The organism is Streptococcus sp. SGI.013 (assembly GCF_050315295.1).
Classification (GTDB): domain Bacteria; phylum Bacillota; class Bacilli; order Lactobacillales; family Streptococcaceae; genus Streptococcus; species Streptococcus porcorum.
Window position 1 is genome coordinate 57,672 of sequence record NZ_JBNPOS010000001.1, and the last position, 57,671, is coordinate 115,342.

Here is a 57,671-nt window from a genome sequence, read left to right on the forward strand (position 1 = left end):
GACCATGACCAAGGATGCGGGTTATAAGGTATCTAAGACAGATTTACCAAAGGCTTATATTCTTGTTGATTTGGAGACTGGTCAAATTTTAGAAGAAAACAATAGTGAGCTTAGCCGTGATCCAGCTAACTTAACAAAATTAATGACAGTTTATCTTGTATTGGAGGCTGTTGAAAATGGGCAATTGAAATTGGAGAAGAAAATTAATCTCAATACCAGTCTTAGCTACAGCCCTAATTATTACACTGTTGAAGACTTAGTAGCGCTAAGTTTGATTTCTTCTTCTAATGATGCCGCAATAGCTTTAGCTTCTACTCTGCAGACTTTGACAGGTACTGATTTCGTTGAGAGTATGAACCAAAAAGCTAAGGATTTAGGAATGTCGCACACTAAATTTGTCAACGAAACAGGTGCTGCATCACTAAACGGAGAGACCACTCAAAGCGTCACGACAGCTAGAGATCTCGCTCTTTTAAGTTATGATATATTAACGAATTATCCAGAGGTGTTAACCTACACAGAGCAGACGACCTATACCATCCAAAAAGGGACGGCATCTGAAGAAATTCTTACCTCCTATAACCACTCACTTGAAGGTGATGCAGAGGGTCTTGGGATGTCAGGGGTCAATGGTTTGATAACAGGTTCTAGTGCTAATGCTGGTTTTAATGCAATCGTAACAGCTAAACGAAATAATCGCCAGTTGATTAGTGTTGTTTTAGGAGTTGGAGATTGGAATAATCAAGAAGGGGTTTATACACGTCATTATTTTGCGAATACCTTACTGGAGCATGGTTTTTCAGATTTTTCTTATCAGTTATTAGCCAAAAAAGGAGAGTATGAACTAGCTGGTCAAACTTATGACCTTAATAATAATCTGTATGGTCTGATTAAAAAAGGAGAGAGTAAACCTAAGTTAGAAGTGACAGATGGCTATCTTCACCTGAAATCTTCTAGCAGTTCTTCCTTGTTGACACCTCCAAAAGGGGTCAAAGCAACTCTTGTCAAAAAAGGTCTATTTAGCTCTAAATCTTCAACCAAAGATTATCCTTTTGTGGACATCATGTTTTATATTGGCTTACTCACGACGATAGCTGTTCTTATAGGAATGACATTTTTTGAACAACTCCGCCAGTTGATTAAAAGATAAATAGTGTTATGATGTAAAATAAAAACAGGAAATGAAGATTTTTAGGGATCCCCACTTCGCTTCCTGTTTTATTTTTAGATTTGGTATAATAGATATTATGTTAGCGATTGAAAAAATAAAAAAACTAAAGCGCGATCATCTTCCACAGATTACTCTTGTCACAGGGGAGGATCTTGGTCAATTTGCGGTGATGAAACAAGCCTTACTTCAAGCTATTGCTTATGATCCTTCGGATCTCACCTATTCTTATTTTGATCTAGCAGAGACGGATTATTCTCTTATTGATATGGATTTACAGAGTTTACCTTTTTTTGCAGATCAAAAGGTGGTTATTTTAGATCACGTTTTGGATTTAACCACCCAGAAAAAGTCCTACTTAAGTGATAATGAAGCAAAACAGTTTGAAACTTATTTAGAACAACCTGTTGAGACCACGCGATTGCTGATTTTCGCGCCAGGAAAGTTAGATGGTAAGCGCCGTTTGGTCAAACTATTAAAGCGCGATGCCATGATTTTTGAAGCTGAGGCATTAAAGGAAGCTGAGTTAAAAACTTATTTTCAAAAATTAGCCCACGAAAAAGGACTGGTGTTTGAAACAGGGGCATTTGATACCCTTTTGATAAAGTCAAACTTTGACTTTAGTGAGCTGGAAAAGAACTTGGTGTTTTTGGCATCTTACAAATCTTCTGGTCAGATTAGTCAGCAAGATATTTCAGAAGCTATTCCTAAAACGTTACAAGATAATCTTTTTGATTTGATTCATTTTGTTTTGACAAAAAAAGTAGATCAAGCAAGAGATTTAGTTAAGGATTTAGTCTTGCAAGGAGAAGATGAGGTGAAGTTGTTGTCTATTTTAATAGGACAATTTCGATTGTTTTTGCAAACAAAGCTGTTATTACAAAAAGGACAATCAGAAAATCAGATTGTAAAAGAGCTGTCTGATTATTTAGGGCGCCGTGTTAATCCTTATCAGGTACGATTTGCTATTAGAGATTCTAGGACCTTATCTGTGGATTTTCTAAAAAAGAGTCTCTTGCTTCTGATTGAAACCGACCGTGATATCAAAACAGGGCGTTTGGAGAAGGGTTATCTATTTGAGGTTGCTTTATTAAAAATCATGTCTCTTCTTTAAGCAGATTGTTTGAATTCATCACTTTTTTGCGTTATGATTATGTCAGATGAAATAATGAAAGAGGTACCAACATGGCAATTATTTTACCAGATCTTCCGTATGCATATGATGCTTTAGAACCTTATATTGACGCTGAAACAATGACACTTCATCATGATAAGCATCATGCGACTTATGTGGCAAATGTCAATGCAGCACTAGAAAAACATCCAGAAATTGGTGAGGACTTAGTAGCTCTTCTTTCCGATGTTGAACAAATTCCAGCTGATATCCGCCAAGCTGTGATTAATAATGGTGGTGGTCATCTCAATCATGCACTCTTTTGGGAATTACTTTCTCCAGAAAAAACAGAGATTTCAGCAGAATTAGCAGCTGAAATTAATGCAACTTTTGGTTCTTTTGAAGCTTTCCAAGAAGCTTTTACAGCTGCTGCAACAACTCGTTTTGGATCAGGTTGGGCATGGCTTGTTGTAAATCAAGAAGGTCAACTTGAAGTGCTTTCAACGCCTAACCAGGATACACCTATTATGGATGGGAAAAAACCAATCTTGGCGCTTGATGTTTGGGAACATGCTTATTACTTAAATTACCGCAATGTTCGTCCAAATTATATCAAGGCTTTCTTTGAGATTATCAACTGGAACAAGGTTGAGGAGTTGTACCAAGCTGCTAAATAAACAGTGATAAAGTAAGCATTAGTTTGAACACAAAAACAGAGATTTACCGATATCGAGATGAGTCTCTGTTTTTTATTTTTTTGTAAAATATTTAACAAAAACTTTATCTTTTAATAAAAAACTAATGATATATTATAAAAAAGTAAATAGGGCTTGCTATTTTAGAAATAATTTTTTATAATACGAAGGTTGGGAGAATTATTGTGAGAAAAAAAGTTTTATCAATTATTTGTAAGAGTACACTCACCCTAGTGGTGACCATGGGTTCTATTAGCCAATCTTCCCTTGTTTATGCACAAGAGAAAGACACACAGAAAGTGGAAAATTGGTTGTCTCAGCTAGTAACAGAAGATTTAATCTCTGAGACTACTAAATCCATTTTTAGTGGCAAAAAGACTGATACGAGTGTAGAAGAAGAAACCGTAAAGGAAACTAAGAAAAGTCAAGCAGCAAAAGATTCTGTGATGCAAGCTGATTTAGCGACGATGTCATCTTACGGTTTATACTATGACTATGCACACTTGAGTTTGGAAGATACGATTAAAGCTTATTTGGATGAGCATGGCATTCCACATTCTAGCATTGCTTTTTCTTATAAAAATACCAAAACTGGTGAAACTTTTTCAATGAATGACACACAGGCTATGACTGCGGGAAGTACTTATAAATTACCTCTTAATATGTTAGTCGTTGACGAAGTAGAAAAGGGTAATCTAAGTTTAGATGAAAAATTTGACATTACAGGAACAACTTACGAGTATGAGGGAGAGCATGATGCTTATGTTTCCGCTTTCAATGGTCAGATGACTATCCCAGACATGCAGGAATATTCTTTGGTTTATTCTGAAAATACACCAGCTTATGCTCTTGCCGAAAGATTAGGTGGTATGGATAAAGCCTACAGTATGTTCGATCGTTATGGAGAGTCAAAAGCAGAGATTAAAACCATTAGCCGGCAAAATAAGACAACTACCGACTATTATATTCAAGTCTTAAATTACCTATGGCAACATCAGAAGAAATATTCTGATATCTTATCCTTTTTGGGTCAATCTTTCCCAGGAACTTATTATAAAACTTATCTGAATGATTTAACGATTTATCAAAAACCTGGATATGTTGGTGAGGCTTTAAATGTGGATGCCATTGTACTTGAAGAGGTACCTTATTTAATCGCCCTATATACAGCTGGACTAGGTGGTTCGACTGAATATAGTACAGAGATTAGTAATGAGGGACTTCTGCAAGTGGGTCAGCTAGCTTATGTGATTAATGAATGGCACCGTGTCAATATGAATTAAAGTGAACGAGACTATCAGTAATAGGAGAGATTAACCGAATCAGTGGGGTTAATCTCTTTATTTTTACTTTTTCTATTGTATTATTTAAATAATACTGATATAATAAAATTATAGAAAGGGTGATAAAAATGGAAGAGACATTTGTTAATGGATTATTTTTAGGTTTTTGGGGTGTGTCAGTAATCTTTTCATTTATCTGGTGGATTCTGACGATTATTTCAAATATTCTTCTTTTTAGTAAGGCTGGATATGCGGGTTGGAAATCAATTGTTCCAATTTACAATTTTTATATCCAACAATGTATTACTTTTGGAAAAGAAAAAGGTATTTTTGCTCTCTTATTGATCGTACCTTTGGTAGGTCAAGTTTATGGCGTTTACCTCTACTATTCTTATGCGCGTGCTTTTGGATTATCACAAGTTCAAGCGGTGCTATATATTTTCTTTGCACCATTATTTAATGTTTATATGGCTTTTAGTGATAACGTCACTTATGATGGGCCTCGTGCGTTCTTTATCGATTAATAAAAAAAGCTCCTTGATAGCCATCAGGGAGCTTTTTGAGTCATTTTTATTTTACAAACATGGCATCACCAAAACTGAAGAAACGGTAGTGTTCCTCAACAGCATGTTTATAAGCCTCTAGAGTAAATTCTCTGCCGGCAAAGGCTGAAACCAGCATGACCAGAGTTGACTTTGGAAGATGAAAGTTAGTTGAAAAAGCATCAACGACTTTAAATTGGTAACCTGGTTTGATAAAGATATTGGTCCAGCCAGATTCAGCTTGTAGTTTGCCTTGATACTTTTGTCCAATGGTTTCCAACGTGCGAATTGAAGTCGTTCCAACTGCGATGATACGTCCTCCTTTTTCTTTGACTTGGTTTAGGGTATCAGCAGCTTCTTGAGATAAGGTGTAAAACTCAGAATGCATCTCATGCTCATCAAGATTCTCAACAGAGACTGGTCTAAAGGTACCAAGACCGACATGAAGGGTCAGGTAAACCAACTTAACCCCTTTAGCCTCAATTTTTTCAAGAAGCTCTTGAGTAAAATGCAGACCAGCGGTTGGGGCAGCCGCAGAGCCATTTTCTTTAGCATAAACGGTTTGGTACCGTTCACGATCTTCTAATTTCTCGTGAATGTAGGGAGGAAGAGGCATCTCACCTAAACTTTCTAGAACTTCAAGAAAAATACCCTTGTAGGAGAATTCGACAATACGTCCACCATGTTCTAATTCCTCAACGATAGTTGCCATCAAGCGTCCATCACCGAAAGACACTTGACTGCCAACTTTTAGGCGTTTAGCAGGCTTGGCGAGAACTTCCCATTGGTCTGCATGAAGATTTTTTAAGAGAAGCAGTTCCACATGACCGTGGGTATCAGGTTTCTCACCATAAAGGCGAGCAGGAAGAACGCGCGTGTTGTTCATAACTAACGCGTCTCCCTCATTGAGTTCATCGATAATATGGTCAAAATGGCTATCTGTCATGCTCTGCTTTTCTTTATCAATAATCAACAGTTTTGAGCTGTCACGTTTTTCAAGTGGGGTTTGTGCAATCAGCTCATCTGGTAAGTGGAAATCAAAATCCTTAGTATTCAAAATAGTCTCCTTAGAACAAGTATTTTAGCTCATCTATTATACCATGTTCGCCCTTATCCGTCAGTTTTAAATGATATGATGAGGGATTATTAATTTTCAAATCTTTTACTTGACAAAAATTGGTCTATACCATAAAATAAAACTATAAGTTATCGGTCTATACCAAATAGGAGGTTTTTATGAAAGTGATCGTTGTAAAGAGTCAACAAGAAGGTGCAGAGATTGCCCTTGACTTATTAAAAAATAAATTGGAAACTGGAGCGCAGGTTCTTGGCTTGGCAACTGGTTCTAGCCCAATCGAATTTTACAAAAACATTCGCCAGAGTGATTTAGATTTTTCTGAAGTGACATCTGTTAACTTGGACGAGTATGTTGGTTTGGATGAGGAGAGCGACCAATCCTACGCTTACTTTATGAAAGAACAACTCTTTTCTGCCAAACCATTTAAGAGATCTTATTTACCTAACGGTTTAGCAAGTGACGTTGCAGCTGAGGCAGAACGTTATAATCACGTATTGGCAGAGCATCCAATCGATTTCCAAATTTTGGGGATTGGTCGCAACGGCCATATTGGTTTCAACGAACCAGGTGCTTCGTTTGATGGTCAAACTCACTTAGTTGACTTGACACCGTCAACCATTGAAGCCAATGCCCGCTTCTTTGACAATCCAGAAGAAGTGCCAAAACAGGCAATCTCCATGGGCATCGCCAACATTATGGCAGCCAAAACCATTGTTCTCATGGCTTATGGCCGGGAAAAAGCTGACGCTATTAAGGCGACTGTGGAAGGTCCCGTGACAGAAGATGTCCCAGCAAGTGTCCTCCAAAACCATGATGATGTTGTCCTCATTATTGATGAAGCTGCAGCGAGTAAATTGACAAAATAAGAATTAAAAACCGACTACTATTTTGGCAGTCGGTTTTCTTTAAGATTAGAGGCTAGAACCTTTTTTGGACAAACGTCGGTGGCGGTGGGTAATTCTCACCATCAAGTAAGAACTTACAGCCAATATTGTAGCTATAAGAAGCAAATGATGTTGACTCACGACTAATAGAATAATTGTTATGAACAAATTGAGAGCGTACTGCAACCAAACCGTCTTTCCAATACGATAGAGGTCCTGATTGTAGCGACTAGTCATCAGGATTCCCAGATAGTATAGGAGGAAACCGATGAGTAGGAATGGGAATCCTAAACTAGTATGCTCACTAGGTAAGACTTCCACAGAAACTGTAAAGAAGTTTATGCCTAAAACAAGTACCATATGAGCGTAGAGTAAGGTAGCTACATTTGTCTTTTGATGGTGGTTGATATTGAGGTAGGTTTGCGAAATGTAAAACATAAAGGAGAAAGCCATTGCCAAGAACAATATAACGCTGTCGAACAGATGCGTCTGAATCGGATAATTTTTCAAAATTGCAATGACCGTCTCACCAAAGGTAATGATCGTAATCAACTGGCAGCGTTCAACGATATGAGGAAAGTTCATCACATCATGGCTGAGTTTATCTTTGAACAAGTAAGAAATCACAAATGGAATGTAGAAAACTAATAAACTTTTTTCATCGTAAGTCCAGACATTCAAAGCCATGGCAATACAGGACAGGAGAAAGATAAGGATATAAGCTCCGTACATGTATAGACTATTTTTAATATCATTAGTAAAACCGATACGTTTCCCACGTAGATAATACTGAAGTGAAATTAGCCCATAGGCTAGGCTGATAAAAATAAAAAATGGTAGAGCAGTCTGCTCAAAATCATTACTAAAGTTTAGAGATAACTGCCCTACTACAAACATAGAAGCAATGATAGTGTAAATATCTAGACCATCTCTTTCACCATACTTGTTGAGGTAGATAGTCTCATTTAAAAAGAGAGGCTGTCACCTCCCTTTTGGTTCTAAAGTGTCCAATCTAAATCAGGCCCTACAGGAACAATGCCAGTTGGGTTGATTGTCTTATGGCTACCGTAGTAGTGCTGTTTGATATGGTCGAAGTTCACCGTTTCTGCAATGCTAGCGTAATTGTAAATCCGCTTGGTATAATCCCATAAGTTTGGATAGTCCACCAAAGCTTTAATATTGCACTTGAAATGTCCAAAATATACAGGGTCAAATCGCACCAAGGTGGTAAAGAGACGAAGGTCAGCCTCGGTTAATTGATTGCCAACTAGATAGTCCTTATCTACTAAATGTTCTTCCAATTTATCCAAGGCAGCAAAGAGATTCTTGACTTCTTTGTCGTAAACGTTTTGATTAGTTGAAAAACCTGCCTTGTAAACGCCATTGTTGATGTTTGGATAGACAAAGTCATTCATGGCATCAATCTCAGCTTGTAGGTGTTCTGGATAGTAGTCGTCATGATTGCCCGTAATATCATTAAAGGCACTGTTGAACATCCGCATGATTTCAGCAGATTCATTGCTGACGATGGTATTAGTTTTCTTATCCCAAAGGACAGGAACGGTCACCCGACCAGAATAGTGTGGGTCAGCTTTCAAATAAACTTGATAAAGATAGTCGCTGTTAAAGAGGGTATCCTTGATAACACCAGGACCATCTTCAAAGGTCCAGCCATTTTCTAACATGAGGGGATGAACGACAGAAAGCGAGATATGCTCTTCCAAGCCCTTCAATTTTCGCATAATAAGCGTTCGGCTAGCCCAAGGACAAGCCAGAGAAACGTAGAGATGGTAGCGACCCGACTCAGCCTTAAAACCACCTGTTCCTGTCGGACCCGCTTGTCCATCAGGTGTAATCCAGTTACGAAATTGTGTGACAGTACGGACAAACTTGCCACCTGTTGACTTGGTATCATACCATTTGTCCACCCATCTGCCATCTTGTAAAAGTCCCATAAGTTAACTCCTTTATTATATTACTAATTAGTATTATATTACATTTCATCCCTTAGACAAGGCTTATGTTTGTGTGTTAGAATAGAGAGTATGAGATTGGATAAATGTTTGGAAAAAGCGGGACTTGGTTCACGGAATCAAGTGAAAAGGTTGTTTAAAGCAAAACAAATTCAGGTTGATGGAAAAAGGGCAACGCGGCTTAGTCAGATTGTAGATCCAAATCTACAAGATATTACTGTTTCTGGAAAAACTATTGAGCTTGAGCCAGCAGTTTATTATCTCCTAAATAAACCAGCTGGTGTTGTCACAGCTGTCTCAGATAAAAAGCACCAAACAGTGATTGATTTGATAGATAAAAAAGATTTCCGTCAAGGGCTTTATCCGATTGGCCGTCTAGATCGTGATACGGAAGGTTTATTACTTCTAACCAATAATGGTCCGTTAGGCTATCGAATGCTACACCCAAAACATCATGTGAAAAAGACCTATGAGCTGGTAGTTAATGGCCTTTTAGCAGATGATGCCGTAGGCTTTTTTGCAAAAGGGGTGAGATTTTTAGATGGTAGGGTTTGTCAGCCAGCAGAGTTGAAGATTTTAGAGGCTAATGTTCAAGAAAGCAGAGCCTTTATCACAATTTCAGAAGGAAAATTTCATCAAGTGAAAAAAATGTTCTTAGCTTATGGTGTAAAAGTGATTTTTTTGAAACGGGTCAGCTTTGGAGGTTTTAGGTTAGATCCGAGTTTGCAAGTAGGAGATTATCGCCCCTTAAACGATGAAGAGCAACTTCTTTTAAAGACTTATTTGGATTAATTTTCGAATAAAGTGAGTAAGGAGGGGTCTATGTTACAAGCAAGAAATCAGAAAGGACAGATGATCAACTTACTACAAGAGATTCCTGCCAAAAGGCAGGAATTTTTCTGTCCACTTTGTCAAAATCCTGTTCGCTTGCGACAAGGCGAGGTGATGCGTGCGCATTTTGCTCATGTTTCTCTTAAAAACTGTCACTTTTTTTCTGAAAATGAAAGTCAAGAACACCTTGCTTTAAAAGAAATGCTATATCAGGTTTTATTAGCCAAAGGAGAGGAGGCCGCCTTAGAAGCTCCGATTAAAGAAGTGTCACAAGTTGCAGATGTCCTTGTTAATCATCGTATTGCTCTAGAGGTTCAATGCAGTCGTCTATCCTTGAAACGATTAAAAGAACGGACACTTGCTTATCACCAAGCGGGTTACTATGTTTGTTGGCTTTTAGGGAAAGAACTTTGGTTAAAAGATAAGTTGACGTCTCTTCATCGTCATCTACTTTATTTTTCTAAAAATATGGGATTTTATCTCTGGGAGTTAGACCTTGATTTTTCTCAGATTCGATTAAAATATCTTATTCATGAGGACTTGCGTGGAAAGGTTCATTACTTGGAGAAATCTTGGAGCTTATCTGATTTTTCACTTGCTGTTTTACGCCTACCTTTTTTAAAACAGCCGTTATCTTTTTTAGAGGTAAAGGTAGATAAGGGGATTAAAACTTATATTCAGCGCCAGCTTTTTTATGGTTCAAAACGCTGGTTAAAAGAACAGGAGGCCTGTTATCTTAAAGGACAAAATCTGTTAAACCAAGACCTTAATGCTTTTTTCCCGCAAGTCAGACCTCCCTCTCTTGAGGCTGGTTTTTTGCAAGTACAAGAGCAAATCGGGTGGTATTATCAACATTTTTTGACTTATTATCAGCGTCAAAAGGAAAAACAAAGGCAAATCCTCTATCCACCAGCTTTTTATGATAAAATAAAATGATAATAATCATCCGTTTGATGCGGCTAAAGGAGGACAACATGTCAGAAAATCGCGCACATTTGAAGGAAAAGGATACTTGGGATTTAACCACTATTTTTGCGACAGATCAGGATTGGGAGCAGGCACTTGAGGATTTAGCGAGTGAATTGGAGAAGGCTGCAGACTTTGAAGGACACCTTTTAGATTCCGCGGCCTCTCTTTTGAAGATCACACAGACAGAGCTAGATGTGGAGCGTCGGTTGGAAAAACTCTATGTTTATGCTTCTATGAAAAATGATCAGGATACAACTGTTGCTAAATATCAAGAATATCAAGCTAAGGCCATGAATCTTTATGCTCAATGTAGTCAGGCTTATGCTTTTTATGAGCCAGAATTAATGGCACTAACACAAGAAAAATTGGCTGACTTTATAGCAGAAGAGCAGGAGCTTGCTCTTTATGCTCACTTTTTTGAAAAACTGCTGAGTAAAAAAGCCCATATTTTAAGCAAAGAAGCAGAAGAGCTACTAGCAGGGGCAGAAGAAATATTTAGTGCTGCAGGAGAAACCTTTGAAATCTTAGATAATGCAGATATTAGCTTTCCATATGTACCAGATGGTGAGGGTGATTTGATTGAGTTGACTCATGGCAACTACATTCGTTTGATGGAGTCTAAGGATCGTATGGTTCGTCAAGAAGCTTATGAAGCCATGTATGGTATTTATGAGCAATATCAACATACTTATGCTAAAACCCTACAAACCAATGTAAAAGTACATAACTATAAAGCTAAGGTTCGTCAATACGATTCGGCTCGTCAGGCAGCTTTATCGAGCAACCATATTCCAGAGGCGGTTTATGAGACGTTGATTGAAACTGTTAATCGCCACTTGCCTTTACTGCATCGTTATATCAAGCTACGTCAAGAGATTTTGGGACTAGATGAGCTTAAGATGTACGATGTTTATACCCCGTTAGCTGAGACGGATTATCACTTTACCTATAACGAGGCTTTGAAAAAAGCAGAACAAACCTTGTCTATTTTTGGAGAAGAGTATGCCAGTCGTGTCAAACGTGCTTTTAATGAACGGTGGATTGATGTCTATGAAAATAAAGGAAAACGTTCAGGAGCTTATTCAGGGGGATCTTATGATACTAATGCCTTTATGCTCTTAAACTGGCAAGACACCTTGGATAATCTTTTTACCTTGGTGCATGAAACAGGGCATAGCCTACATTCGACTTTTACGCGTGAAAATCAACCCTATGTTTATGGAGATTATAGTATCTTTTTAGCTGAGATTGCTTCCACAACTAATGAAAATATTTTAACCGAAACCTTGTTAAAAGAAATCAAGGATGAAAAATTACGTTTTACCATCCTCAACAATTACCTTGACGGTTTCAGAGCAACGGTCTTTCGTCAAACACAATTCGCAGAGTTTGAGGACTTGATCCATCAAGCTGATCAAGAAGGAGAGGTCTTAACCAGTGAGTATCTTAGCGAGTTATACGCAACTTTAAATGAAAAATATTATGGTCTTTCTGCCCAAGAAAATCCCCAAATTCAGTTTGAATGGGCTAGAATTCCACATTTTTACTATAATTATTATGTTTATCAGTATGCTACTGGATTTGCAGCAGCAAGTTACCTAGCAGAAAAAATAGTTCATGGAAGTGCAGAGGATAAAGAGCGCTACTTAGACTACCTAAAAGCAGGAAATTCTGATTATCCCCTCAATGTGATTAAAAAAGCGGGTGTGGATATGTTAGATGCCACGTATCTTGATGAGGCTTTTGCAGTCTTTGAAAAACGCTTGATGGAGTTAGAGACCTTAGTTGCAAAAGGGATTCGCTAAGGTTTTAAAAATGAGATTATAGGAGTGTGAGGAAGTAAAGTAAATCCCCTTATTTTCCAAACACTCCTTTTATCAAGAAAAGGAGATGCTATGCCCCTTAATTTTATTTGGGATTTGGATGGGACCCTTTTAGATTCTTATGGTGCTATTATGAAGGCACTGGAGGCAACTTATTACCATTATCAATGGGAGTTTGATGATAAAATGATTTTGGCTTTTATCCTAAACGAGTCGGTGGGGGCATTATTAAAAGATAAGGCTAGGCTTGAAAATGTAGATGAGCAAATGGTGAAAAGCTATTATTCTACTGATTTAAAAACAAGAGACCAAGAAATTCAGCTAATGTCTGGAGCGCGTGAGATTTTAGATTGGACTAAAGAGCGGGGAATAACGAATTTCATCTATACCCATAAAGGAGATAATACCTTCTCTGTTTTGAAGCAACTGGACTTGGAGTCTTATTTTACAGAAGTTGTTACAGGAGATTCAGGTTTTAAGCGCAAACCTCACCCAGAAGCTTTAGACTATTTAATCCAGACTCACCACTTGGATAAAAACAAGACCTACTACATTGGAGATCGTAAATTAGATATGGAAGCAGCATTGCAAGCAGGTATCTTTAGTCTTAACTTAAAGGAAGTTAGTCAAGGTAAAAACCAAAAAATAAAGAACTTGTTAGATATTAAAATCCGAACATTATGATGTATTTTTACAGAAAACGTAAAGGAAACGCTTTCTGGTTAAAATGATAGAGTTTTTAAATCAGGTGTGATAACCTTTATATACGAACGTTTCGCGAAGGTGAAACTAAAAAGGTTCGTCAAAGGAGAAGTGGTGAAGAAAACTAATCGTTATTTAGTGGCTGCAGCAGGGGTGACCTTGCACTTGATGTTGGGCTCAACTTATGCTTGGAGTGTCTATCGTAATCCTATTATGGCTGAAACAGGATGGGATCAATCAGCGGTGGCCTTTGCTTTTAGCTTGGCAATCTTTTGCTTAGGTTTATCTGCTGCCTTTATGGGACAGTTGGTGGAAAAATTTGGTCCCAGAGTGACAGGGACCATTTCAGCTATCCTATATGCTGCTGGAAATATTTTAGCTGGTTTTGCACTAGATCACCATTCCCTTCCTCTACTTTATCTAGGGTATGGGATTTTAGGTGGCATGGGATTGGGTGCTGGCTATATTACCCCTGTATCAACCATTATCAAATGGTTTCCAGATAAGCGAGGTTTGGCAACAGGTTTAGCCATTATGGGATTTGGCTTTGCGTCCTTGTTAACAAGTCCTATCGCTCAATATTTGTTATCTCATATTGGTCTAGCGAATACTTTTTATAGTTTTGGGCTACTTTATCTACTGGTCATGTTAGTGGCTGCGCAGTTTATTGTTAGACCAAGGCAGGAAGATTTAAAAGCCTTTGGAAATTATGGGCGCTCTGGAGAGAGTCAACGAGTAGTTGGCGAAGGAGTTCTAGCCAAAGAAGCTATTAGACGTCCCTCCTTTTATTTACTTTGGAGTCTTTTATTTATCAATATCAGTTGTGGTTTGGGACTTATCTCGGCTGCCTCACCGATGGCTCAAGAAATGACAGGAATGTCAGCAGAATCTGCGGCTTTGATGGTGGGAGTACTTGGCATCTTTAATGGGTTTGGTCGCTTGCTATGGGCAAGTTTATCGGATTATATTGGCCGTCCCTTGACGTTTAGTCTCTTGTTTATCGTAAATCTTTTCTTATCAGCTTTACTTTTAGTCTCGCAGATTCAACCGATTTTTATTTTTGCAATGGCAATTCTTATGACTTGTTATGGTGCAGGGTTTTCTTTACTTCCAGCTTACTTAAGTGATCTATATGGGACCAAACAACTGGCTATTTTACATGGTTATAGTTTAACTGCTTGGGCTTTGGCGGGATTAGTAGGGCCTGTTCTTTTATCCTGGACCTTTAGTCTATCAGGAACTTATATGACGACCCTATATGTCTTTATTGCTTTATATGCTTTAGGGATAATTTTCTCTTTTTATTTGGGAAGAAGTCTCAAAAAATAGGCAAACAAAGGCTGTTGCTCAGGCGCAGCTTTTTGTTTTGAAAAAAATAACGAATAATAAGAGTAGAGGGATGAAAAAATAGCAAGAAGGTTGTATAATAAAGAAATGGTTAAATCATATAGTAAAAATGCAAATCATAATATGCGTCGTCCTGTTGTTAAAGAAGAAGTGGTTCGCTATATGCGCCACCACCTAGCACAAAATAAGGGATATTTAGAAGTTTTAGAGTCTTTTGCCAAAACAGAAAATATACCGATTATCCCACATGAAACAGTGGCTTATTTTAGATTTTTAATGCAAACTTTGAAGCCCAAAAAGATTTTAGAGATTGGGACAGCCATCGGTTTTTCAGCACTTTTGATGGCGGAGTATGCACCTGAAGCAGAAATTGTGACCATTGATCGTAATCCAGAGATGATTGGTTTTGCTAAAGAAAATTTTGCAAAGTATGACACACGTCAACAGATTCGTTTGGTAGAAGGTGATGCAGCAGAGGTTTTAGCTGATTTAGAGGCAGGTTTTGATTTTGTCTTTATGGATTCTGCAAAATCAAAGTATATTGTTTTCTTGCCTGAGATCCTAGAGCGGCTAGAAGTTGGTGGTGTGGTGGTTTTAGATGACATTTTCCAAGGTGGTGATATCGCAAAACCGATTGAAGAGGTTCGACGTGGACAACGGACTATTTATAGAGGACTTCATAAACTTTTTGATGCGACCTTGGACAATCCTTCTTTGACGGCTACCTTAGTTCCTCTAGGAGATGGTTTGTTGATGCTTCGTAAAAATTCTGAACAAGTGACTTTATTAGATTAAGTCAATTTTAAGAAAATATGCTATAATAAGACAGTTAATGTAAAAAGGAGTTAAAACTAAATGAAATTAAGAAAAAAATGGGCAGCAGGTCTGGTAACGTTACTTTCTGTAACAACCTTAGCAGCGTGTAGTTCAACAGACAACGCTAATAAAGACATTGTCACAATGAAAGGTGATACAATTAAAATCACTGATTTTTACAATGAAGCTAAGACAACTTCAGCTGCTCAACAGTCTATGTTAACCTTGATCATGAGTAAAGTGTTTGAGGAGCAGTATGGTGATAAGGTTTCTGATAAAAAAGTAACAGAAGCTTATAATAAGACAGCGGAATCTTATGGTGATTCCTTCTCAGCAGCACTGGCTCAAGCAGGAATGACAGTAGAAGCATATAAACAGCAGATTCGCACAACCATGTTAGTAGAGTATGCTGTTGAGCAAGCTGCTAAAAAAGAATTAACCACAGAAAACTATAAAGCGGCTTACACTGAATACAACCCTGAAGTAACAGCTCAAATTATCAAACTAGATAGTGAAGATAAGGCTAAGGAAGTTCTTGAAAAAGCTAAAGCAGATGGCGCAGACTTTTCTAAGCTAGCTAAAGAAAACTCAATAGATTCTGCGACTAAAGATAAGGGTGGCGAAGTGAAGTTTGATTCAGCTTCAACAGATGTGCCAGCAGATGTTATGTCAGCAGCCTTCAAGTTAAAAGAAGGTGAAGTATCTGATGTCATCACTGTAGTAGACAGTTCAACTTATACAACAAGTTATTATATTGTGAAACTCACAAAAGCTGGTGAAAAAGATACAGATTGGAAAACTTACAAATCACAACTTAAGAAAATCATTATGAATGAAAAAACAAGTGATACCAATTTCCAAAATACTGTTATCGCAGCAGCCCTTAAAAAAGCTAACGTGAAGATTAAAGACGATGCCTTCTCATCGATCTTATCACAATATACAACAACAAGCTCCTCAAGTAGCTCTTCAAGCTCATCATCAAGTAGCGCATCAAGTGCTTCATCTTCTGAAACAAGCTCATCCTCAACAGAAGCATCAAGCACAACAGAAAGCTCATCATCAGCTGAGTAAGTAGTTGACGAAAGTTTAAAAAGTCTCTATAATAGAGTGGTTGAGAATTGATTTTTCATCCCTTTACTTCAGAAAACTGGCGGTTGTTGCGAGCCAGGTAAAGCGAAAAGTCATGCTACTTAACCTTACAATTGCATCATAAAAGAGAATGACAAGTCATTGAATGAAGGTGGTACCGCGGTTTTTCGCCCTTCGTTTAGTTTCTTGTCATTTTTTGGAGAGTGTGATAAGCCACTTTAAGTGAGACAAGATTTTACCTCTAGTGGTGAAAGGTTTAATCTTCACGACAGTCATAATCAGCTAGTAACTGAAATCTCCAAAGCTCTTTTTTACTTGATATCTCATGACATCGTAATCGTTGATGTCATGGAAGATTCTTTCAACTAAATTTATCACTTATGAAAGGAAAGGTTCAATTTAGCAGGTTAGTTAAATTGAACCCGCCCGAAAGGCTTACTTCTTTCTAACAACAACTTTTCAAAAATATCTAAACGAAAGGAAAGGGTATCGAGTTCATGTTGAAATGAACTCGGGTTACGGACTTTGTCAAAAAGAGAAACACTTCCTAGACGCAAGCGTCTTCATCAAGTTTCCTATTTTGACGTTGTCCGCTTAACACCCTTAGTATCTTAGTTGAACTTAGGCTACGGACTTCTCTACTAAATTTATCACTTATGAAAGGAAAGATTCGATTTAACTGTTCTGTTGAATTGAACCCGCCCGAAAGGCTTACTTCTTTCTAACAATAACTTTTCAAAAATATCTAAACGAAAGGAAAGGGTATCGAGTTCATGTTGAAATGAACTCGGGTTACGGACTTTGTCAAAAAGAGAAACGCTTCCTAGACGCAAGCGTCTTCGTCAAGTTTCCTATTTTGACGTTGTCCGCTTAACCCCCTTAGTATCTTAATTATGAAACAATTATCATCTGCACAAATCCGCCAAATGTGGCTCGACTTTTGGAAATCAAAAGGACATTCTGTTGAGCCATCTGCTAATCTTGTACCCGTCAATGATCCAACTCTTCTTTGGATCAACTCTGGTGTGGCGACGTTGAAAAAATATTTTGATGGCTCTGTTATCCCAGACAATCCACGCATTACCAATGCTCAAAAATCAATCCGTACTAACGATATTGAAAATGTCGGAAAAACTGCTCGCCACCATACCATGTTTGAAATGCTTGGAAACTTCTCAATTGGTGATTATTTCCGTGATGAAGCGATTGAGTGGGGATTTGAGCTTTTAACTAGCCCAGAATGGTTTGCTTTTCCTAAAGACAAGCTTTATATGACTTACTATCCAGATGATAAAGATTCTTACAACCGTTGGTTAGCCCTTGGGGTGGATCCTAGTCATTTGATTCCCCTCGAGGAGAACTTCTGGGAAATTGGTGCGGGTCCTTCAGGTCCTGATACTGAAATTTTCTTTGACCGTGGCGAAGCTTTTGACCCAGAAAATATCGGCATTCGTTTGCTAGAAGAAGATTTGGAAAATGATCGCTACATCGAAATCTGGAATATCGTATTATCTCAGTTTAATGCTGATCCAGCTGTTCCACGTTCAGAATACAAAGAATTGCCAAATAAAAATATTGATACGGGTGCTGGTTTGGAGCGTCTAGCAGCCATCTTCCAAGGGGCTAAAACCAACTTTGAAACAGACCTCTTTATGCCGATTATTCGTGAGGTAGAAAAGATTTCCGGTAAGACTTACGACCAAGATGGCGACAACATGAGCTTTAAAGTGATTGCTGACCATATCCGTGCCCTTTCCTTTGCGATTGGTGATGGCGCTCTTCCTGGAAATGAAGGGCGTGGTTATGTGCTTCGTCGTTTGCTCCGTCGTGCTTCTATGCATGGTCAAAAATTAGGCATTACAGAGCCGTTCTTGTATAAACTTGTGCCAACGGTTGGTCAAATCATGGAAAGCTACTATCCAGAAGTTCTTGAAAAACGTGATTTTATCGAAAAAATCGTTAAAAGTGAAGAAGAGTCCTTTGCACGCACTATCCATACAGGGTCACAATTTGCTGAACAATTGATGGATAAATTAACAACTGAAGGTAAGACAGTTATTGATGGGCGTGATATTTTCAAACTTTACGATACTTATGGTTTCCAAGTAGAGTTGACTGCTGAGCTGGCTGAACACCGAGGTATGACACTTGATATCGCTGGCTTTGAAGCCGCTATGAAGGAACAGCAAGACCGTGCGCGTGCTTCAGTCGTAAAAGGTGGCTCAATGGGAATGCAAAACGAAACCCTGGCAGCTATTACAGAAGCTTCAACTTTTGTTTACGAAGCAGACCAATTAGATGCGACTTTATCCGTTCTTGTGGTTGATAATAGTCGTGTAGAAAACACTAACTCAGGTCAAGCCCTTCTTGTCTTTGATCAAACACCGTTTTATGCTGAAATGGGTGGTCAAGTAGCAGACCATGGTCAAATTTTGGATGCAGAAGGTCAATTAGTGGCTCGCATCACTGATGTTCAAAAAGCCCCTAATGGACAGCCACTTCACACTGCTGAGGTTTTATCAGAGATCAAGGTGGGAGAAACTTACCATTTGGCTATTGATACAACTCGTCGTCACCGTGTGATGAAAAACCATACTGCCACACACTTGTTGCATGCAGCCCTTCACAATGTGATTGGTCAACATGCGACTCAGGCAGGTTCTCTTAATGAACAAGAGTTTCTACGCTTTGACTTTACGCACTTTGAGGCAGTGACTGCAGAAGAACTTCGTCGCATCGAAGAAGAAGTGAACCAAAAGATCTGGGATGCTATTCCAGTTGTGACAGTAGAAACAGATATTGACACTGCTAAAGAAATGGGAGCAATGGCACTCTTTGGCGAAAAATATGGTAAAGAAGTTCGTGTGGTGACTATTGGTGATTACTCTGTCGAACTCTGTGGTGGTACCCATGTTGGTAATACGGCAGAAATCGGAATCTTTAAGATTTTGAAAGAAGAAGGAATCGGATCAGGAACACGACGTATTGTAGCGGTGACTAGCCGTGAAGCCTTCTTGGCTTATCGTGACGAGGAAGATGCCCTTAAAGAAGTGGCAACGACCATCAAATCCCCTCAAATCAAAGAAGTGCCAAATAAAGTGGCAAGCCTTCAAGAGCAGTTACGTGACTTACAAAAAGAAAATGCTGAGCTAAAAGAAAAAGCAGCAGCAGCAGCGGCTGGTGATGTCTTTAAAGATGTGAAAGAAGCTAATGGTGTTCGTTACATTGCTAGCCAAGTTCAAGTCTCAGATGCAGGCGCCCTCCGTACTTTTGCAGATAATTGGAAGCAAAAAGACTATTCTGATGTCCTTGTCCTTGTAGCAAGCATCGGTGAAAAAGTGAATGTCCTTGTCGCAAGTAAAACCAAAGATGTTCATGCTGGTAATCTTATCAAGGTTCTTGCCCCAATCGTATCAGGTCGCGGTGGTGGTAAGCCAGATATGGCCATGGCAGGTGGTTCTGATGCCTCTGCTATCCCAACGCTATTAAACAGCGTAGCAGAGAACTTATAATATCATGAATGCATATCTCTTTGTTAGAGTAACTAACAAGGGATATCTTTCTATTATAATGTGAGGAATAAGTATGGAACACATAAAAGATATTTGGCAAGAGATGTATGAGAAAGCAAAAGGTCACTATGATCCGCATTATGTCTCGCCTTTCATTTATTCAAATCATGTCGTTGCTGCCATTGAAGCTGAAAATGGGAAAATTTATACTGGTTATTGCTTTGAGGCAACTAGTGGTGTCTTTCACCTTTGTGCAGAGCGATCAGCAGCCTTTAATATGTTTCAAGATAGTGGTCAGACAGCAATAAAACGTATCATAGCATTTCGAGATCAAGCTCCCTTTGGAGAGGGGTCGGGAATGCCTTGTGGAGCTTGCCGTGAATTTTTGATGCAGCTGTCGGCTGATAATGTACAAACAGAAATCATGCTTGATTTTGATAAACGAGAAATCATCAAACTAGGAGAGCTCATGCCTTACTGGTGGGGTGCAGAGCGTATGCAAGCTGGTATCGACAATTTAGAATAATTCCTAAACTCTTTTATCCTATGGGTAAAGGAGTTTTTTGTATAATACATAGGTCTTACACCAAACTCCATTAGGAGTTTGGTTTTTTCTTTGGCTTATGATAAAATGAAGAAAATTTATCAGAAAATAAGTAAATTAGATTTCGAAAACTTTTGCCTTACTTTAGAAAAATACTATTTTACTATCCTTTTTTTCTTCAAGTATAAGAAGTATGAAAAAAAGACAAACTTTAAAAAGTAGTTTGTCTTTTCTGTTTCTTAACCTATGAGCGAGGTTTATTCTTGGTTATCGAAAGTTTATTCGGCTTTAGTGGCAGAATAAGATTGAATATTTAATTCAAAACTTTTTGCTTTTCGTTCAAAATCCGTAAATTCAAGTCGTGTCTTAGTATTTTTTTTCCAATTTTTTGGTGTAATGTATGTTGAATAATAATTAACATCATCAGAATCTTTTAAGGTAACCTGTATATAAAGCTCTTCGATATTATAGTCAGTAGTATTTTCTACTACAGAGTAATATGTAGTAGAGTACTCATTTGATTTTTCTTGATCAATTTCAAATTTTATAGGAGATATTAGTGCGTTTAACGCTTCTTCTTTCTCGCTATTACTTTTTACCTCTCGCCCTTGAGCTAATAGTTCTTTTAGAGTTTCTGTATCTTTGACTGGTATTTCTTGGATATTTTGTATATCACTTACAATTGAATATCTTTTATTTTGATGTTTAGCCCAAGAAGTATCCCAAGATGATGATCCATATTCTTTTGTAATTTCTAAGCCATTTTTTAATTCATTTATGTAGCTAATAGCTAGTTCTTTTAATTTATCATTTTTAAATTTTTTATCTTGATAGCCATCAACTTCTTTAAGTTCATGTTTTAGTAAATTTTCATAATTAGCAGCACTTTCTACATTTAATTTGGAATCGTTCCATCGATTATCAAGACCTTTAGCTAAAGAGGTAATAAACTCATTGTCGTAAGTTTTATTAGAATTATTAGTTGTGGAGGTACAGCCACTAACAAGAATAACAGATAATAAAAAGATAAGTATTTTCCTAAACATATTAACTCCTTTTTCATAAAAACTATACTATCATTATACAATAAATGGTAATGGTTAACAATAGAAGGTATATATAAATACACGCCATACGCATGAAGAAAATGCATGTAACCATTTTCTTGTCACATGCATTTTTTCAATTTATTTTCATAGTTTTTATATTTAGTCATGAGTAATTCCTCAAATTCAGACTAATTATAGCATAAATTTTTGCTAAAAAACTGTATAAAATATGAAAATATGTTTTCTGAAAACAGTATTTTCTTCATGCGTTTGTCGTGTATATAAATATGGGAACCCTTTTGATATTCTTAGTAAGAATCGATACACTTCAAGAGGTGAGATGGGATTAGGGCTTCTCTACTTGGTCATTTATAAGAGTGAAAAATCCAGTTTAACTGGATTTTTTGTATTTTTATACAAAAAACGTTGACATTTGTATAAAAATGATATAAACTATTCTGCATAAACATTCTAAGAGAGGTATAAATATGAAAGTGTCAGTTGTGGGAGTAACAGGATATAGTGGTTTAGAATTAGTAAAGATACTGGAGAATCACCCTAATGCTGAATTGGTTTCTGTTTATGCCACTAAAGAGGTTGGTCAGGAGTTGTCGTATATTTATCCACATTTAGATGAGGTAACAACCTTAAAAGTAGAGGCTTTTGATGCAGAAAAAATAATGTCAGAAGCAGACTTGGTCTTTTTTGCCACTCCAAGTGGTATTGCAAAAGATTATGCGCACTATTTTGTTGAAGCTGATTTTCCTTTTATTGACTTATCAGGTGACCATAGACTTCCTGCTGATATTTATCAAAAATGGTATCAAAAAACGCCAGCTAAAACGGAGGTCTTAGAGCAGTTTACCTATGGTTTGTCTGAGTTTACTGACTTGAAAGGCAAACATCACATTGCGAATCCAGGTTGCTATGCAACTGCTACTGAATTAGCACTCATTCCTCTCTTAAAAGCACAAGTGATTGATTTAGAATCCATTATTGTTGATGCCAAGAGTGGTTTAAGTGGAGCAGGGAAAAATCCAACCAGTGCCAGTCATTTTGTTCATGTGCATGATAACTATGTCACTTACAAGCTAAACCAGCATCAGCATATCCCAGAAATCGTTCAGACATTGCAGAGTTATGAACCCAACTTATCCCATATCCAATTTTCAACTTCCTTAATACCTGTGGCACGTGGCATTGTAGCTACCTTATATTTAAAATTAACCGCAGATTTAACAGAAAATGAGCTTTTAGAGATTTATCAAAAAGCTTACGCGGATAAGCCTTTTGTCCGTGTGAAATCCCACCTTCCTCATCTGCACCATGTGATTGGTTCGAACTATACTGACATTGGCTTATCTTACAATCCTCTCACTCAAGTGCTGACGGTCGTTGCTGTGCTTGATAATCTTGTCAAAGGGGCAGCAGGTCAAGCTGTTCAAAATATGAATCTGATGTTTGGCTTTGACGAAACTGCAGGCTTGTTGGCAGCGCCAGCTTTTATCTAAAGGAGAAAAAAATGAAACTTATTGATGGTAATATTGCCAGTCCGCTGGGTTTTTCAGCAGATGGTTTGCATGCAGGATTTAAAAAGAGAAAATTGGATTTTGGTTGGATTGTTTCTGAAGTGCCAGCCAGTGTAGCAGGTGTTTATACGACCAACCGAGTTATTGCTGCCCCTCTTATCGTTACCAAGCAAGCTCAGCAGCAAGAAAAGATGCAGGCTATTGTCGTAAACTCAGGTGTTGCCAATTCCTGTACTGGTCAAAAAGGACTAGAAGATGCCTCCACCATGCAAGAGTGGACTGCTAAAAAATTAGGTATTGCAAACGATTTGGTTGGGGTTGCTTCAACAGGTGTTATTGGCGAGTTTTTACCACTGGATAAGCTAGAAAATGGCTTATCTAAGATTGTGGTTAATGGCAATGCAGATGATTTTGCTCAAGCAATCTTGACAACAGATACGGTCACAAAGACCATCACAGTTGAAGAGACATTTGGAAAAGATGTGGTGACCATGTCAGGAGTGGCTAAAGGATCAGGGATGATTCATCCTAATATGGCTACCATGCTCGCTTTTATTACCTGTGATGCTAATATTTCAAGTCAGACCCTACAAAAAGCTCTCAGTCAAGAGGTTGAAACAACATTTAATCAAATCACGGTTGATGGTGATACGTCAACTAATGATATGGTCCTTATCTTATCTAATGGTTGCACCCAAAATCAAGAAATCATTGAAGGAACAGAAGACTATGATCGCTTTGTGGCGATGTTGCATGTTGTGATGACTGATTTGGCTAAAAAGATTGCAAAAGATGGCGAAGGGGCAACCAAGCTGATTCAAGTTGATGTGACAGGAGCTAAGGACAGTCTGTCAGCTCGTATGGTGGCAAAAAGTATAGTGGGATCTAGTTTGGTGAAAACCGCCATTTTTGGTGAGGATGCCAACTGGGGACGCATCATCGCAGCTATTGGTTATGCTGGTGTGGATCTGGATGTGGAGAGAATTGATATTGCACTAGAGCATCTTCCTGTGATGATCCAATCTAGTCCTGTCAGCTTTGATCAAGAGGAGATGGAGGAGGTCATGCAAAAAGATCAGATCACCATCTCTGTTAATCTCAATTCTGGTTCGGAGAGTGGGCGAGCTTGGGGATGTGATTTATCTTATGATTATGTCAAAATCAATGCCTTGTATCGCACTTAGGAGGAAAGATGAAAGAAACAATTGTGATTAAAATTGGGGGAATAGCGAGTCAACAATTACCCCCTGACTTTGTTCAAGACATCAAAGAGTGGCAAGCAGCTGGCAAACAAGTGATGATTGTACATGGTGGTGGCTTTGCGATCAATAAAATGATGCAAGAAGAGGGGATTTCGGTTGAAAAGGTTGATGGATTGCGCGTGACCAGTAAAAGAGCTATGCAGCTGGTGGAGAAAGCTTTATTTGATCTCGGAGAAAAGCTCACAGCCAGTCTCTTAAAAGCTGATTGTGACGTTATCCAACTCCAAAGCAACTTGGAAAAACTCTTTGAGGCAGATTTTTTAAATCAGGATAAGTATGGCTATGTGGGTCAGATCAATCAAGTCCATGTGCCTGTTTTAGAGAAGTTTTTTAAGGCAGGTCTGATCCCTGTGATCGCCTCTATGGCAGCAAAAGGTGGGGAGTGGCTAAATGTCAATGCTGACTATGTTGCAACAGCACTTGCCATTGCTGTTAAAGCAGACCAACTCATCTTGATGACAGATGTTCCTGGTGTCAAAGAAAATGGTCAAGTCTTAGCACAGTTACCCCTGCATCAAATTGATCAGAAAATCAACTCAGGCATCATCACAGGTGGTATGGTTCCAAAAATCAAAGGAGCTAGCCAAACGGTAGAAGCAGGCGTACAAACCGTCTTAATCAGCGATAACCTCAAAACAGGAACCTTAATTTGTCAAGCTTAGGAGAAGATATGAGTAAATTATTTCAAAACTACAAACGTGATGCGATTGAGTTTGTCAAAGCTAAAGGCAATACCCTCTATGATCAAGAAGGAAAGCCCTATCTTGATTTTTCATCTGGGATTGGCGTGACCAATCTTGGTTTTCATCCTTTGGTAAAAAAAGCTGTCGCAGAGCAGTTAGAAGCCATCTGGCACACCCCTAACCTCTACCACAATCAGCTACAAGAAGAAGTAGCCAGTCGCTTAATTGGTGACAAAGACTACCTTGCCTTTTTTTGTAATAGTGGAGCAGAGAGTAATGAAGCAGCGATCAAATTAGCCCGAAAAGCAACCAACAAATCTCAGATCATCACCTTTAAGCAGTCCTTTCATGGAAGGACTTATGGAGCAATGTCTGCGACGGGGCAAGAAAAGATTCAAGTGGGTTTTGCTCCCTTAGTGTCAGGTTTTTCCTATGCTACCTATAACGACCTTTCCTCTGTCAAAGCCTTGGTGACAGAGGACACTGCAGCTGTGATGTTGGAGCTGGTGCAAGGTGAGGGAGGTGTGATTCCTGCAGATGCCCAGTTTGTCAAAGACCTGGCAGATTTTTGTCAGAAAGCATCGATTCTCTTGATAGTAGATGAGGTTCAGACTGGTATCGGACGGACAGGAAGCTTATATGCTTTTGAGCAATATGGGATTTTACCAGATATTGTGACCTTAGCCAAAGGCTTGGGAAATGGTTTACCAGTCGGTGCCATGTTAGGTAAGACAGCTTTAAGCTCTGCTTTTTCCTACGGTAGTCATGGCACTACCTTTGGAGGAAACAAAGTAGTTTTAGCTAGCAGTCAAAAGGTTCTAGACATTTTAACCCCTGACTTTTTAGATGAGGTTGGTCAAAAAGCAGCCTACCTCAAAACTCAGTTAGAAGAGCGTCTTTCCTCTTATGACAGTGTTAGTGCCATTCGAGGGATGGGGATGATGATTGGGATTAAGACAACTAAAGACCTTTCTCAAGTCTTAGATGAGGCTAGGAAAAAAGGGCTTATTCTCCTAACAGCAGGAAGCGATGTGATCCGCCTTTTACCCCCTCTTACTATTAGTAGGTCCGAGATAGACTCAGCACTTGAGGTTTTAGAGGACGTTTTGTCTTAAAAGAGACTTCATAGATGATTAAAAATATGATAAAATAGTTGTCAAACTAAGACCATAAAAGGAGAGCCTCATGCTCAGAAACCTTGTAACACTATATATATATATATCAACGCCTATCGGCTAAACGAATCATCTCATCTATTAAAAACAACCTGTCAGAAATGGCAGGCTTTTTGCGTTGTCAAAAGGAGGTGGTCTAGATGCCAGCTCAGCCATTAACTAGTGAAGTTCAGTTTGAAGCCGAGTTGATTCGTCAGCTGATTACAGGTGACAGTCAGTGGGTCTATCGCCCAGACTTGACCACAGAAGAGCAACTTTGGGACAACTTCTTTGACAAGCTAGAAGCTAACAACGTCCGCCTCCTATCTGACCATCCCTTGACCGAGCAAGAAAAGCATCAGATTAAAAACCAGCTAAACTTTGTCAATTTCTACGAGGCGGCCAAGTGGTTAGCAGGTGAAAACGGCATCGCCAAAGTTCAAGTACAACGTGAAGATGCTAGCTTAGGTATCGTTCGTTTGGAGGTCATTTGGCGCCACAATGTCGCAGGTGGCAAGTCTAGCTATGAAGTTGTCCACCAAGTTGTGACCAAAGGAGAGGCCAATCGTCAACGACGAGGTGATGTGACGCTCTTAATCAATGGTCTGCCCATGATTCAGATTGAGCTGAAAAGCCGTTCTCATCCGTTTATGGATGCCTTTCGTCAGATTAAAAAATACGAAAAAGAAGGACAGTTTAGAGGGATTTTCTCAAGCCTCCAGATGTTTGTGGTCTCAAACATCAATGAAACCCGCTACATTGCAGCGGCTAAAGAAACCAAGCTCAACGACCGCTTTCTCACCAAGTGGGTAGATAAGAATAACCAAGCCCAACCTCATCTTTTTGACTTTGCCCAAGGGGTCTTGTCCATCCCGATGGCTCACCAAATGGTCATGCAGTATAGCGTGATTGATGACGATAAAAAAGCCCTGATCTTACTTCGTCCCTATCAGGTCCATGCCATCGAGGCTATTAAGGATGCTAGTCGCAACCGTCAGTCAGGTTATATCTGGCATACCACAGGCTCAGGAAAGACCCTGACCAGCTACAAGGTAGCAAGAAACCTCCTGCAGATCCCTTCTATCGAAAAGACGATTTTTGTCATTGATAGGACTGACCTTGACCAGCAGACCACAGCAGCCTTTTTGTCTTACGCTGAAAATGACATGATCGATATTGACGAGACTGATGATACCAAGCACTTGATCAAAAACCTGGCCTCAGAAGATCGACGTGTGGTGGTGACTACCATCCAAAAGCTTAATGCCATGTTACGTCAGTTTGAGGAAGGCCGCCACCAAAAGTCTTATCAGCGAATTAAAACGCTCAAGCTGGCCTTTGTGGTCGATGAGTGCCACCGTGCAGTGACACCAGAGCGAAAGCGGATCCTAGAGCAGTTCTTTGTCAACTCTCTCTGGTATGGCTTTACAGGCACGCCCATCTTTAAGGAAAACAAACGGGAACAAAAAGGTGACTTGGCACAGACCACCAAGGATCAGTATGGGCCTTGCTTACATGAATACACCGTCAAAGAAGCCATTCATGACCGAGCGGTCTTAGGTTTTCAAGTGGAGTACCAGACTACTCTTCCAACTTGGGCAGAAGAGGACATTGAAGATCATTTTTATGATGATGAAGACCACATGCTTAGGGTATTGGATGCGATATTAAACAAGTCCAAGCGCAAGCTCGGTTTTCAAAACGGTGTCGGAAAGACCTATGAGGGGCTTTTGACAGTTAAGTCAATCGCGCGTGCTCAGGCTTACTATGAGCTGATCCAAAAGGTTAAGGCAGGACAAAGCAAGCTTACTATCTCTGAGTCCAGCAAAAAAGTCCTTCCAGACTTTCCAAAGGTTGCCATCACTTACTCCGTAACGGAAAACGATGATAGCTCCATGCTTAACCAAGAGCAGATGACAAAGAGTTTGGACGACTACAATGCCATGTTTGGCACCCACTTTAGCTTAGCCTCCTTAGGAGCTTATAACACCGATCTCAACGAACGCTTGGCACGAAAAAAAGACAAGTATGCCTTTCGTGAGGAGCAACTGGATCTGGTTATCGTGGTGGATCGCCTGTTGACAGGATTTGATGCGCCTTGCTTATCGACCATCTTTATGGACAGGCAACCTATGAAGCCTCAGCACATCATCCAAGCCTTTTCACGGACCAATCGTCTCTTTGATGAGGGCAAGAAGTTTGGGCAGATCGTTACCTTCCAAACGCCGCAGCGCTTCAAGGAAAAAGTTGATGAGGCGCTAAGCCTTTACTCAAATGGTGGAGAGCATGCTGTCCTTGCGCCAACTTGGTTGGAAGAAAAAGCCAAGTTTGAAGAAAAGGTAGCGGGGCTTCTAGCTATTTCTCCAAGCCCAGAAGAAACCCCAGACCTAGATAGTAGCTCAGATGCTGAGCTAAAGCGTTTTGCTAAGGCATTTCAGGAGTTTGATAAGCTCTTTGCCTCGGTTCAAGTCTATGCCGATTATGATGAAGCTACCCTCCTTCAAGAAGTTGGACTGACACGTGACACCATAGAGGACTTCACCGCCCAGTACCAAAATATCATCGACGAACTCAGACGCCGCCGTCAAGAAGATGATGACGATGAGCTTCCTATCGATATCGAGTACGAGCTGGAGTCTGTCCGTACAGACGAGATCAACTACCACTATATCATCTCCCTCATCCAAAGCTTGCTGGATCAAAAACGACAAGCTATCCCAGAAAAAGAGAAGCAGCTGGTGGACAACTACATCGCCGACTTGGACAAGACCAATCCCAAACTCTCCCAACTCATCTCAAAAATCTGGCAGGAAGCCCAGACCAATACTCAAGATTACAAGGGCCAATCCATCGCCCACAAGCTAGACGAGATGATTGACCTAACCATCCGTGAGCAAGTCGTATCCACTGCACAAGATTGGTGTGTTGGTGAAGACGAGCTCCAGTTTATCGTGGACAACTACCGAGTCGGCAAGGACAAGCAAATCGGAGAAAAAGCCCTTGTTGATACCTACGACTATACAAGCTACAAGGAAAACAAGGGCGACCAAGCCCTCAACAAGCTTAAATACAAAAAAGCCCTCAAAGAGGACTATATGACCATGATCGCGCAAGACATCCTACCATTGAGGGGGAGATAAGAAGATGGATAAACTGTTTATTATCGGAAATGGGTTTGACATAGCACATGGATTAAAATCAGACTACCTCTATTTCAAAAAGTATGTTTATGAGACATTTGGTAAAGATGAAAATTTGACAGGTCTTTCTGGAAAAGAGGATATAGCAGAGTATCTTGATGATTTAGATAAAGATTTGGCAAGATATGTCAACGATTTTGATATTCAGGAGTTTAATATAGACCAAAAAACGGATTTTACAAAGGTCTCGGAATTGTTTTATCAGTTTATGTTACAAATCATGAGGGATACGGTATATTGGTCTGACTTTGAACAAAGTTTGGGACGTTTTACAAATATTGAGATAGATATGGCAAACTTTACTGATAGAGAAGGTGATATAGATGGCAGTGTCATGTCTCGTAATGCTGAGGAAGTTGGAGAAAATTTAAAACTACTGACACCTGTCATTTCGAAATTGTTCTCGGAATGGATTTCAGTAACATATGATAACTGGAAAAGTTTTGTAAAAAATTACCGTAAGCAGTGCTACCAAGGTAGATTGAGTAAAGAAACAATCATCTTAAATAGAGATAGTCTATTTTTAAATTTTAACTACACACATGTTTTAGAAGATTTTTATGGTATTCCATCCGAAAATATTTATCATATTCACGGTGAGATAGGAGATGAGTTGGTTTTTGGTCATAATCTTGAGCGTGAAGATTTTGATAATCCTATGGATGTTGCTACGTATCTTTCACCATTGATAAATTCTTTGGTAAAACCTGTTGGAGAAATCCTAAACAATTCACACAGCAAGGAATTTTTTGACAAAATAAAAGATGTTGAGGAAATCTACTTCATAGGTTTTGGTCTGCGCGATAAAGATGGTGTAGATGCCCCATACTTTAGAAAAATTTTTGAAGTGATTCCGAATGTAACTATCTATGTAGATGAGTTTGATATTGAAAGAAGAAATAGTATTCAAACAATATTATCATATTGGGGAGCCCAAAAAGCTGAGCACCTAAGATTTATAAATACTAGTAGAGACATTGTCCTATGTTGAAAGGAGATTACATGAAAACAAACAATAATATCCCAGCCTATCGTTTTGAAGGCTACACTGACGCTTGGGAACTGCGGAAGTTGGGGGAAGTGGTTTATCGTTCAAATCTAACCTCATCTAGTAAAGATTTACCTAGATTGGAGTTTGAAGATATTAACTCAGGATTGGGTACTTTAAATAAGGATATTTCTCAGAAAGTAGATGATAGGAAAGGTTTAGAGTTTAATGAAGGGGACGTACTATTCGGGAAATTACGTCCATATTTAAAAAATTGGTGGTATGCAGAGTTTAAGGGAATAGCACTAGGTGATTTTTGGAATTTAAAGTCGGATCTTTGGCATAGTTGTTTTTTATATACCTATATTCAGAGTAATTCTTTTCAATTAGTTGCAAATGATACTTCTGGTACGAAGATGCCAAGATCAGATTGGAATTTAGTTGCTGAAAGTATTGCAAAGTTCCCATCCCTACCCGAACAGGAAGCTATCGGCACTTTCTTCTCAACCCTAGACCGTCACATCACCCTTCATCAGCGTAAGTTGGACACGCTCAAGGAGCAGAAGAAGACCTATCTCAAACTCCTCTTTCCAGCCAAGGCACAAACCAAACCAGCCCTCCGCTTCCAAGGTTTTGAAGACGACTGGGAAGAAGTGAAGTTGGGGGAAGTGGCGAGATTTAGACGTGGTTCTTTTCCGCAACCTTACGGAAATAGCGAATGGTATGATGGTGATGGAGCAATGCCTTTTGTTCAAGTTGCAGATGTCACAGATGAGATGAATTTAGTAGAGGATACTAAACAAAAAATTAGTAAAAAAGCACAGCCACTTAGTGTTTATGCTGAGAAAGGATCTGTCCTAGTTACTTTACAAGGTAGTATTGGTCGTGTTGCGATTACCCAATATGGAGCTTTCATAGATAGGACGGTGCTGATTTTTGAAAACTTTTACTTACCAATTGATAATGTGTTTTGGGCTTATGTAATAAAACAAAAATTCATTGAAGAGGCAAAAAGTGCCCCAGGTGGAACAATCAAAACAATTACTAAGGAAGTTCTTAGTGACTTTAATATAAAATTGCCGACACATTCTGAACAGGAAGTCATCGGCACTTTCTTCCAAACCCTTGACCAAGAGTTGGCTCAGGTGGAGGACAAGTTGGCTAGCTTGAAAGAGATGAAAAAGACTCTACTCCGTAAATTATTTGTATAGCTCTGCTAAGCCTCAAATGCTCCTAAGTTATCCAATATAAAAATCTTGATAAACTGACGATATTTTGTTAGAATAAGCATAGAAAAAGAGTTGGACGGCAATCCAACTCCTAGTAGAGCCATTTCGGTGGTTCACAATGTTTGTTTTATATTAAAATAAAATCGTCAGTGTCCCAAAATATTGACGGTTTTATTTTTTGTTTTTTTATTTGATATAAAGAATTATTAGATTAGACTGGTTCAACTAATGCTAATTTGAGCAGGTACCTCCGACGTGAGATTTTTGAAACGATATTTTTCAAAAATCGAGCTAGTGCGAGCCTTAGACAAATCGAATAGGATTTGTCGTTACTTGATGAGTAAGTTTACTTACCATCAAGTATAGGCTAGCCTTTCTGTAAGATTTTGGACTTATTTCCATAAGCACCACCTCCAGTTAGAAAGTTGGAACCACCGTCATATTTCTCTACTTATCTAGTATACCATATCTTTAGAAAGAATCACAGACATGAACAATTCAAACAACTCACAATCCCTTTACCAGTCCCTTTGGAATGCAGCGGATATTCTCCGTGGCAAGATGGATGCTAACGAATACAAGTCCTACCTTTTGGGCTTGATTTTCTACAAATACCTATCAGATAAGTTGCTTTTGGCGGTGTGTGACAACCTTGATGAATCCTTTGATAGTTTGTCACAGGCTCAAAGACTTTATGAAGAAAATTTTGCAGATCCAGATGTTAAGGAAGATTTGCTAGATGTCCTTGATGATGAGCTAGGTTACTTTATCGAGCCTGGTCTGACCTTTACGGCCTTGGTAGCAAAAGTCCACACCAGCAACTTCCAGTTGGAAGATTTGGCACAGGGCTTCCGTGATATTGAGCAGTCCAATGAGATTTTTGAAAACCTTTTTGAAGACATCGACCTCTATTCTAAAAAGTTAGGTCCAACACCGCAAAAGCAGAATCAGGTGATTTCAGCCTTGATCAAAGAACTCCATGAGCTCAACCTCAGCAACCATGATGGAGATGTTTTGGGAGATGCCTATGAATACCTGATTGGTCAGTTTGCCAGCGACTCTGGAAAGAAAGCGGGCGAGTTCTATACGCCTCAGGCAGTTTCCCACCTCATGACCCAGATTGTCTTTCTTGGACGGGAGCATCAAAAGGGGATGACCCTCTATGACCCAACCATGGGATCGGGTTCCCTCCTTCTTAACGCCAAACGTTACAGTAAAGAGTCTTCGACCGTTTCCTACTTCGGTCAGGAGATTAACACCTCGACTTACAACCTGGCTCGCATGAACATGATGCTCCACGGGGTTGCTATTGAGAACCAAAAACTTCATGTTGGTGATACCCTTGATGCGGACTGGCCAACGACTGAGCCGACAGATTTTGACGGGGTGCTCATGAACCCCCCTTATTCTCAGAAGTGGAGTGGGGACGCTGGTTTCCTGCAAGACGCACGTTTCTCCAGCTATGGTGTCCTGGCACCCAAGTCCAAGGCTGACTTCGCCTTCCTCCTTCATGGTTTCTACCACCTCAAGCATTCAGGCGTTATGGCTATTGTCCTTCCTCACGGGGTTCTCTTTAGGGGAAATGCAGAGCAGAAAATTCGTCAGCATCTCCTAGAGGAAGGAGCCATTGACACCGTGATTGGACTGCCAGCCAACATCTTTTATAATACCTCCATTCCAACCACAGTCATCATTCTCAAGAAAAACCGCACCAGCAAAGATGTCCTCTTTATTGATGCATCTAAAGAATTTGACAAGGGCAAAAACCAAAATATCATGACCGATGACCATATCGCCAAGATTTTGAAAGCCTATCAAGACCGTCAAGATGTGGACAAGTTTGCCCACCTAGCTAGCTTTGAGGAGATTGTGGAAAACGACTACAACCTCAACATCCCTCGCTATGTCGATACCTTTGAGGAAGAGCCTGTTGTTCCACTGACAGAGCTTGCGGATAAGCTTGCTCAAACTGATGAGGAAATCGCAGCAACCACAGCCCAACTTGAAAGCATGCTTGGTCAGCTAGTCGGTACCACACCAGAAGCACAAGCAGAGCTGACAGCCTTTTTGGATAAAATCAGATAATCAAAAAAACGAGTTTGGATTTTCCAAGCTCGTTTTTGGGTAGGATTAAAGTCCGATGGTGTAGTCGTCATCTTGCATGGCTTCAACACTACCAAGCAGATAACCATTTCCAACTTGTGAGAAGAAGTCGTGGTTAGATGTTCCTGTTGAGATACCATTCATGACGATAGGGTTAACATCGTCTGCTGTATCAGGAAAGAGAGGATCTTGTCCAAGGTTCATCAAAGCCTTATTGGCATTGTAGCGAAGGAAGGTCTTAACCTCCTCGGTCCATCCAACAGGATCATAAAGTAGTTCAGTGTAAGCTTCTTCATTTTCATAAAGCTCATAAAGCAGATCATACATCCAGTCACGGAGTTTATCTTGTTCTTCCTCACTAAGCTCATTAAAACCAAGCTGGAACTTGTAGCCGATATAAGTTCCATGCACAGACTCATCACGGATAATCAACTTGATAATCTCAGCAACATTGGCTAATTTATTATTTCCAAGGTAGTAAAGTGGCGTGAAAAAACCAGAGTAAAAGAGGAAGGTTTCTAGGAAAACAGAAGCCACCTTGCGCTCAAGAGCGGTACCATTACGGTAAATCTCAGTAACGATGCGGGCTTTCTTTTGGAGAAACTCATTTTCTTCTACCCATGCAAAAATAGCTTCAATCTCAGACTTAGTGTTAAGAGTTGAAAAGATAGAAGAGTAGGATTTGGCATGGACAGACTCCATGAATTCAATGTTGTTTAAGACAGCTTCCTCGTGTGGGGTACGGACATCTTTTTTGAGTTGGCTCATGCCCACCTCTGATTGCATGGTATCAAGTAGGGTCAGACCACCAAAGACCTTTCCTACCAAGTCTTTTTCCACATCAGAGAGCTTGCGCCAATCATCAAGGTCGTTTGACAATGGGATGCGGGTATCTAACCAAAACTGTTCCGTCAACTTTTCCCAAGTGGACTTATCAACAGCATCCTCGATTTCATTCCAGTTTATGGCTTTATAGTAGGTCATGAAGAACTCCTTATTGTTTGATCTTAATTGAAATATTATACCATATTTTAGGTAAAATTGCTTTTGAAAATCATCTTCTCTCAAAGCAAAATGAGAGGAGGCTAAGGGCAAATACCCCACCTCCTCTGTAGCGTTATAGCTTGTTTATCTTTTTAATACCTTTTAATGTGGCAGAAGTGCCCGATCTTTTTAGATTTTTAAACGGGCTTAGTATCTTTTTAATTGAACTCGCCCTAAAATCCTTGTGAAAATGTTGTACTTTCTTGTGTCTTGCGACCCTGCGTAAGTCTCCCATTTTCCTACGGATTTTTAAACGGGCTTAGTATCTTTTTGAATCGAACTTTTGTTACAAGACTGGACAAAAATGATTACTTTCGTTGAGTATGAGATACTCTACGTCAAGTTCCTATTTTTGTCAGGTCTTGCTTAACACAAAAGTATCTTGTTAATTGAACTTCGAGCGAAAGTCTGTGAGAAAATGATAGCTTTTCCTTGGACCTGCCTGTCCGTCGTCAAATCTCCTATTTTCTCTTTGACTTTTTTGCTCTTAGTATCTTATTTTTTAAATTACGCAACTTTCACATTGGTTTGAGCCGACTTCTGCACCGTCATCGGTATAGGTGCGGACGTAGTAGATGGATTTGATGCCTTTATTGAAGGCGTAGTTACGAAGGATAGAGAGGTCACGGGTAGTTTGCTTACTTTCTGTTTTCCACTCGTACAGTCCTTCTGGAATTTCGCTACGCATAAAGAGGGTCATGGATAAACCTTGATCCACATGTTCTGTTGCAGCGGCGTAAACATCAATGACCTTACGCATGTCCATGTCATAAGCAGATGTATAGTAAGGGATGGTATCTGTTGATAAGCCGTTAGCAGGATAGTAGATTTTACCGATTTTTTTCTCTTGACGCTCTTCGATGCGTTGAGTGATAGGGTGGATCGAAGCAGAGCAGTCATTGATATATGAGATAGAACCATTTGGTGCGACAGCAAGACGGTTTTGGTGGTAAAGTCCATCTTTCATGACAGCTTGGCGCAAGGCTTCCCAATCTTCTGCTTGAGGGATAAAGTGCCCTTCAAAAAGTTCTTTAACACGGTCTGATTGCGGTGTAAAGCGACCAGTCACATACTTATCAAAGTAAGTTCCATCTGCGTATTTTGAGTTTTCAAAATTATGGAAAGTGACACCACGTTCACGCGCAATGTTGTTAGACTCAACCAATGTCCAATAATTCATGAGCATAAAGTAGATATCAGTAAATTCAACGGACTCAGGGCTTCCGTACTCGATATGACGTTTAGCCAAGTAAGAGTGAAGTCCCATCGCCCCTAACCCAAAGGTATGCGCTTGAGCATTACCATTTTTGATACTTGGGACAGCATCAATACTTGAGCTATCTGTAACAAAAGTAAGGGCGCGTGTCATGGTACGGATAGATTTCCCAAAATCAGGTGAGGTCATCATGTTCAAGACATTAGTTGACCCTAAATTACATGAAATATCGGTTCCCATTTGTAAAAACTCTTGCTGGTCATTGATGAGACTCGGAGTTTGGACTTGAAGGATTTCTGAGCAAAGGTTACTCATCACGATGCGGCCATCAATAGGATTTGATTGGTTAGCTGTATCGATATTGATGACATAAGGATAACCTGACTCTTGTTGGAGTTTTGAAATTTCAGTTTCAAGTTCACGTGCATTGATCTTAGTTTTTGTAATCTTAGGATTAGCAACTAATTCATCGTACTTTTCCGTGATATTGATGTAGTTAAAAGGCACACCATATTCTTTTTCGATAGAGTATGGGCTAAAGAGGTACATGTCCTCATTTTGACGTGCTAATTCATAAAACTTATTTGGGATGGTTAGACCCAGTGAGAGAGTTTTTACGCGAATTTTCTCATCGGCATTCTCTTTTTTAGTGGAAAGAAATTGCATGATATCTGGATGGAAAACATCAAGATAAACCACACCAGCTCCCTGACGTTGGCCAAGCTGATTAGAATAAGAAAAGCTATCTTCAAAAAGCTTCATCACAGGAACGACACCAGAGGCAGCGCCAGCATAGCCCTTGATAGGAGCACCAGCTTCGCGGAGGTTACTCAAAGAAATCCCCACTCCACCACCGATACGCGACAATTGCAGAGCAGAGTTGATGGAGCGGCCAATAGAGTTCATATCATCTGTTACTTGAATCAAGAAGCAAGAAACCAACTCTCCACGACGACTACGACCAGCATTTAGGAAACTAGGTGTCGCAGGTTGGTAACGTTGATGAATCATCTCTTTTGCCAAATCACGTGCCAACTCTTCATCACCATTTGCAAAGTAAAGGGCATTAAAGAGAACACGGTCTTCAATACTTTCTAGGTATTCTTCACCATCATTCGTTTTAAGGGCATACTGTTGATAAAACTTGTAGGCAGCCATAAAGGATTGGAAACGAAAATCAAGTGAGTGGAGATAGCGTGAGAGCTCTTCGATAAACTCTGGACGATAATTTTGAATAAACTCCGATTCAATATAGTTTTCTTCAATTAGATAGGTAATTTTCTCAGTAATCGAATTAAATTTTTTAGAATAAGGTTTTACATTTTCAAGGAAAAAAGCACGAAGAGCTTCCTTGTCCTTATGGAGAGGGATTTGCCCATTGATTGGACGGTTGATTTCATTGTTTAGGCGGAAGTAAGAAACATCGCCGATAGATTTAAGACCCATGAGATAAGATTCCTTTTACTTTTTCAACATCTTCAGGTGTTCCGTTAAATTCAAATTCATATAAAACGGGAATACCATAAGTTTTGGCATAACGACGAGCAACATGACAAAATTCTGGTCCAAAATTTCGGTTACCAGACCCCATCAGTCCCCTCATATAGTGATGGTTGCTTTCAACAAAGCGATCGAGAAACTCTAGCCCATCTTCATAAGTAGGGGTGATAAGGATAAAGTCTTCATCTAAAAGAAGGGTTTCTTCTTGTCGTTTGATTTCAATGATTTGCTCTTGAGGTAAATTTAACTTTTTGACAAAACGTCTAGTCTGTCCCGTAAGAGAATAAAAAGCCAATTTCATTAGTTTAAAATTTCTTTTAATTTAGCAGGCTGAAAACCTGAAAAAACAACCTCTCCTGCTTCAATGACAGGTGCAGAGGTGAAGCCTAGGCTTTTAACATACTCCACCTTATCTGGCTGCTCATCAATATTGATTTCTTGGAAATCCGCTCCATTTTGCTCTAGAAATTTTTTAGTCATTTTACATTGCATGCAATTATTTTTTGAAAATACTGTAATAGCAGCCATTTTTCGTCACTCCTATAAATTTTTATTATTCTTGCTAAAAAGCACCCTACTAGAATACCCAAAAATGGATAAAAAATCAAGTAGATAATTTGCTAATTACACTATATCTAGTACAAGATAAGAATAAAATCTACTAGATATAGTGTTTTATGCGGGTATAAATATTTTTTATAGCATTTGTTACTTTTTCTAACATCTAAGGTGATTTGTTAGTAGATATAACATCTTTTGTGGGGTATAATGGAGGTCAATTCTTAATAAAGGAGATGAATTATGAGGGATTATCAGTCGATTATTCAAGTTGATGGCAAAAAATATACATACATTGATTTGAAAAAAATCAGTCAAGACTATGGTGTAGAGCTTTCTAGCCTTCCTTACACTATCCGTATTCTACTTGAAAGTTTATTCAGAAAATATGATGGTTTAGATGTGACAAAAACTCACTTAGAAAACCTTCTTTATTTTAATCCTCAGTCTCCAAAAGGTGAGGTTCCTTTTAAGCCTAGCCGAGTAATTCTGCAAGACTTTACGGGAGTTCCTGTTGTGGTGGATCTGGCAGCGATGCGACAAGCCGTGGTACAGCACGGAGGAAATCCAGACTTAATTAATCCAGAGATTCCAGTAGATTTAGTGATTGACCATAGTGTTCAAGTAGATGTAGCTGGATGTGAGTCGGCTCTGTCAGAAAATATCACTTTGGAATTCGAGCGAAATGATGAACGTTATGCTTTTTTGAAATGGGCAGAGCATTCTTTTGAAAATTATCGAGCAGTTCCTCCAGCCACAGGTATTATCCATCAAGTGAATATTGAGTATTTATCAGATGTCATTATTGAAAACGATGGTTTCCTCTACCCTGATTCCATGTTTGGAACAGATAGCCACACGACAATGATTAACGGTATCGGTGTACTTGGCTGGGGTGTTGGAGGGATTGAAGCAGAAGCTGCGATGCTGGGAGAGGCTTCTTACTTCCCAGTTCCAGAGGTGGTTGGGGTGCGTTTGATTGGTAAACTACCAAAGACAGCCACAGCAACAGATTTGGCCTTGAAAGTCACACAAGTTCTTCGTTCTGCCAATGTGGTTGGGAAATTTGTAGAGTATTTTGGCTCAGGGTTAAAACACCTTAGTTTAGCTGATCGAGCTACCGTAGCCAATATGGCTCCAGAATATGGTGCAACCTGTGGCTATTTCCCAATTGATGATGAGACCTTGACCTATATGAGCTTAACCAATCGGAGTCAAGCGCAGGTTGAACGAACTGAAACATATGCTAAAGTGAATGGTCTATTCTATGATGACAATACAGAAGCTCAATATAGTCAAGTGATTGAGATTGATTTATCTCTTATTGTTCCAAGTATTTCAGGACCTAAACGTCCTCAAGATTTAATCTCCTTGGATCAGGCAAAAACAGCCTTTGAAGATGCTCTAGTAAGAGAAGAAGGGGTACAAGGCTTTGGATTGACCAAAGAAGAATTAGATAAAACAGCCACAGTTATCTACGATAATCAAACAGAAACCATCAAAACAGGGCATGTGGCTATTGCAGCGATTACCAGTTGCACCAATACCTCTAACCCTTATGTATTAATGGCGGCAGGTTTACTGGCTAAAAAAGCTGTTGAAAAAGGTCTGAGCGTATCAAAAACAGTGAAAACTTCCCTAGCACCAGGTTCTAAAGTGGTCACAGGGTATTTAAAAAATAGTGGTTTGCAAGCTTATTTAGACCAACTAGGTTTTCAAGTGGTGGGCTATGGCTGTACGACTTGTATCGGAAACTCAGGTCCTCTTAGCCCAGAGGTTTCAAAAGCCATTTTAGAAGAAGATTTGTTGGTCAGTGCAGTTTTATCAGGGAATCGAAACTTTGAAGGTCGTATTAACCCGTTGGTTAAGGCAAACTTTTTGGCAAGTCCTCCCTTAGTAGTAGCCTATGCTCTTGCTGGAACAACCCATATTGATTTGACGTCAGATCCTTTAGGGTTTGATGAAAAAGGCCAAGCGGTTTATTTAGTTGATATCATGCCAGATGAGAAAGAAGTGACAGCTTATATCGAAAAATATGTCACGCGTCAGCTTTTCCAAGAAGAATATGCTCAAGTTTTTACGGATAGTGAGAAGTGGAATGCCATTCCTGTGACCTCTAGTCCAACTTATGATTGGGATCAAGCTTCAACCTATATTCAAAATCCACCTTATTTTGAGACTTTAGATCAAGAAGTAAACCTAGCTCCTTTAAAAAATATGCGTGTTTTAGCCAAGTTTGGAGATACTGTAACCACGGACCATATCTCTCCAGCTGGAAATATTGCTAAAGGTAGTCCTGCAGCTACTTATCTTGAAGAGCATGGCGTAACGTATCAAGATTTTAATTCCTATGGTAGCCGTCGAGGAAATCATGAAGTGATGATGCGAGGGACTTTTGCCAATATTCGTATTAACAACCAATTAGCAGAAGGGAAAATTGGTGGTTATACGCAGTATAAGGGAGAGATGGTTTCGATTTACGATGCGGCCATGGCCTACAAAGAGAGTGATGTTCCTACATTAATTATTGCAGGACGTGACTATGGCATGGGGTCAAGTCGTGACTGGGCTGCAAAAGGGACCAGTCTTTTGGGAGTGAAGGCTGTTTTAGCTGAGAGCTTTGAGCGTATTCATCGTTCTAATTTGGTGATGATGGGAGTTCTTCCTCTTCAGTTTTTAGAGGGGCAATCCGCTGACAGCTTAGGTTTGACAGGTTTTGAGAGCTATGACATTATTTTGCCAGATACTCTAGAAGTAGGGGCCTTAGTAACGGTTTGTGCTAAAGATGACAAAGCTGAAAAAGTCTTTCAAGTTCGTTTACGTTTTGATGCGGATGCTGATATTCGTTACTATAAAAATGGTGGGATTTTACCAATGGTAGTCCGTAAAAAATTGAAGGGAGCAGGCTATGACGCAAGCTAATGGATTAAAAGATATGATTGCCTGTGATACAAGGATTAGCTCAATTGTTGATGACCGCTTATCGTATGCGGGCTATAGTATCTCAGAATTGATGGACAATAATGCCAGTTTTGAAGAAGTCATTTATCTTTTGTGGAATTTACATCTGCCAACACAAATTGAGCTGAAACATTTTGAAAAAGAACTGCGTGCCAACTATGCGATTAGCGATGCAGTGGAGCAGTGTATCTTGATTCAATCACGTCAACACCTTCATCCGATGAGTGTCCTTCGCTCAACTGTGAGTCTTTTGGGGGTTTATAATGTTAAGGCTGAGGAGAATGGTGTTGAAGCAACCTATGAACAAAGTATTCAGTTGATGGCTAAGATTCCAACTATTATTGCCACTTTCGCCAGATTACGTCGGGGAGAGATTCCAATCGCTCCTAGAGAAGATCTTGGGTTTGCAGCGAACTTTCTTTATATGTTAAATGGGAAAGAACCAAGTGAGCTAGAAGTTTTAGCGATGAATCGGGCTCTAGTCCTTCATGCTGACCATGAATTAAATGCATCAACCTTTACAGCGCGTGTTTGTGCTTCTACTCTGACGGATATTTATTCTTGTGTTACGGCGGCTATTGGTGCTTTAAAAGGACCTTTACATGGTGGTGCTAATGAGCGTGTTTTTGAAATGTTAAAAGAAATTCGCGACCAAGGAAGTACAGAAATTTATCTGAAAGAAAAGTTGGATTCTCACGAAAAAATCATGGGCTTTGGCCATCGTGTTTATAAAACTCAGGACCCTAGAGAACCTTATCTTCGTCAAATGGCTAAGGAACTAACAGAAGGGACAGATGAAGCGATTTGGTATGATTTGTCTCGAGAAGTTGAAGATTATATGAAAAACAGCAAAGGGCTGATTCCTAATGTCGATTTTTATTCGGCGACGGTCTATCATGTGTTAGGGATTGATAGTTCTATTTTTACTTTGATTTTTGCCATGAGTCGAGTTTCAGGTTGGATTGCACATATTCAAGAGCAAAAGAAAAATAATAAGCTGATCAGACCACGTTCCAATTATTTAGGACAAGAAAATCTTGAGTATATTCCAATTGGAAGGAGATAACATATGAAAATTGAAATGAAAAACAATCACCTACTTGTCCCTGATACTCTTACAATTCCTTATATTGAAGGTGATGGTGTTGGAGTGGATATTTGGAAAAATGCAAAAGAGGTCTTGGATGTAGCTATCGAAAAAGCTTACAAAAATAAACGGCGAATAACTTGGAAAGAGTTACTCGCAGGTAAAAAGGCCTTTGAGCAAACAGGAGACTGGTTGCCTAATGAAACACTGAAGACTATTTCTGAATATTTGGTTGCAATTAAAGGACCTTTAGAAACACCAGTCGGTGGAGGACGGCGTTCTTTGAATGTCGCGCTTCGTCAAGAGTTAGACCTTTATGCCTGTGTTCGACCAATTCGCTATTTTAAGGGAGTCCCTAGTCCTTTAAAGGAGCCTGAAAAAACCAATATAACCATCTTTCGTGAGAATACAGAAGATATTTATGCAGGGATTGAGTGGGAAGAGGGAACAGAAGAAGTTGAAAAACTGATTTCATTTTTACAAGAAGAAATGGGTGTCGATCGTATTCGTTTTCCTAAAAGCTCAAGTATTGGAATTAAGCCCATCTCAAAAGAAGGATCGGAGCGTTTGATCCGTTCAGCGATTGATTACGCCCTAGCTCATGGTTTATCTAAGGTCACTCTTGTTCATAAAGGGAATATCCAAAAATTCACAGAAGGTGGCTTTAGACGTTGGGGATATGAATTAGCAGAAAGAGAATATTCAACAGAGCTGGCAAAAGGACAGCTTGAGATAACAGATGTGATTGCTGATAATTTCCTACAACAAATCTTATTAAACCCAGATCAATATCAAGTGGTTGCTTTAACTAATTTAAACGGTGACTACGCTAGTGATGCTTTAGCAGCTCAAGTTGGGGGAATAGGTATTTCTCCAGGGGCTAATATTAACTATCAAACAGGACATGCTATTTTTGAAGCGACCCACGGGACAGCTCCAGATATTGCTGGTAAAGATTTGGCAAATCCATGTTCCCTTCTTCTTTCTGCCTGTATGCTCTTAGAATATATTGGATGGAGTGAAGCGTCAGATCTAGTGACAGGAGCAATCGGACAAGCTTTTCTCAATCAAGATGTTACTTCTGATTTTGCCAGTCAGTTGTCAAAAGGAACAGGGCTAACAACAAGCCAATTTTGCCAAAAATTAATAGAAAACATCCATAATTCAATAGAATAAGCGATTAATATGCTAATGTTATTATTGAACATTAGCATATTTGCGTCAAAACGAGAAATTATATAGTAGAAAAATGTGAAAATCAGGAAAGGGATTTCAGTTTTTTTCCTAAAACAATGTTTTTACCTTGAAAAGCAAATAGCACTATGGTATAATATAGCATTGTAAGGGTTATCATTTTATGAAAACCTAAAAATTCAAACAGAAAAAAGGAGAACCATAACATGGCTTCAAAAGATTTCCACATCGTTGCAGAAACAGGTATTCACGCACGTCCAGCTACTTTGCTTGTTCAAACAGCTAGCAAATTTGCTTCAGATATCACTCTTGACTACAAAGGTAAAGCAGTTAACCTTAAATCAATCATGGGTGTTATGAGTCTTGGTGTTGGCCAAGGTGCTGACGTTACTATTAACGCTGAAGGTGCAGATGCTGATGATGCTATCGCAGCTATCGCAGAAACAATGACAAAAGAAGGATTGGCATAAGACTATGACAGAAATGCTTAAAGGAATTGCGGCATCTGATGGTGTTGCTGTTGCTAAAGCATATCTACTTGTTCAACCGGATTTGTCATTTGAGACTGTTTCAGTCAATGATACAAATGCAGAAGAAGCTCGTTTGGATGCAGCCCTCGAGGCTTCACAAAACGAGCTTTCTGTTATCCGTGAAAAAGCAGTAGGTACGCTTGGAGAAGAAGCGGCACAAGTATTTGACGCTCACTTAATGGTTCTTGCTGACCCAGAAATGATTGGTCAGATCAAAGAAACGATTCGTGCCAAACAAGTTAATGCTGAAGCAGGACTTAAAGAAGTAACAGATATGTTTGTTGCCCTCTTTGAAGGTATGGAAGATAATCCATATATGCAAGAGCGTGCAGCAGATATCCGTGACGTTGCTAAACGTGTTCTTTCTCACCTTCTTGGTGTAAAATTACCAAACCCAGCAACGATTGATGAAGAGTCAATTGTGATTGCACACGATTTGACACCATCAGATACAGCACAATTAGATGCAAACTTCGTTAAAGCTTTTGTAACAAACATTGGTGGCCGTACAAGTCACTCAGCTATCATGGCGCGTACCCTTGAGATTGCAGCGGTACTTGGTACAAACAACATCACAGAAATTGTAAAATCAGGGGATGTTTTAGCGGTTAACGGTATCACTGGTGAGGTGATTATCAACCCAACAGAAGAGCAAATTGCAGAATTTAAAGCAGCAGGTGAAGCTTATGCTAAGCAAAAAGCAGAGTGGGCACTTCTTAAAGATGCACAAACTGTTACAGCTGATGGCAAACACTTTGAATTAGCTGCTAATATCGGTACACCTAAAGATGTTGAAGGGGTCAACAATAACGGTGCAGAAGCTGTTGGACTTTATCGTACAGAGTTCTTGTACATGGACTCACAAGATTTCCCAACAGAAGATGAGCAATACGAAGCTTACAAGGCTGTTCTTGAAGGCATGAATGGTAAACCAGTTGTGGTTCGTACAATGGATATCGGTGGGGATAAAGAACTTCCTTACTTCGACCTTCCACACGAAATGAACCCATTCCTTGGTTTCCGTGCCCTTCGTATCTCTATTTCTGAAACTGGTAATCAAATGTTCCGTACGCAATTGCGTGCCCTTCTTCGTGCATCAGTACATGGTCAACTTCGTATCATGTTCCCAATGGTTGCCTTGTTGACAGAATTCCGTGCAGCAAAAGCTATCCTTGAAGAAGAAAAAGCGAATCTTAAAGCTGAAGGTGTAGCAGTTTCAGATAATATTCAAGTGGGTATCATGATTGAGATTCCTGCAGCAGCCATGCTTGCAGACCAATTTGCCAAAGAAGTTGACTTCTTCTCAATTGGTACAAACGACCTTATCCAATACACAATGGCTGCAGACCGTATGAACGAACAAGTATCATACCTTTACCAACCATACAACCCTTCTATCCTTCGCTTGATCAACAACGTTATCAAAGCAGCACATGCTGAAGGTAAATGGGCTGGTATGTGTGGTGAGATGGCTGGTGACCAACAAGCTGTGCCACTTCTTGTCGGAATGGGACTTGATGAGTTCTCTATGAGTGCTACATCAGTTCTTCGTACGCGTAGCCTTATGAAGAAACTTGACACTGCTAGAATGCAAGAATATGCAAACCGTGCATTGACAGAATGCGCAACAGCAGAAGAAGTTCTTGAACTTCAAAAAGAATACGTTAACTTTGATTAAAAATTAAGAGAGAACAAGGCTATTAGTCTTGTTTTCTTGTTATTCTGATCAAAAAAGTTACTTCTTGCAGTTTATGTCAAAATTTTCTGAATTTTAGTGTAGCAAAACCTTGAAAAATATATTTAAAATGATAAAATAGTCTTACTATCATTAAAGGAGAGTCCTAATGACACAATATAAAAACTATGTCAACGGAGAGTGGAAACTTTCTGAAAACGAAATTAAAATATATGCTCCTGCTAATGGTGAAGAGCTAGGTTCTGTACCTGCTATGAGCCGTGAGGAAGTAGATTATGCTTATGAGTCAGCTAAAAAAGCCCTTCCAGCTTGGCGAGCACTTTCTTATGTTGAGCGTGCCGCTTATTTACACAAGGTAGCAGATATCTTAGAACGTGACCAAGAAAAAATCGGTACTATTCTTGCAAAAGAAGTCTCTAAAGGTATCAAGGCTGCTATCTCAGAAGTTGTACGTACAGCAGATCTTATTCGTTATGCAGCTGAAGAAGGTGTCCGTTTATCAGGTGAAGTCCTTGAAGGTGGAAGTTTTGAAGCAGCAAGCAAGAAAAAAATTGCGGTTGTTCGTCGTGAACCAGTTGGTTTGGTACTTGCGATTGCTCCATTTAACTACCCAGTAAACCTTTCAGGTTCTAAGATTGCACCTGCTCTTATTGGAGGAAACGTTGTTGCCTTTAAACCACCAACACAAGGTTCAATTTCAGGTCTTCTCTTAGCTGAGGCTTTTGCAGAAGCAGGATTACCTGCTGGTGTCTTTAATACTATCACTGGTAAAGGTTCTGAAATTGGAGATTACCTCAATGAGCATAAAGCAGTTGATTTCATCAACTTTACAGGCTCAACACCAATTGGTGAGCGTATCGGTAAGATGGCTGGTATGCGTCCTATTATGTTGGAACTTGGTGGTAAGGATGCGGCTATCGTTCTTGAAGATGCTGATCTTGCTAAAACTGCTAAAGATATTGTTGGTGGGGCGCTTAGCTACTCAGGTCAGCGTTGTACTGCGATTAAGCGTGTTCTTGTCCTTGAAAGTGTAGCAGATGAGCTTGCAGGATTGATTAAAGCAGAAGTTGAAAAACTAACTGTTGGAGATCCGTTTGATAACGCAGATATTACTCCTGTTATTGATTCAGGTTCAGCAGATTACATTGAAGGTTTGGTTCGCGATGCCCAAGAGAAAGGTGCTACTGAATTAACACCATTCAAACGTGAAGGCAACCTTCTATGGCCAACTTTATTTGACCATGTTACAACAGATATGCGTGTTGCTTGGGAAGAGCCATTTGGTCCAGTTCTTCCAATTATTCGTGTGAAATCAGTTGAAGAAGCTATTGAAATTGCGAACAAGTCAGAGTTTGGGCTACAATCAGCAGTCTTTACTCAAGATTTCCCTAAAGCTTTTGCAATTGCAGAGAAACTTGAAGTTGGTACAGTGCATATCAACAACAAAACACAACGTGGAACAGATAACTTCCCATTCTTGGGTGTTAAAGGTTCAGGTGCTGGTACACAAGGTATCCGTTACTCAATTGAAGCAATGACTCGTGTCAAATCAGTGGTCTTTGATATTCAATAATCATTATAAATCAAAAAAACTTCTATCCTTGAAAGGATAGAAGTTTTTTATTGGAGTTACAAAATAAAAAGTTGTTGGTTTTTCAATTTTACTTCCTTGACGGTAGCATATTTTTTAAGTTGCTTTAATTCTTCTTTATGAGTAACAAAAGTAATAACGATACCATCTTTTCCCATTCGTCCTGTACGACCAGCGCGATGGGTATAGGCTTCTTTATCTCTAGGAACTTCAAAATTGATGACATATTCTAAGTTATCCACATCAATTCCTCTAGCGACAAGGTCAGTAGCTAAAAGAAGCGATAATTGATGGTTCTTAAATTTTTCAATAATAACTTTTCTAAACTTGACATTAATATCACTAGCAAGAGATACAGCATTGCTATTAGCAAATTGCAAACGCTCCTCAGCTGCTCCTAAATCTGATAAACTATTAAAGAAAACAAGGGCACGAAAATCAGATATATTGGAGAATTTTCTTAACAATTCTAAACGTTCGCGTTTATCTAGCAACATATAATAGTGTTTGGTTTGGCTCTCTTCTTGATTGCTAACATCAATTTTAATTGTATTTTCTGCGAGTTTAGTTTGATCGATTTTAGAGGTTGCACTCATGTAGATGAGTTGATGTTCACGTGGAACCCGTCTTAAGATATTATCCACAAAATGGAACTGTGACTCACTGAGGAGTTCATCAAATTCATCCAAAACGATGGTATCTACATTCATCATTTTAATTTTTTTAAGTTTAATCAACTCGAACACACGTCCAGGAGTACCAATGAGAATTTCAGGTCCCTTTTTTAGGCGTTCAATTTGTCTTTTTTGACTAGAGCCAGATAAGAAAAGCTGTGCTACCAATCCTAGAGGGTCGGCCCATAATTTGGTTACCTCAAAAATTTGACCAGCCAGCTCTGTATTAGGAGCTAGGATAAGGAGTTGTTGTGATTTTTTAGGCTTCAGTTTTAAGAGACTTGGCCATAAATAAGCAAGGGTTTTACCTGTTCCTGTAGGACTAATCCCAAGTAGGTTATCTCCAGATGTAATGGGATCAAATGCATTTGTTTGGATAGGAGTGAAGGTGTCAAAATTGAATTGCGCCATCTGGTCTTGCCAGACTTTAGGAAATTGGTTAATCATAATCTGCCTCAAATCTAATACCAGCATCTTGTCGCATGGTAAAAAGGGTGTGGCTGACTCCTTGAGCCAGCTCTAATAAGGAGTGATAGTGTGTTAGGTCATTTGATTTGATAATATTGGAAAAACAAATGACTTCTTCTAGCATAGGATGCTGGAGGTTGTTAAGGGAGAGCTCTTCACAAGCCCCATCGTGTTTTTTAAAAGTTACCGAGCTAATTGCTTGGATGTGATTCAGAATAAGCGTTCCATCTGTTGTATAGATTTCTGCAGGTAAGGTAGTCTCATAGTTTTTACCTGTCTTGATGCTAACACGAAAGTCTGGGTAAATAAGGTTACCATCACCATTGATATCAACTCCAGAATCAAGTAAGCTCGCCGTATAGTTTGCTAAAAGTGGTTTTCCAAATAAATAAATAGCAGCATAGATGGGATAAACACCTAAGTCAGCTAGGGCCCCTCCTGAAAATTTAGAGGAAAAAATGTTTGGATGCTCACCATTTAGTAGGGCTTTCATTTTTGAAGAATATTTAGCATAATTGAAGCTTGCTCCGATAATGGTTTTATGAGATAGAAACAGTTTAACGGTTTCAAGAGCTTTTTCATGGATATTTCTTGCGGCTTCAAAGAAAAAAACGTGATTATCTTTAGCCAATTGAAGAATCTCTTGGAGTTCTTTTGGTGTTGAAAACGCTGGTTTTTCAACAATCACATGTTTTTTTGCTTTGATGGCAGCCTTAGCTTGTTCAAAATGAATGGAATTCGGGCTTGCGATATAGATGATGTCAAGATCACTGGTTAGAAATTCCCTTAAATCTGTAAAAGTGTCACAATTTGAATAATTTGTGATAAAAGTTTCAGCCGTTTCCTGATGTCGAGAATAGACAGCGACTAATTGATAAGCGCCTGAAAGGCGACAAGCTTCGATAAAATGATGGGAGATACTTCCTGTTCCAATGATACCAAGTTTTAACATGTTGTAGCCTCATTTCCCTAACGTTTACTCTATTATAACATAAATACACCTTGTTCTGATGTTCTGTTCTTTATAGGTGGTCAAATTTCTAAAAATAGTGTAGAATAGTTCAGAAAGACAGTTTTTTAAATGGAGAAAATAATGCGCAAAAAACCTATTATCATTGGTGTTACAGGTGGATCTGGTGGAGGGAAAACAAGTGTTTCCCAGGCAATCTTAGCTAATTTTCCAGATGCTAAAATTGCTATGATTGAACATGATTCTTACTATAAAAATCAAGATCATTTGACCTTTGATGAACGTATTAAGACTAATTATGATCATCCTTTGGCTTTTGATACTGATTTTATGATTGAACAACTAAAAGAGTTGATTGAAGGCTGTCCAGTTGATATTCCTATTTATGATTATACCCAGCATACGCGTAGTGAAAAGACTTATCGTCAGGAACCTCAGGATGTTTTTATTATCGAAGGGATTTTAGTCATGGAAGACAAACGCCTTCGTGATTTGATGGACATTAAGATTTTTGTTGATACAGATGATGATATTCGCATCATCCGACGTATAAAGCGCGACATGTTAGAGCGTGGTCGTAGTTTGGATAGTATCATTGAGCAATATACCAGTGTGGTAAAGCCTATGTACCATCAATTTATTGAACCAACAAAACGTTATGCAGATATTGTCATTCCAGAAGGCGTTAGTAATGTAGTTGCGATTGATTTAATCAATACAAAAGTCGCTAGTATCTTAAATGAGAAGTAAGAGGGGATTTCCCCCTCTTTTTCTATTTCCAGATGTTGACAGATTTTTCAGAAAATTTGCATTAATAAGCAATTATTTATTGACAATTAAAAAAAAAGAAGGTATTATATTAATAATTATTACATCGAGAGGAAAAGTCAAATGTCTATTCAAACAATTTCATTTACATTGTTGTTGCGACAGGAGGGCTAATGCTGGAAATTGCATTAGTCCTGTTTGGCTTACCAAGCGGGATAGAGAAAAACATCTCGCTGGTTTTCCGGGAGATGTTTTTTATTTTATTAGATTTTAGAAAGTGGTATTCTTATGCACAAAGTGGAATTTCTTGATACAACTCTTCGTGATGGAGAGCAAACCCCAGGTGTCAACTTTTCGATTAAAGAAAAAGTTGCTATTGCCAAACAGCTGGAAAAGTGGGGGATTTCGTCAATTGAAGCTGGTTTTCCAGCAGCTAGTCCAGATTCTTTTGAAGCAGTGAAACAGATTGCAGCGGCTATGACAACAACTGCAGTATCAGGCCTTGCTCGATCAGTTAAATCTGATATTGATGCCTGCTATGAGGCGATTAAAGATGCAAAATTCCCACAAATTCATGTGTTTATTGCAACTAGCCCTATTCATCGAGAATTTAAACTAAAAAAATCTAAGGAAGAAATTTTGCAACTTATCACAGAGCATGTGTCTTATGCGCGTTCTAAATTTGAGGTAGTGGAATTTTCACCTGAAGATGCGACACGAACAGAGTTAGATTATCTTTTACAAGTAGTGCAAACCGCTGTAGATGCTGGAGCAACTTACATCAATATCCCTGACACAGTTGGTTTCACCACACCTGAAGAATATGGCCATATTTTTAAATATCTAATTGAAAATGTGAAATCTGAACGTCAGATCATCTTTAGCCCACATTGTCACAATGATCTTGGTATGGCTGTTGCTAATACGCTTGCTGCGGTTAAAAATGGTGCAGGTCGTGTTGAAGGGACGATCAATGGTATTGGAGAACGTGCAGGAAATGCTGCTCTTGAAGAGGTGGCTGTTGCCCTTAATATTCGTGAGGATTATTATCAAGCTGAAAGTCCAATTGTCTTAAAAGAAACTGTTAATACTGCTGAATTGGTATCACGTTTTTCAGGTATTGCGATTCCTAAAAATAAAGCAGTTGTTGGAGGAAATGCTTTTTCACATGAATCAGGTATCCATCAAGATGGCGTCCTAAAAAATCCATTGACCTATGAAATTATTACTCCAGAATTGGTTGGAGTTAAGAAAAACTCACTGCCACTTGGTAAACTTTCTGGACGACATGCCTTTGTTGAAAAATTAAAAGAACTAGATCTTGGCTTTGAGGAATCAGAAATCACAGCATTATTTGCTAAATTTAAAGCCTTGGCAGATAAAAAACATGACATTACAGATGCGGATATTCGTGCCTTGGTTGCAGGCAATGATATTGAAAACCCAGAAGGCTTCCACTTTAAAGATCTTAAGTTGACATCAAACGTTGATGATACCGTCACTGCAGATGTTATTATGGTGAATATTGATCAAGAAGAGGTTGAAGTGATTGCCAATGGTAAGGGATCGGTTGAGGCGATTTATAATGCGGTTGATAAATTCTTCAACCAAACCGTGAAATTGCTTAGCTATAGTATGGATGCTGTTACAGATGGCATTGATGCACAGGCGCGTGTTTCGGTTTCTGTTGAAAATGTTGACACTGGTACGATTTTCAATGCTTCAGGGATTGACTTTGATGTTCTAAAAGCTGGAGCAATTGCTTACATTAATGCCAATACACTTGTTCAAAAAGAAAACTCTGGTGAGATTGGTCATAAAGTATCTGAAAAAGACCTTGAATTTCCAAATAAATAAATGAGGCGACATATGACAAAAAAAATTGTGACTTTAGCAGGAGACGGTATCGGCCCAGAAATTATGGCGGCAGGCTTAGAAGTTCTATCTGCTGTTGCTAAAAAAATTGACTTTCATTATAGTATTGAAGAAAAGGCATTTGGAGGAGCTGGGATTGATCAAGTTGGTCATCCCCTTCCAGAAGACACCTTATCTGCTAGTCAGCAAGCAGATGCGATTCTATTGGCAGCTATTGGTAGCCCTCAGTATGATGATGCTCCTGTTCGTCCAGAACAAGGCTTGTTGGCGATTCGTAAAGAATTGAATTTATTTGCTAATATTCGCCCAGTTAAGATTTTCGATGCCTTAAAACACCTTTCTCCCTTAAAGCCTGAGCGAATTGAAGGGGTAGATTTTGTAGTGGTTCGTGAGTTGACAGGTGGGATTTACTTTGGAGAACATCTCTTAAATGAGGATTCCGCAAGAGATATTAATGATTATTCTGCCGATGAAATTCGTCGTATTATGCGAAAAGCGTTTGACATTGCTAGTGGTCGTAGAAAAAAAGTGACTAGCATTGATAAACAAAATGTTTTAGCGACATCAAAATTATGGCGTCAAGTAGCTGAAGAGGTTGCAAAGGAGTACCCAGAAGTTACCTTGGAACATCAATTAGTGGATTCTGCTGCTATGATGATGATTACTAATCCTGCTCGATTTGATGTTGTAGTAACTGAAAATTTATTTGGTGATATCCTATCTGATGAATCCAGTGTTTTACCCGGAACATTGGGAGTGATGCCTTCAGCTAGCCATTCTGAAAATGGACCAAGTTTGTATGAGCCTATTCATGGTTCAGCACCAGATATTGCGGGACAAGGAATTGCGAATCCCATTAGTATGATTTTATCGGTTTCAATGATGTTACGCGAAAGTTTTGGTGAGGTAGCTGGAGCTGAGATGATTGAAGGAGCTGTTGCTAAGACTCTTGCTCAAGGCGTTTTAACGAGAGATCTTGGGGGTGAAGCGACTACGATTGAGATGACCCAAGCGATCATAAGTAATTTATAAGTGATGGCGATACAATTGACGATTGGCCTACTGTTTTGGAATCTTTTAGTTTATATGACTTATGTTAGCGATAAGAACAAAGCTAGAAGAAAACAGTGGCGTATTCCAGAGAAAGTCTTACTACTAGAGAGCCTTTTATTAGGTGGAATGGGTGCCATGTTTGCCGCTTATCAATGGCGACATAAGACAAGAAAATGGTACTTCGTTATGACATGGTATATTGGACTTATCGTAGATGGCTTGATATTATATCTGATTTGGAGTAAAAAATGAGTGGAAAATCGATTTTTGATAAATTATGGGACCGTCATGTTATTACAGGAAATGAAGGAGAACCTCAACTCATGTATGTGGACCAACATTATATACATGAAGTAACCAGTCCCCAAGCCTTTCAAGGTCTAAGAGATGCAGGACGTCAACTACGTCGCCCTGATTTAACTTTTGGCACTTTTGACCACAATGTCCCAACAGTTAACATTTATGATATTCGAGATGTTATTTCCAAGGCACAAATTGATGCTTTAGCAAAAAATGTTAAGGATTTTGGGATAGAGCATGCACCACATGGTTCTGAAAATCAGGGTATTGTGCATATGGTTGGTCCAGAAACTGGAAAGACACAACCAGGGAAATTTATCGTTTGCGGGGATAGTCATACCGCGACACATGGAGCATTTGGTGCGATTGCTTTTGGTATCGGTACCTCAGAGGTCGAGCATGTTTTTGCAACACAGACAATCTGGCAAGTTAAACCTAAACGCATGTTGGTTGAGTTTACTGGAAAGCCTCAAAAAGGTGTTTATTCTAAAGATTTTATATTAGCTTTGATTGCTGAGTACGGAGTTGCTTGTGGAGTTGGTTATGTGGTTGAATACACTGGAGAAGCAATTGATCGCTTGAGTATGGAAGAGCGGATGACCATTTGTAATATGTCTATTGAATTTGGCTCTAAGATGGGAATTATGAACCCTGATCAAACGACTTTTGATTATTTAAAAGGTCGTCCTGGCGCTCCGAAAGATTTTGAAGAGGCGGTAGCCGATTGGAAAACACTGGTATCAGATTCAGATACTGTGTATGACAAGGTGATTCGAATGGATGTTTCGACTTTGGCTCCTATGGTGACTTGGGGAACCAATCCTGCGATGGGGGTTTCTTTTGATCAAGCTTTTCCAGAAATTAGAGATATGAATGATGAGAGAGCCTATGAATATATGGGAACAAAACCTGGTCAAAAGGCAGAGGATATTGAAATTGGTTATGTCTTTTTAGGATCTTGTACTAATGCTCGTTTGAGTGATTTAGCCTTGGCAGCAAAAGTTGTGAAAGGGAAAAAGATTGCTCCTCATGTCACTGCCATTGTGGTTCCAGGAAGTCGCCCTGTCAAGCGTGCAGCAGAGAAACTTGGACTTGATAAGGTCTTTATAGAGGCTGGTTTTGAGTGGCGTGATCCTGGTTGTTCCATGTGTTTAGGAATGAATCCGGATAAGGTTCCTTCAGGAGTGCATTGTGCTTCAACAAGTAATCGTAACTTTGAAGATCGCCAAGGCTTTGGAGCAAAAACTCATCTGTGTAGTCCAGCGATGGCAGCAGCAGCAGCTATTGCAGGCCACTTTGTAGATGTTCGTCAATTACCAGAAGTGCAATAGGAGGCAAGATGGAAAAATTTACAGTCTATAAAGGAACGACTGTCCCTTTAATGAATGATAATATCGATACGGATCAACTTCTTCCTAAACAATTTTTAAAGTTAATTGATAAAAAAGGTTTTGGAAAGTATTTGATGTATTCTTGGCGCTACCTAGATGATGACTATACTGAAAATCCTGATTTTATTTTTAATCAAGAGGCCTATCGAAAAGCTACTATCTTGATTACAGGAGATAACTTTGGTGCTGGTTCGTCTCGAGAACATGCAGCTTGGGCTCTAGAAGATTATGGCTTTAAAGTGGTGATAGCAGGATCCTTTGGTGATATTCACTACAATAATGAATTAAATAATGGCATGCTTCCGATTGTTCAACCTATAGAGGTTAGAGAACAATTAGCTAATCTTTCGCCAGAAGATGAGGTTACTGTGGACCTACCTCAACAAAAAATTATTTCACCAGTTGGAGAATTTTCATTTGAGATTGATGCTGACTGGAAGAAAAAATTGATAGAAGGTTTGGATGATATTGGGATTACTTTGCAATTTGAAGATTTGATTGCAGAATATGAGAAAAATCGTCCAAGTTATTGGCAATAGAGATAATAGTTTGGAAAATTCTGAAAATAGATTGATTTTCAGTTAACAACATGATAGAATAAATAAGTACTTAGAAATTTAGATGGAGAATATATTATGACAAAACACATTCAATGGGACGGCAATCTTTCACAAGAAGGATTTGATATTCTTAATGGTGAAGGAGGATGTATCGTGTGTCCAACTAAGGTTGGTTACATCATCATGACATCTGATAAAGCTGGTTTGGAGCGTAAATTTGATGCCAAAGAGCGTAATCGTAATAAACCAGGTGTTGTCCTTTGCGGTAGCATGGAAGAGCTTCGTGCCCTTGCTCAATTAACACCAGAAATTGATGCCTTTTACCAAAAACATTGGGATGAAGATATTCTTTTAGGTTGTATCTTGCCATGGCGTGAAGATGCTTATGCCAAACTTCAAGCTTTTGGTGATGGTCGTGAGGAGTTGATGACAGATGTGCGTGGGACATCATGTTTTGTTATCAAATTTGGTGTTGCAGGTGAGCAAATCGCTAAAGAGATGTGGGAAAAAGAAGGAAAAATGGTCTATGCTTCATCAGCTAACCCATCAGGTAAAGGAAACCGCGGTAAAGTTGAGGGAATCGGTGAGCGTATCGAATCTAAGGTTGACCTTGTTATTGAAGCAGATGATTATGTAGCCTCAATCCAACCAGATAAAACTATTGAAACACGCTATGAGCAAGGTGTTATGGTTTCAATGGTTGATGCAGATGGTAAGCTAATCCCTGAGCAAGGTGAAGGTAGCCGTTCTATTGAGCCATGTCCAGTTGTGATCCGTAAAGGTCTAGATATCGATAAAATTATGATGCATTTATCTGATCACTTTAACTCATGGAACTACCGTCAAGGGGAGTACTATTAAGATTAGCAATTAAGGGTAGCCTAGGATTTCCTTGGCTATCTTTCTTTTTTATGTGATGTGGAAAAGAAATTTGCTATAATAGATAAGAATGACTGTTAAGGAGACTAGAATGATAGAGCAAGATAAAAAAAATGCTTATGAACTGATGTTGGCACAAGCAGGATTATTGTTGGAGAAAGAAAGTAATGCTTTAGCTAATTTATCTAATATGAGCGCTCTTTTGAAGCAAACACTACCAAATTCTGTTTTTACAGGATTTTATCTTTTTGATGGAAAGGAATTGATTTTAGGACCATTTCAAGGTGGAGTCTCTTGTGTTCGGATCGCTTTAGGAAAGGGAGTTTGTGGCGAGGTTGCACAAAAGAGGCAGACTATGATTGTTGATGATGTGACAAAGCATGCTAACTATATTGCTTGTGATTCAGCAGCAAGAAGCGAGATTGTTGTTCCAATGGTAAAAGAAGGACAATTGATAGGGGTCTTGGATTTGGATTCACATTTAGTGGGAGATTACGACGATCTTGACCAAGCTCATTTAGAACAATTTGTAGCACTTCTAGTGGAAAAAACAACATGGGACTTTAGTATGTTTGGAGTTGAGAGTTAATGTATCAAGCCTTATATCGTAAGTATCGTAGCCAAACCTTTGAAGAAATGGTAGGGCAATCTTTAATTGCCACTACACTACGTCAGGCGGTAGAAAATGAAAAAATAAGTCATGCCTATCTTTTTTCAGGACCACGAGGGACAGGAAAAACAAGTTCTGCCAAGATATTTGCTAAAGCGATGAACTGCCCTAATCAAGTGGGAGGAGAGCCTTGTAATATTTGTTATATTTGTCAAGCGATCACAGAAGGTAGCCTTGAGGATGTGATTGAGATTGATGCCGCTTCAAATAATGGTGTGGATGAAATTCGAGACATTCGTGATAAATCGACTTATGCTCCCAGTGTTGCAAAATATAAAGTTTATATCATTGATGAGGTCCATATGCTCTCCACAGGTGCTTTTAATGCTCTTTTGAAAACGCTTGAGGAACCAACAGAAAATGTCGTTTTTATCTTAGCGACCACGGAACTACATAAAATTCCAGCAACAATTTTATCTCGTGTTCAACGTTTTGAATTTAAAGCGATCAATACTCTTGCCATTTGTGACCATCTTGCATTTATCCTTGATAAGGAAGGAATTGATTTTGACCAAGAGGCTCTAGAAATTATTGCTAGAAGAGCTGAAGGGGGAATGCGTGATGCTTTATCAATTCTGGATCAGGCACTTAGTTTAACACGCCATCATCGTGTAGAAGTCAGCATAGCAGAAGAAATTACAGGAAGTATTAGCTTAAAGGCTTTAGATGATTATGTTGCTCATATCCGTGAGCAAGATGCAAGTGCAGCCTTAGATAATTTAAACACCATTTTTGAGAATGGAAAAAGTATGAGTCGTTTTGCAACCGACTTACTACAATATTTTAGAGATCTCTTAGTTGTTCAAACAGGCGGTACGAACACCCATTCTGGTCAAGTGTTTGAGATGAACTTGCAACTTCCTAAAGAACGCCTCTTTGCCATGATTGAGGAGGTCACAAAGGCTTTGCAAGATATAAAAAATGGTTCCCATCCGAAAGTTTATGCAGAAATGATGACCATCAGATTAGCAGAGGAAAAGGGAAATCATATTGGTCTAACAGAGGAGTTGACGCAAGAATTAAGCCATCTTCAAGCTGAGATCGCAGAATTAAAGCAGGCACTAAAAAAACTCGAAACAGGATCAGTGAAGTCTAGTTCTAACCTTTCTCAACCTA

At 39.1% G+C, this 57,671-nt stretch carries 49 protein-coding genes (2 of these 49 cut by a window edge); 39 read left to right on the forward strand and 10 right to left on the reverse strand.

The window, feature by feature from the left end; translation table 11 throughout:
- From ACQRDX_RS00260 to ACQRDX_RS00280, 5 genes are all read left to right on the forward strand, one after another.
- On the forward strand, positions 1 to 1,150 hold the 3' portion of the coding sequence (locus ACQRDX_RS00260; RefSeq protein ID WP_427893536.1) for a DUF1958 domain-containing protein. Its footprint begins 80 nt before the window's first position; 1,150 of the gene's 1,230 nt are visible here — the last part of the coding sequence; its start codon lies beyond the left edge, outside the window; it ends in the stop codon at positions 1,148 to 1,150.
- A 97-nt stretch (positions 1,151 to 1,247) separates the two neighbouring features.
- A complete protein-coding gene (holA, locus tag ACQRDX_RS00265) occupies positions 1,248 to 2,282 on the forward strand; it encodes a DNA polymerase III subunit delta (protein WP_427893538.1) in 1,035 nt (344 codons plus the stop codon).
- 71 nt (positions 2,283 to 2,353) lie between these two features.
- A complete protein-coding gene (sodA, locus tag ACQRDX_RS00270; protein ID WP_354367369.1) occupies positions 2,354 to 2,959 on the forward strand; it encodes a superoxide dismutase SodA in 606 nt (201 codons plus the stop codon).
- 260 nt (positions 2,960 to 3,219) lie between these two features.
- The gene (locus ACQRDX_RS00275) at positions 3,220 to 4,260 is read left to right on the forward strand and encodes a serine hydrolase (protein WP_427893624.1); all 1,041 of its coding nucleotides are present in this window, start codon (positions 3,220 to 3,222) and stop codon (positions 4,258 to 4,260) included.
- A gap of 128 nt (positions 4,261 to 4,388) precedes the next feature.
- On the forward strand, positions 4,389 to 4,784 hold the full coding sequence (locus ACQRDX_RS00280) for a DUF5684 domain-containing protein (RefSeq protein ID WP_354367365.1): 396 nt from the start codon (positions 4,389 to 4,391) through the stop codon (positions 4,782 to 4,784).
- Between the two features lie 46 nt (positions 4,785 to 4,830).
- Here the strand turns inward: ACQRDX_RS00280 and queA are convergent, their stop codons facing one another.
- On the reverse strand, positions 4,831 to 5,859 hold the full coding sequence (gene queA / locus ACQRDX_RS00285; protein WP_427893541.1) for a tRNA preQ1(34) S-adenosylmethionine ribosyltransferase-isomerase QueA: 1,029 nt from the start codon (positions 5,857 to 5,859) through the stop codon (positions 4,831 to 4,833).
- Between the two features lie 179 nt (positions 5,860 to 6,038).
- Between queA and nagB the strand changes: the two genes are divergently transcribed.
- Entirely contained in the window at positions 6,039 to 6,746 is a 708-nt protein-coding gene (nagB, locus tag ACQRDX_RS00290; protein WP_427893543.1) for a glucosamine-6-phosphate deaminase, read from the forward strand.
- A gap of 45 nt (positions 6,747 to 6,791) precedes the next feature.
- On the opposite strand, the gene ACQRDX_RS00295 is transcribed toward nagB, so the two are convergent.
- Positions 6,792 to 7,721 (reverse strand): low temperature requirement protein A, encoded by a 930-nt coding sequence (locus ACQRDX_RS00295; RefSeq protein ID WP_427893626.1) that lies wholly within the window; start codon positions 7,719 to 7,721, stop codon positions 6,792 to 6,794.
- A 41-nt stretch (positions 7,722 to 7,762) separates the two neighbouring features.
- Positions 7,763 to 8,719: a glutathione S-transferase family protein gene (locus tag ACQRDX_RS00300; protein ID WP_427893545.1), complete on the reverse strand. Its 957-nt coding sequence runs from the start codon at positions 8,717 to 8,719 to the stop codon at positions 7,763 to 7,765.
- 90 nt (positions 8,720 to 8,809) lie between these two features.
- On the opposite strand from ACQRDX_RS00300, the gene ACQRDX_RS00305 reads away from it, so the two are divergent.
- From ACQRDX_RS00305 to ACQRDX_RS00345, 9 genes are all read left to right on the forward strand, one after another.
- The gene (locus ACQRDX_RS00305; protein ID WP_427893547.1) at positions 8,810 to 9,529 is read left to right on the forward strand and encodes a pseudouridine synthase; all 720 of its coding nucleotides are present in this window, start codon (positions 8,810 to 8,812) and stop codon (positions 9,527 to 9,529) included.
- A 30-nt stretch (positions 9,530 to 9,559) separates the two neighbouring features.
- The gene (locus ACQRDX_RS00310; protein WP_427893549.1) at positions 9,560 to 10,504 is read left to right on the forward strand and encodes a competence protein CoiA; all 945 of its coding nucleotides are present in this window, start codon (positions 9,560 to 9,562) and stop codon (positions 10,502 to 10,504) included.
- A 38-nt stretch (positions 10,505 to 10,542) separates the two neighbouring features.
- Positions 10,543 to 12,342 carry an oligoendopeptidase F gene (gene pepF / locus ACQRDX_RS00315; RefSeq protein ID WP_427893551.1) on the forward strand — a complete coding sequence of 600 codons (1,800 nt, stop codon included), beginning with the start codon at positions 10,543 to 10,545 and terminating at the stop codon, positions 12,340 to 12,342.
- A gap of 90 nt (positions 12,343 to 12,432) precedes the next feature.
- Positions 12,433 to 13,044 (forward strand): HAD-IA family hydrolase, encoded by a 612-nt coding sequence (locus tag ACQRDX_RS00320; protein ID WP_427893553.1) that lies wholly within the window; start codon positions 12,433 to 12,435, stop codon positions 13,042 to 13,044.
- Positions 13,045 to 13,230: 186 nt separating this feature from the next.
- On the forward strand, positions 13,231 to 14,391 hold the full coding sequence (locus ACQRDX_RS00325) for an L-lactate MFS transporter (protein WP_427893628.1): 1,161 nt from the start codon (positions 13,231 to 13,233) through the stop codon (positions 14,389 to 14,391).
- 105 nt (positions 14,392 to 14,496) lie between these two features.
- Positions 14,497 to 15,204 carry an O-methyltransferase gene (locus ACQRDX_RS00330; RefSeq protein ID WP_427893555.1) on the forward strand — a complete coding sequence of 236 codons (708 nt, stop codon included), beginning with the start codon at positions 14,497 to 14,499 and terminating at the stop codon, positions 15,202 to 15,204.
- A 60-nt stretch (positions 15,205 to 15,264) separates the two neighbouring features.
- Positions 15,265 to 16,299 (forward strand): peptidylprolyl isomerase PrsA, encoded by a 1,035-nt coding sequence (gene prsA / locus ACQRDX_RS00335; RefSeq protein ID WP_427893557.1) that lies wholly within the window; start codon positions 15,265 to 15,267, stop codon positions 16,297 to 16,299.
- Positions 16,300 to 17,210: 911 nt separating this feature from the next.
- Positions 17,211 to 19,829, forward strand: coding sequence for an alanine--tRNA ligase (gene alaS, locus ACQRDX_RS00340; RefSeq protein ID WP_427893559.1), 2,619 nt, complete (start codon positions 17,211 to 17,213; stop codon positions 19,827 to 19,829).
- A gap of 73 nt (positions 19,830 to 19,902) precedes the next feature.
- The gene (locus tag ACQRDX_RS00345) at positions 19,903 to 20,355 is read left to right on the forward strand and encodes a cytidine deaminase family protein (protein ID WP_427893561.1); all 453 of its coding nucleotides are present in this window, start codon (positions 19,903 to 19,905) and stop codon (positions 20,353 to 20,355) included.
- A gap of 296 nt (positions 20,356 to 20,651) precedes the next feature.
- On the opposite strand, the gene ACQRDX_RS00350 is transcribed toward ACQRDX_RS00345, so the two are convergent.
- Positions 20,652 to 21,419 (reverse strand): hypothetical protein, encoded by a 768-nt coding sequence (locus tag ACQRDX_RS00350; protein WP_427893563.1) that lies wholly within the window; start codon positions 21,417 to 21,419, stop codon positions 20,652 to 20,654.
- Between the two features lie 491 nt (positions 21,420 to 21,910).
- Between ACQRDX_RS00350 and argC the strand changes: the two genes are divergently transcribed.
- From argC to ACQRDX_RS00390, 8 genes are all read left to right on the forward strand, one after another.
- A complete protein-coding gene (argC, locus tag ACQRDX_RS00355; RefSeq protein WP_427893565.1) occupies positions 21,911 to 22,933 on the forward strand; it encodes an N-acetyl-gamma-glutamyl-phosphate reductase in 1,023 nt (340 codons plus the stop codon).
- A gap of 11 nt (positions 22,934 to 22,944) precedes the next feature.
- The gene (gene argJ / locus ACQRDX_RS00360) at positions 22,945 to 24,135 is read left to right on the forward strand and encodes a bifunctional glutamate N-acetyltransferase/amino-acid acetyltransferase ArgJ (protein ID WP_427893567.1); all 1,191 of its coding nucleotides are present in this window, start codon (positions 22,945 to 22,947) and stop codon (positions 24,133 to 24,135) included.
- 8 nt (positions 24,136 to 24,143) lie between these two features.
- Entirely contained in the window at positions 24,144 to 24,875 is a 732-nt protein-coding gene (gene argB / locus ACQRDX_RS00365) for an acetylglutamate kinase (RefSeq protein ID WP_427893569.1), read from the forward strand.
- An 8-nt stretch (positions 24,876 to 24,883) separates the two neighbouring features.
- Positions 24,884 to 26,011, forward strand: a complete 1,128-nt coding sequence (locus ACQRDX_RS00370; RefSeq protein WP_427893571.1) for an acetylornithine transaminase — start codon at positions 24,884 to 24,886, stop codon at positions 26,009 to 26,011.
- 200 nt (positions 26,012 to 26,211) lie between these two features.
- A complete protein-coding gene (locus ACQRDX_RS00375; protein WP_427893573.1) occupies positions 26,212 to 29,190 on the forward strand; it encodes a type I restriction endonuclease subunit R in 2,979 nt (992 codons plus the stop codon).
- A 4-nt stretch (positions 29,191 to 29,194) separates the two neighbouring features.
- Entirely contained in the window at positions 29,195 to 30,241 is a 1,047-nt protein-coding gene (locus ACQRDX_RS00380; protein WP_427893575.1) for an AbiH family protein, read from the forward strand.
- 11 nt (positions 30,242 to 30,252) lie between these two features.
- Positions 30,253 to 31,449, forward strand: a complete 1,197-nt coding sequence (locus tag ACQRDX_RS00385; RefSeq protein ID WP_427893577.1) for a restriction endonuclease subunit S — start codon at positions 30,253 to 30,255, stop codon at positions 31,447 to 31,449.
- Positions 31,450 to 31,956: 507 nt separating this feature from the next.
- Positions 31,957 to 33,552: a type I restriction-modification system subunit M gene (locus ACQRDX_RS00390; protein WP_427893579.1), complete on the forward strand. Its 1,596-nt coding sequence runs from the start codon at positions 31,957 to 31,959 to the stop codon at positions 33,550 to 33,552.
- 45 nt (positions 33,553 to 33,597) lie between these two features.
- Here ACQRDX_RS00390 and nrdF read toward each other — a convergent pair whose 3' ends face one another.
- The 4 genes from nrdF to nrdH all read right to left on the reverse strand — a co-directional run bounded on the left by nrdF (position 33,598) and on the right by nrdH (position 37,858).
- Entirely contained in the window at positions 33,598 to 34,554 is a 957-nt protein-coding gene (nrdF, locus tag ACQRDX_RS00395) for a class 1b ribonucleoside-diphosphate reductase subunit beta (RefSeq protein WP_354367306.1), read from the reverse strand.
- 562 nt (positions 34,555 to 35,116) lie between these two features.
- The gene (nrdE, locus tag ACQRDX_RS00400) at positions 35,117 to 37,276 is read right to left on the reverse strand and encodes a class 1b ribonucleoside-diphosphate reductase subunit alpha (RefSeq protein ID WP_354367304.1); all 2,160 of its coding nucleotides are present in this window, start codon (positions 37,274 to 37,276) and stop codon (positions 35,117 to 35,119) included.
- Positions 37,266 to 37,631: a class Ib ribonucleoside-diphosphate reductase assembly flavoprotein NrdI gene (gene nrdI, locus ACQRDX_RS00405; RefSeq protein ID WP_354367302.1), complete on the reverse strand. Its 366-nt coding sequence runs from the start codon at positions 37,629 to 37,631 to the stop codon at positions 37,266 to 37,268. Before nrdI ends, nrdE begins: the two co-directional genes overlap by 11 nt.
- Complete coding sequence (nrdH, locus tag ACQRDX_RS00410; RefSeq protein WP_354367300.1) at positions 37,631 to 37,858, reverse strand: glutaredoxin-like protein NrdH; 228 nt, start codon at positions 37,856 to 37,858, stop codon at positions 37,631 to 37,633. Before nrdH ends, nrdI begins: the two co-directional genes overlap by 1 nt.
- Positions 37,859 to 38,131: 273 nt before the next feature.
- Between nrdH and acnA the strand changes: the two genes are divergently transcribed.
- The 6 genes from acnA (at position 38,132) to ACQRDX_RS00440 (ending at position 46,929) form a co-directional block, all read left to right on the forward strand.
- Positions 38,132 to 40,810, forward strand: a complete 2,679-nt coding sequence (acnA, locus tag ACQRDX_RS00415; RefSeq protein WP_427893583.1) for an aconitate hydratase AcnA — start codon at positions 38,132 to 38,134, stop codon at positions 40,808 to 40,810.
- Positions 40,797 to 41,915, forward strand: a complete 1,119-nt coding sequence (locus ACQRDX_RS00420; RefSeq protein ID WP_427893585.1) for a citrate synthase — start codon at positions 40,797 to 40,799, stop codon at positions 41,913 to 41,915. Before acnA ends, ACQRDX_RS00420 begins: the two co-directional genes overlap by 14 nt.
- A 3-nt stretch (positions 41,916 to 41,918) precedes the next feature.
- Positions 41,919 to 43,112 (forward strand): NADP-dependent isocitrate dehydrogenase, encoded by a 1,194-nt coding sequence (gene icd, locus ACQRDX_RS00425; RefSeq protein WP_427893587.1) that lies wholly within the window; start codon positions 41,919 to 41,921, stop codon positions 43,110 to 43,112.
- A gap of 224 nt (positions 43,113 to 43,336) precedes the next feature.
- Positions 43,337 to 43,600: a phosphocarrier protein HPr gene (locus tag ACQRDX_RS00430; protein ID WP_354367292.1), complete on the forward strand. Its 264-nt coding sequence runs from the start codon at positions 43,337 to 43,339 to the stop codon at positions 43,598 to 43,600.
- A gap of 4 nt (positions 43,601 to 43,604) precedes the next feature.
- Complete coding sequence (ptsP, locus tag ACQRDX_RS00435; RefSeq protein WP_427893589.1) at positions 43,605 to 45,338, forward strand: phosphoenolpyruvate--protein phosphotransferase; 1,734 nt, start codon at positions 43,605 to 43,607, stop codon at positions 45,336 to 45,338.
- A 166-nt stretch (positions 45,339 to 45,504) separates the two neighbouring features.
- Complete coding sequence (locus ACQRDX_RS00440; protein WP_354369795.1) at positions 45,505 to 46,929, forward strand: NADP-dependent glyceraldehyde-3-phosphate dehydrogenase; 1,425 nt, start codon at positions 45,505 to 45,507, stop codon at positions 46,927 to 46,929.
- A 56-nt stretch (positions 46,930 to 46,985) separates the two neighbouring features.
- Here ACQRDX_RS00440 and ACQRDX_RS00445 read toward each other — a convergent pair whose 3' ends face one another.
- Positions 46,986 to 48,068, reverse strand: coding sequence for a DEAD/DEAH box helicase (locus ACQRDX_RS00445; RefSeq protein ID WP_427893592.1), 1,083 nt, complete (start codon positions 48,066 to 48,068; stop codon positions 46,986 to 46,988).
- Positions 48,061 to 49,041, reverse strand: coding sequence for a Gfo/Idh/MocA family protein (locus tag ACQRDX_RS00450; protein ID WP_427893594.1), 981 nt, complete (start codon positions 49,039 to 49,041; stop codon positions 48,061 to 48,063). The genes ACQRDX_RS00445 and ACQRDX_RS00450 overlap by 8 nt, the downstream gene beginning before the upstream one ends.
- 141 nt (positions 49,042 to 49,182) lie before the next feature.
- Between ACQRDX_RS00450 and udk the strand changes: the two genes are divergently transcribed.
- The 10 genes from udk to dnaX form a co-directional block, all read left to right on the forward strand.
- Positions 49,183 to 49,809: a uridine kinase gene (udk, locus tag ACQRDX_RS00455; protein ID WP_427893596.1), complete on the forward strand. Its 627-nt coding sequence runs from the start codon at positions 49,183 to 49,185 to the stop codon at positions 49,807 to 49,809.
- A 191-nt stretch (positions 49,810 to 50,000) separates the two neighbouring features.
- A complete protein-coding gene (locus ACQRDX_RS00460) occupies positions 50,001 to 50,138 on the forward strand; it encodes a hypothetical protein (RefSeq protein ID WP_427893598.1) in 138 nt (45 codons plus the stop codon).
- Complete coding sequence (locus ACQRDX_RS00465; RefSeq protein WP_427893600.1) at positions 50,116 to 51,684, forward strand: 2-isopropylmalate synthase; 1,569 nt, start codon at positions 50,116 to 50,118, stop codon at positions 51,682 to 51,684. The genes ACQRDX_RS00460 and ACQRDX_RS00465 overlap by 23 nt, the downstream gene beginning before the upstream one ends.
- Positions 51,685 to 51,696: 12 nt before the next feature.
- Positions 51,697 to 52,734, forward strand: coding sequence for a 3-isopropylmalate dehydrogenase (gene leuB, locus ACQRDX_RS00470; RefSeq protein WP_427893602.1), 1,038 nt, complete (start codon positions 51,697 to 51,699; stop codon positions 52,732 to 52,734).
- A 3-nt stretch (positions 52,735 to 52,737) separates the two neighbouring features.
- On the forward strand, positions 52,738 to 53,007 hold the full coding sequence (locus ACQRDX_RS00475; RefSeq protein ID WP_427893630.1) for a DUF1294 domain-containing protein: 270 nt from the start codon (positions 52,738 to 52,740) through the stop codon (positions 53,005 to 53,007).
- A complete protein-coding gene (leuC, locus tag ACQRDX_RS00480) occupies positions 53,004 to 54,386 on the forward strand; it encodes a 3-isopropylmalate dehydratase large subunit (RefSeq protein ID WP_354369788.1) in 1,383 nt (460 codons plus the stop codon). Before ACQRDX_RS00475 ends, leuC begins: the two co-directional genes overlap by 4 nt.
- Before the next feature lie 8 nt (positions 54,387 to 54,394).
- A complete protein-coding gene (gene leuD, locus ACQRDX_RS00485; protein ID WP_354369787.1) occupies positions 54,395 to 54,985 on the forward strand; it encodes a 3-isopropylmalate dehydratase small subunit in 591 nt (196 codons plus the stop codon).
- 96 nt (positions 54,986 to 55,081) lie between these two features.
- Entirely contained in the window at positions 55,082 to 55,867 is a 786-nt protein-coding gene (locus ACQRDX_RS00490) for an L-threonylcarbamoyladenylate synthase (protein WP_354369786.1), read from the forward strand.
- A 109-nt stretch (positions 55,868 to 55,976) separates the two neighbouring features.
- On the forward strand, positions 55,977 to 56,474 hold the full coding sequence (locus ACQRDX_RS00495) for a GAF domain-containing protein (RefSeq protein ID WP_427893605.1): 498 nt from the start codon (positions 55,977 to 55,979) through the stop codon (positions 56,472 to 56,474).
- On the forward strand, positions 56,474 to 57,671 hold the 5' portion of the coding sequence (dnaX, locus tag ACQRDX_RS00500; protein WP_427893607.1) for a DNA polymerase III subunit gamma/tau. The gene runs 479 nt beyond the window's last position; 1,198 of the gene's 1,677 nt are visible here — the first part of the coding sequence; it begins with the start codon at positions 56,474 to 56,476; the stop codon falls past the right edge of the window. The genes ACQRDX_RS00495 and dnaX overlap by 1 nt, the downstream gene beginning before the upstream one ends.

What these genes read in the sequence shown, in the direction of transcription:
- ptsP (WP_427893589.1), top strand. Translation starts at nt 43,605, where the DNA reads ATGACAGAAATGCTTAAAGGAATTGCGGCATCTGATGGTGTTGCTGTT.
- ACQRDX_RS00450 (WP_427893594.1), bottom strand. Translation starts at nt 49,041, where the DNA reads ATGTTAAAACTTGGTATCATTGGAACAGGAAGTATCTCCCATCATTTT.
- ACQRDX_RS00380 (WP_427893575.1), top strand. Translation starts at nt 29,195, where the DNA reads ATGGATAAACTGTTTATTATCGGAAATGGGTTTGACATAGCACATGGA.
- prsA (WP_427893557.1), top strand. Translation starts at nt 15,265, where the DNA reads ATGAAATTAAGAAAAAAATGGGCAGCAGGTCTGGTAACGTTACTTTCT.
- icd (WP_427893587.1), top strand. Translation starts at nt 41,919, where the DNA reads ATGAAAATTGAAATGAAAAACAATCACCTACTTGTCCCTGATACTCTT.
- acnA (WP_427893583.1), top strand. Translation starts at nt 38,132, where the DNA reads ATGAGGGATTATCAGTCGATTATTCAAGTTGATGGCAAAAAATATACA.
- leuD (WP_354369787.1), top strand. Translation starts at nt 54,395, where the DNA reads ATGGAAAAATTTACAGTCTATAAAGGAACGACTGTCCCTTTAATGAAT.
- ACQRDX_RS00350 (WP_427893563.1), bottom strand. Translation starts at nt 21,419, where the DNA reads ATGTTTAGGAAAATACTTATCTTTTTATTATCTGTTATTCTTGTTAGT.
- ACQRDX_RS00375 (WP_427893573.1), top strand. Translation starts at nt 26,212, where the DNA reads ATGCCAGCTCAGCCATTAACTAGTGAAGTTCAGTTTGAAGCCGAGTTG.
- ACQRDX_RS00465 (WP_427893600.1), top strand. Translation starts at nt 50,116, where the DNA reads ATGCACAAAGTGGAATTTCTTGATACAACTCTTCGTGATGGAGAGCAA.
- nrdE (WP_354367304.1), bottom strand. Translation starts at nt 37,276, where the DNA reads ATGGGTCTTAAATCTATCGGCGATGTTTCTTACTTCCGCCTAAACAAT.
- sodA (WP_354367369.1), top strand. Translation starts at nt 2,354, where the DNA reads ATGGCAATTATTTTACCAGATCTTCCGTATGCATATGATGCTTTAGAA.
- alaS (WP_427893559.1), top strand. Translation starts at nt 17,211, where the DNA reads ATGAAACAATTATCATCTGCACAAATCCGCCAAATGTGGCTCGACTTT.
- ACQRDX_RS00490 (WP_354369786.1), top strand. Translation starts at nt 55,082, where the DNA reads ATGACAAAACACATTCAATGGGACGGCAATCTTTCACAAGAAGGATTT.
- ACQRDX_RS00390 (WP_427893579.1), top strand. Translation starts at nt 31,957, where the DNA reads ATGAACAATTCAAACAACTCACAATCCCTTTACCAGTCCCTTTGGAAT.
- nrdF (WP_354367306.1), bottom strand. Translation starts at nt 34,554, where the DNA reads ATGACCTACTATAAAGCCATAAACTGGAATGAAATCGAGGATGCTGTT.
- ACQRDX_RS00325 (WP_427893628.1), top strand. Translation starts at nt 13,231, where the DNA reads ATGTTGGGCTCAACTTATGCTTGGAGTGTCTATCGTAATCCTATTATG.
- ACQRDX_RS00275 (WP_427893624.1), top strand. Translation starts at nt 3,220, where the DNA reads ATGGGTTCTATTAGCCAATCTTCCCTTGTTTATGCACAAGAGAAAGAC.
- argC (WP_427893565.1), top strand. Translation starts at nt 21,911, where the DNA reads ATGAAAGTGTCAGTTGTGGGAGTAACAGGATATAGTGGTTTAGAATTA.
- ACQRDX_RS00385 (WP_427893577.1), top strand. Translation starts at nt 30,253, where the DNA reads ATGAAAACAAACAATAATATCCCAGCCTATCGTTTTGAAGGCTACACT.
- ACQRDX_RS00495 (WP_427893605.1), top strand. Translation starts at nt 55,977, where the DNA reads ATGATAGAGCAAGATAAAAAAAATGCTTATGAACTGATGTTGGCACAA.
- nagB (WP_427893543.1), top strand. Translation starts at nt 6,039, where the DNA reads ATGAAAGTGATCGTTGTAAAGAGTCAACAAGAAGGTGCAGAGATTGCC.
- leuB (WP_427893602.1), top strand. Translation starts at nt 51,697, where the DNA reads ATGACAAAAAAAATTGTGACTTTAGCAGGAGACGGTATCGGCCCAGAA.
- ACQRDX_RS00370 (WP_427893571.1), top strand. Translation starts at nt 24,884, where the DNA reads ATGAGTAAATTATTTCAAAACTACAAACGTGATGCGATTGAGTTTGTC.
- ACQRDX_RS00320 (WP_427893553.1), top strand. Translation starts at nt 12,433, where the DNA reads ATGCCCCTTAATTTTATTTGGGATTTGGATGGGACCCTTTTAGATTCT.
- ACQRDX_RS00300 (WP_427893545.1), bottom strand. Translation starts at nt 8,719, where the DNA reads ATGGGACTTTTACAAGATGGCAGATGGGTGGACAAATGGTATGATACC.
- ACQRDX_RS00280 (WP_354367365.1), top strand. Translation starts at nt 4,389, where the DNA reads ATGGAAGAGACATTTGTTAATGGATTATTTTTAGGTTTTTGGGGTGTG.
- ACQRDX_RS00420 (WP_427893585.1), top strand. Translation starts at nt 40,797, where the DNA reads ATGACGCAAGCTAATGGATTAAAAGATATGATTGCCTGTGATACAAGG.
- ACQRDX_RS00345 (WP_427893561.1), top strand. Translation starts at nt 19,903, where the DNA reads ATGGAACACATAAAAGATATTTGGCAAGAGATGTATGAGAAAGCAAAA.
- nrdH (WP_354367300.1), bottom strand. Translation starts at nt 37,858, where the DNA reads ATGGCTGCTATTACAGTATTTTCAAAAAATAATTGCATGCAATGTAAA.
- pepF (WP_427893551.1), top strand. Translation starts at nt 10,543, where the DNA reads ATGTCAGAAAATCGCGCACATTTGAAGGAAAAGGATACTTGGGATTTA.
- leuC (WP_354369788.1), top strand. Translation starts at nt 53,004, where the DNA reads ATGAGTGGAAAATCGATTTTTGATAAATTATGGGACCGTCATGTTATT.
- argB (WP_427893569.1), top strand. Translation starts at nt 24,144, where the DNA reads ATGAAAGAAACAATTGTGATTAAAATTGGGGGAATAGCGAGTCAACAA.
- ACQRDX_RS00475 (WP_427893630.1), top strand. Translation starts at nt 52,738, where the DNA reads ATGGCGATACAATTGACGATTGGCCTACTGTTTTGGAATCTTTTAGTT.
- ACQRDX_RS00305 (WP_427893547.1), top strand. Translation starts at nt 8,810, where the DNA reads ATGAGATTGGATAAATGTTTGGAAAAAGCGGGACTTGGTTCACGGAAT.
- argJ (WP_427893567.1), top strand. Translation starts at nt 22,945, where the DNA reads ATGAAACTTATTGATGGTAATATTGCCAGTCCGCTGGGTTTTTCAGCA.
- ACQRDX_RS00440 (WP_354369795.1), top strand. Translation starts at nt 45,505, where the DNA reads ATGACACAATATAAAAACTATGTCAACGGAGAGTGGAAACTTTCTGAA.
- ACQRDX_RS00310 (WP_427893549.1), top strand. Translation starts at nt 9,560, where the DNA reads ATGTTACAAGCAAGAAATCAGAAAGGACAGATGATCAACTTACTACAA.
- ACQRDX_RS00445 (WP_427893592.1), bottom strand. Translation starts at nt 48,068, where the DNA reads ATGATTAACCAATTTCCTAAAGTCTGGCAAGACCAGATGGCGCAATTC.
- nrdI (WP_354367302.1), bottom strand. Translation starts at nt 37,631, where the DNA reads ATGAAATTGGCTTTTTATTCTCTTACGGGACAGACTAGACGTTTTGTC.
- ACQRDX_RS00430 (WP_354367292.1), top strand. Translation starts at nt 43,337, where the DNA reads ATGGCTTCAAAAGATTTCCACATCGTTGCAGAAACAGGTATTCACGCA.
- holA (WP_427893538.1), top strand. Translation starts at nt 1,248, where the DNA reads ATGTTAGCGATTGAAAAAATAAAAAAACTAAAGCGCGATCATCTTCCA.
- ACQRDX_RS00460 (WP_427893598.1), top strand. Translation starts at nt 50,001, where the DNA reads ATGCTGGAAATTGCATTAGTCCTGTTTGGCTTACCAAGCGGGATAGAG.
- udk (WP_427893596.1), top strand. Translation starts at nt 49,183, where the DNA reads ATGCGCAAAAAACCTATTATCATTGGTGTTACAGGTGGATCTGGTGGA.
- ACQRDX_RS00330 (WP_427893555.1), top strand. Translation starts at nt 14,497, where the DNA reads ATGGTTAAATCATATAGTAAAAATGCAAATCATAATATGCGTCGTCCT.